Origin of the sequence: Actinomadura sp. RB99, from assembly GCF_014706005.1 — a bacterium.
GTDB lineage: Bacteria > Actinomycetota > Actinomycetes > Streptosporangiales > Streptosporangiaceae > Spirillospora.
On the sequence record NZ_JABMCA010000003.1, the window covers coordinates 226,035 to 282,036 of the forward strand.

The 56,002-nt window shown below is 73.3% G+C and carries 51 protein-coding genes and 2 tRNA genes (2 of these 53 only partly in view); 21 read left to right on the forward strand and 32 right to left on the reverse strand.

All coding sequences use genetic code 11. The features are described from left to right. From hisN to lhgO, 3 genes are all read left to right on the forward strand, one after another. Positions 1–239: the 3' end of a histidinol-phosphatase gene (gene hisN / locus amrb99_RS04630; protein WP_190852635.1), read on the forward strand. It extends 565 nt beyond the left edge of the window; only the last 239 of its 804 coding nucleotides appear in the window; the start codon falls outside the window, past its left edge; it ends in the stop codon at positions 237–239. Between the two features lie 94 nt (positions 240–333). Further along, complete coding sequence (locus amrb99_RS04635; RefSeq protein WP_151541353.1) at positions 334–525, forward strand: hypothetical protein; 192 nt, start codon at positions 334–336, stop codon at positions 523–525. A gap of 63 nt (positions 526–588) precedes the next feature. Further along, positions 589–1,770 (forward strand): L-2-hydroxyglutarate oxidase, encoded by a 1,182-nt coding sequence (gene lhgO / locus amrb99_RS04640; protein WP_190852847.1) that lies wholly within the window; start codon positions 589–591, stop codon positions 1,768–1,770. Here lhgO and amrb99_RS04645 read toward each other — a convergent pair. Together amrb99_RS04645 and amrb99_RS04650 are read right to left on the reverse strand one after the other, a co-directional pair. Then, the gene (locus tag amrb99_RS04645; protein WP_190852637.1) at positions 1,767–3,290 is read right to left on the reverse strand and encodes a carboxylesterase family protein; all 1,524 of its coding nucleotides are present in this window, start codon (positions 3,288–3,290) and stop codon (positions 1,767–1,769) included. The genes lhgO and amrb99_RS04645 overlap by 4 nt on opposite strands. 75 nt (positions 3,291–3,365) lie before the next feature. Further along, the gene (locus tag amrb99_RS04650; protein WP_190852639.1) at positions 3,366–4,034 is read right to left on the reverse strand and encodes a TetR/AcrR family transcriptional regulator; all 669 of its coding nucleotides are present in this window, start codon (positions 4,032–4,034) and stop codon (positions 3,366–3,368) included. A gap of 104 nt (positions 4,035–4,138) precedes the next feature. On the opposite strand from amrb99_RS04650, the gene amrb99_RS04655 reads away from it, so the two are divergent. After that, positions 4,139–5,014 (forward strand): oxygenase MpaB family protein, encoded by an 876-nt coding sequence (locus amrb99_RS04655; protein WP_190852641.1) that lies wholly within the window; start codon positions 4,139–4,141, stop codon positions 5,012–5,014. Here the strand turns inward: amrb99_RS04655 and amrb99_RS04660 are convergent. The 5 genes from amrb99_RS04660 to amrb99_RS04680 form a co-directional block, all read right to left on the reverse strand. Next, positions 4,984–5,793, reverse strand: coding sequence for an SDR family oxidoreductase (locus amrb99_RS04660; RefSeq protein WP_347256529.1), 810 nt, complete (start codon positions 5,791–5,793; stop codon positions 4,984–4,986). The genes amrb99_RS04655 and amrb99_RS04660 overlap by 31 nt on opposite strands. After that, positions 5,790–7,160, reverse strand: coding sequence for a cytochrome P450 (locus tag amrb99_RS04665; RefSeq protein WP_190852645.1), 1,371 nt, complete (start codon positions 7,158–7,160; stop codon positions 5,790–5,792). Before amrb99_RS04665 ends, amrb99_RS04660 begins: the two co-directional genes overlap by 4 nt. A 104-nt stretch (positions 7,161–7,264) precedes the next feature. Then, positions 7,265–10,294: an AMP-binding protein gene (locus amrb99_RS04670; RefSeq protein WP_190852647.1), complete on the reverse strand. Its 3,030-nt coding sequence runs from the start codon at positions 10,292–10,294 to the stop codon at positions 7,265–7,267. 114 nt (positions 10,295–10,408) lie between these two features. Continuing rightward, entirely contained in the window at positions 10,409–12,058 is a 1,650-nt protein-coding gene (locus amrb99_RS04675) for an AMP-binding protein (protein ID WP_190852649.1), read from the reverse strand. Positions 12,059–12,188: 130 nt separating this feature from the next. After that, entirely contained in the window at positions 12,189–12,566 is a 378-nt protein-coding gene (locus amrb99_RS04680; RefSeq protein ID WP_190852651.1) for a DUF3054 domain-containing protein, read from the reverse strand. 89 nt (positions 12,567–12,655) lie between these two features. Here amrb99_RS04680 and amrb99_RS04685 point away from each other — a divergent pair, with 89 nt between their 5' ends. Next, positions 12,656–13,348 carry an alpha/beta hydrolase gene (locus amrb99_RS04685; RefSeq protein WP_190852654.1) on the forward strand — a complete coding sequence of 231 codons (693 nt, stop codon included), beginning with the start codon at positions 12,656–12,658 and terminating at the stop codon, positions 13,346–13,348. Here amrb99_RS04685 and amrb99_RS04690 read toward each other — a convergent pair. The 4 genes from amrb99_RS04690 to amrb99_RS04705 all read right to left on the reverse strand — a co-directional run bounded on the left by amrb99_RS04690 (position 13,311) and on the right by amrb99_RS04705 (position 17,881). Then, a complete protein-coding gene (locus amrb99_RS04690) occupies positions 13,311–14,606 on the reverse strand; it encodes an extracellular solute-binding protein (RefSeq protein ID WP_190852656.1) in 1,296 nt (431 codons plus the stop codon). The genes amrb99_RS04685 and amrb99_RS04690 overlap by 38 nt on opposite strands. After that, positions 14,606–16,585 (reverse strand): substrate-binding domain-containing protein, encoded by a 1,980-nt coding sequence (locus tag amrb99_RS04695; protein ID WP_190852659.1) that lies wholly within the window; start codon positions 16,583–16,585, stop codon positions 14,606–14,608. Before amrb99_RS04695 ends, amrb99_RS04690 begins: the two co-directional genes overlap by 1 nt. 532 nt (positions 16,586–17,117) lie before the next feature. After that, a tRNA-Met gene (locus tag amrb99_RS04700) sits at positions 17,118–17,191 on the reverse strand. Positions 17,192–17,236: 45 nt separating this feature from the next. Next, complete coding sequence (locus amrb99_RS04705; protein ID WP_190852661.1) at positions 17,237–17,881, reverse strand: TetR family transcriptional regulator; 645 nt, start codon at positions 17,879–17,881, stop codon at positions 17,237–17,239. A gap of 63 nt (positions 17,882–17,944) precedes the next feature. Between amrb99_RS04705 and amrb99_RS04710 the strand changes: the two genes are divergently transcribed. Beyond that, positions 17,945–19,147: a cytochrome P450 gene (locus tag amrb99_RS04710; protein WP_190852663.1), complete on the forward strand. Its 1,203-nt coding sequence runs from the start codon at positions 17,945–17,947 to the stop codon at positions 19,145–19,147. Between the two features lie 46 nt (positions 19,148–19,193). On the opposite strand, the gene amrb99_RS04715 is transcribed toward amrb99_RS04710, so the two are convergent. The 3 genes from amrb99_RS04715 to amrb99_RS04725 all read right to left on the reverse strand — a co-directional run bounded on the left by amrb99_RS04715 (position 19,194) and on the right by amrb99_RS04725 (position 23,455). Then, entirely contained in the window at positions 19,194–20,681 is a 1,488-nt protein-coding gene (locus amrb99_RS04715) for a serine/threonine-protein kinase (protein WP_190852665.1), read from the reverse strand. A gap of 151 nt (positions 20,682–20,832) precedes the next feature. Next, complete coding sequence (gene pruA, locus amrb99_RS04720; protein WP_190852667.1) at positions 20,833–22,464, reverse strand: L-glutamate gamma-semialdehyde dehydrogenase; 1,632 nt, start codon at positions 22,462–22,464, stop codon at positions 20,833–20,835. Positions 22,465–22,540: 76 nt separating this feature from the next. Beyond that, positions 22,541–23,455 (reverse strand): proline dehydrogenase family protein, encoded by a 915-nt coding sequence (locus tag amrb99_RS04725; RefSeq protein ID WP_190852670.1) that lies wholly within the window; start codon positions 23,453–23,455, stop codon positions 22,541–22,543. Positions 23,456–23,557: 102 nt separating this feature from the next. On the opposite strand from amrb99_RS04725, the gene amrb99_RS04730 reads away from it, so the two are divergent. After that, positions 23,558–24,652, forward strand: coding sequence for a PucR family transcriptional regulator (locus amrb99_RS04730; RefSeq protein ID WP_190852672.1), 1,095 nt, complete (start codon positions 23,558–23,560; stop codon positions 24,650–24,652). Here the strand turns inward: amrb99_RS04730 and amrb99_RS04735 are convergent, their stop codons facing one another. Further along, positions 24,653–26,215 carry an acyl-CoA synthetase gene (locus tag amrb99_RS04735; protein WP_190852674.1) on the reverse strand — a complete coding sequence of 521 codons (1,563 nt, stop codon included), beginning with the start codon at positions 26,213–26,215 and terminating at the stop codon, positions 24,653–24,655. Between the two features lie 63 nt (positions 26,216–26,278). Continuing rightward, a complete protein-coding gene (locus amrb99_RS04740) occupies positions 26,279–26,878 on the reverse strand; it encodes a hypothetical protein (protein WP_190852676.1) in 600 nt (199 codons plus the stop codon). A 176-nt stretch (positions 26,879–27,054) separates the two neighbouring features. Between amrb99_RS04740 and amrb99_RS50600 the strand changes: the two genes are divergently transcribed. Together amrb99_RS50600 and amrb99_RS04750 are read left to right on the forward strand one after the other, a co-directional pair. Further along, a complete protein-coding gene (locus amrb99_RS50600; protein ID WP_190852678.1) occupies positions 27,055–28,200 on the forward strand; it encodes a sensor histidine kinase in 1,146 nt (381 codons plus the stop codon). Further along, positions 28,197–28,859, forward strand: a complete 663-nt coding sequence (locus tag amrb99_RS04750) for a response regulator transcription factor (protein ID WP_190852681.1) — start codon at positions 28,197–28,199, stop codon at positions 28,857–28,859. The genes amrb99_RS50600 and amrb99_RS04750 overlap by 4 nt, the downstream gene beginning before the upstream one ends. A 234-nt stretch (positions 28,860–29,093) precedes the next feature. On the opposite strand, the gene amrb99_RS04755 is transcribed toward amrb99_RS04750, so the two are convergent. From amrb99_RS04755 to amrb99_RS04770, 4 genes are all read right to left on the reverse strand, one after another. Beyond that, a tRNA-Met gene (locus amrb99_RS04755) sits at positions 29,094–29,167 on the reverse strand. A gap of 49 nt (positions 29,168–29,216) precedes the next feature. After that, positions 29,217–30,266: a PDZ domain-containing protein gene (locus amrb99_RS04760; protein ID WP_190852683.1), complete on the reverse strand. Its 1,050-nt coding sequence runs from the start codon at positions 30,264–30,266 to the stop codon at positions 29,217–29,219. Positions 30,267–30,294: 28 nt separating this feature from the next. Continuing rightward, a complete protein-coding gene (locus amrb99_RS04765; protein WP_190852685.1) occupies positions 30,295–30,741 on the reverse strand; it encodes a molybdenum cofactor biosynthesis protein MoaE in 447 nt (148 codons plus the stop codon). A gap of 32 nt (positions 30,742–30,773) precedes the next feature. Further along, the gene (locus amrb99_RS04770; RefSeq protein WP_190852688.1) at positions 30,774–31,313 is read right to left on the reverse strand and encodes a PPA1309 family protein; all 540 of its coding nucleotides are present in this window, start codon (positions 31,311–31,313) and stop codon (positions 30,774–30,776) included. Positions 31,314–31,422: 109 nt separating this feature from the next. Here amrb99_RS04770 and amrb99_RS04775 point away from each other — a divergent pair, with 109 nt between their 5' ends. Next, the gene (locus tag amrb99_RS04775; RefSeq protein ID WP_190852690.1) at positions 31,423–34,347 is read left to right on the forward strand and encodes a UPF0182 family protein; all 2,925 of its coding nucleotides are present in this window, start codon (positions 31,423–31,425) and stop codon (positions 34,345–34,347) included. Positions 34,348–34,491: 144 nt separating this feature from the next. Here amrb99_RS04775 and amrb99_RS04780 read toward each other — a convergent pair whose 3' ends face one another. Further along, complete coding sequence (locus amrb99_RS04780) at positions 34,492–35,574, reverse strand: NAD-dependent epimerase/dehydratase family protein (RefSeq protein ID WP_190852692.1); 1,083 nt, start codon at positions 35,572–35,574, stop codon at positions 34,492–34,494. Between the two features lie 89 nt (positions 35,575–35,663). On the opposite strand from amrb99_RS04780, the gene amrb99_RS04785 reads away from it, so the two are divergent. The 3 genes from amrb99_RS04785 to amrb99_RS04795 are packed head-to-tail and all read left to right on the forward strand — an operon-like array spanning position 35,664 to position 37,857. Continuing rightward, complete coding sequence (locus amrb99_RS04785) at positions 35,664–37,112, forward strand: zinc-dependent metalloprotease (protein ID WP_190852694.1); 1,449 nt, start codon at positions 35,664–35,666, stop codon at positions 37,110–37,112. After that, positions 37,109–37,294 carry a hypothetical protein gene (locus amrb99_RS04790; protein ID WP_190852697.1) on the forward strand — a complete coding sequence of 62 codons (186 nt, stop codon included), beginning with the start codon at positions 37,109–37,111 and terminating at the stop codon, positions 37,292–37,294. The genes amrb99_RS04785 and amrb99_RS04790 overlap by 4 nt, the downstream gene beginning before the upstream one ends. After that, positions 37,291–37,857, forward strand: coding sequence for an NUDIX hydrolase (locus amrb99_RS04795; RefSeq protein ID WP_347256530.1), 567 nt, complete (start codon positions 37,291–37,293; stop codon positions 37,855–37,857). Before amrb99_RS04790 ends, amrb99_RS04795 begins: the two co-directional genes overlap by 4 nt. A 130-nt stretch (positions 37,858–37,987) precedes the next feature. Here amrb99_RS04795 and amrb99_RS04800 read toward each other — a convergent pair whose 3' ends face one another. From amrb99_RS04800 to amrb99_RS04810, 3 genes are all read right to left on the reverse strand, one after another. Continuing rightward, the gene (locus amrb99_RS04800; RefSeq protein WP_347256531.1) at positions 37,988–38,683 is read right to left on the reverse strand and encodes a hypothetical protein; all 696 of its coding nucleotides are present in this window, start codon (positions 38,681–38,683) and stop codon (positions 37,988–37,990) included. Then, positions 38,680–39,231, reverse strand: coding sequence for a SprT-like domain-containing protein (locus tag amrb99_RS04805; protein ID WP_190852854.1), 552 nt, complete (start codon positions 39,229–39,231; stop codon positions 38,680–38,682). Before amrb99_RS04805 ends, amrb99_RS04800 begins: the two co-directional genes overlap by 4 nt. 154 nt (positions 39,232–39,385) lie before the next feature. Further along, positions 39,386–40,186: an enoyl-CoA hydratase/isomerase family protein gene (locus tag amrb99_RS04810; protein ID WP_190852700.1), complete on the reverse strand. Its 801-nt coding sequence runs from the start codon at positions 40,184–40,186 to the stop codon at positions 39,386–39,388. Positions 40,187–40,397: 211 nt separating this feature from the next. Between amrb99_RS04810 and amrb99_RS04815 the strand changes: the two genes are divergently transcribed. Then, entirely contained in the window at positions 40,398–41,729 is a 1,332-nt protein-coding gene (locus amrb99_RS04815; protein ID WP_347256532.1) for an AarF/ABC1/UbiB kinase family protein, read from the forward strand. Positions 41,730–41,926: 197 nt separating this feature from the next. Here the strand turns inward: amrb99_RS04815 and amrb99_RS04820 are convergent, their stop codons facing one another. From amrb99_RS04820 to amrb99_RS04840, 5 genes are all read right to left on the reverse strand, one after another. Further along, positions 41,927–42,121 (reverse strand): hypothetical protein, encoded by a 195-nt coding sequence (locus amrb99_RS04820; RefSeq protein ID WP_190852704.1) that lies wholly within the window; start codon positions 42,119–42,121, stop codon positions 41,927–41,929. A gap of 127 nt (positions 42,122–42,248) precedes the next feature. Then, a complete protein-coding gene (locus amrb99_RS04825; RefSeq protein WP_190852706.1) occupies positions 42,249–42,527 on the reverse strand; it encodes a WhiB family transcriptional regulator in 279 nt (92 codons plus the stop codon). A gap of 121 nt (positions 42,528–42,648) precedes the next feature. Further along, positions 42,649–42,999: a hypothetical protein gene (locus amrb99_RS04830; protein WP_190852709.1), complete on the reverse strand. Its 351-nt coding sequence runs from the start codon at positions 42,997–42,999 to the stop codon at positions 42,649–42,651. A gap of 248 nt (positions 43,000–43,247) precedes the next feature. Further along, positions 43,248–44,123, reverse strand: a complete 876-nt coding sequence (gene tesB / locus amrb99_RS04835; RefSeq protein WP_190852711.1) for an acyl-CoA thioesterase II — start codon at positions 44,121–44,123, stop codon at positions 43,248–43,250. Positions 44,124–44,208: 85 nt separating this feature from the next. Continuing rightward, positions 44,209–46,275: an ATP-dependent DNA helicase UvrD2 gene (locus tag amrb99_RS04840; RefSeq protein WP_190852714.1), complete on the reverse strand. Its 2,067-nt coding sequence runs from the start codon at positions 46,273–46,275 to the stop codon at positions 44,209–44,211. 173 nt (positions 46,276–46,448) lie between these two features. Here amrb99_RS04840 and amrb99_RS04845 point away from each other — a divergent pair, with 173 nt between their 5' ends. Next, positions 46,449–46,730, forward strand: coding sequence for a mycoredoxin (locus tag amrb99_RS04845; protein WP_190852716.1), 282 nt, complete (start codon positions 46,449–46,451; stop codon positions 46,728–46,730). An 82-nt stretch (positions 46,731–46,812) separates the two neighbouring features. On the opposite strand, the gene nudC is transcribed toward amrb99_RS04845, so the two are convergent. Both nudC and amrb99_RS04855 read right to left on the reverse strand, forming a co-directional pair. Then, the gene (nudC, locus tag amrb99_RS04850) at positions 46,813–47,730 is read right to left on the reverse strand and encodes an NAD(+) diphosphatase (RefSeq protein WP_190852718.1); all 918 of its coding nucleotides are present in this window, start codon (positions 47,728–47,730) and stop codon (positions 46,813–46,815) included. Positions 47,731–47,779: 49 nt separating this feature from the next. Next, entirely contained in the window at positions 47,780–49,177 is a 1,398-nt protein-coding gene (locus amrb99_RS04855) for a dipeptidase (protein WP_347256533.1), read from the reverse strand. A gap of 73 nt (positions 49,178–49,250) precedes the next feature. On the opposite strand from amrb99_RS04855, the gene amrb99_RS04860 reads away from it, so the two are divergent. Further along, positions 49,251–49,541: a DUF4031 domain-containing protein gene (locus amrb99_RS04860; RefSeq protein WP_190852724.1), complete on the forward strand. Its 291-nt coding sequence runs from the start codon at positions 49,251–49,253 to the stop codon at positions 49,539–49,541. A 51-nt stretch (positions 49,542–49,592) separates the two neighbouring features. On the opposite strand, the gene amrb99_RS04865 is transcribed toward amrb99_RS04860, so the two are convergent. Then, positions 49,593–50,201 (reverse strand): HD domain-containing protein, encoded by a 609-nt coding sequence (locus amrb99_RS04865; RefSeq protein WP_190852726.1) that lies wholly within the window; start codon positions 50,199–50,201, stop codon positions 49,593–49,595. A 139-nt stretch (positions 50,202–50,340) separates the two neighbouring features. Between amrb99_RS04865 and amrb99_RS04870 the strand changes: the two genes are divergently transcribed. The 5 genes in view from amrb99_RS04870 to amrb99_RS04885 are tightly spaced (at most 11 nt apart) and all read left to right on the forward strand, a layout consistent with a single transcriptional unit that may run on beyond the window. Next, positions 50,341–51,507 carry an ATP-grasp domain-containing protein gene (locus amrb99_RS04870; protein ID WP_347256534.1) on the forward strand — a complete coding sequence of 389 codons (1,167 nt, stop codon included), beginning with the start codon at positions 50,341–50,343 and terminating at the stop codon, positions 51,505–51,507. 11 nt (positions 51,508–51,518) lie between these two features. Further along, on the forward strand, positions 51,519–53,111 hold the full coding sequence (locus amrb99_RS04875; RefSeq protein ID WP_190852732.1) for an IucA/IucC family protein: 1,593 nt from the start codon (positions 51,519–51,521) through the stop codon (positions 53,109–53,111). Next, positions 53,102–54,694: an IucA/IucC family protein gene (locus amrb99_RS49840; protein WP_347256535.1), complete on the forward strand. Its 1,593-nt coding sequence runs from the start codon at positions 53,102–53,104 to the stop codon at positions 54,692–54,694. Before amrb99_RS04875 ends, amrb99_RS49840 begins: the two co-directional genes overlap by 10 nt. Then, positions 54,691–55,764 carry an alanine racemase gene (locus amrb99_RS49845; RefSeq protein ID WP_347256536.1) on the forward strand — a complete coding sequence of 358 codons (1,074 nt, stop codon included), beginning with the start codon at positions 54,691–54,693 and terminating at the stop codon, positions 55,762–55,764. The genes amrb99_RS49840 and amrb99_RS49845 overlap by 4 nt, the downstream gene beginning before the upstream one ends. Positions 55,765–55,775: 11 nt before the next feature. Beyond that, positions 55,776–56,002: the 5' portion of a hypothetical protein gene (locus amrb99_RS04885; RefSeq protein WP_190852735.1), read on the forward strand. It continues 259 nt past the right edge of the window; 227 of the gene's 486 nt are visible here — the first part of the coding sequence; its start codon is at positions 55,776–55,778; its stop codon lies off the right edge, out of view.

Below are 56,002 nucleotides of genomic sequence, written 5' to 3' on the forward strand. Positions count from 1 at the left end.
GGGACTTCTGGTCGCACATGATGGTGGCGGAAGGCGCGATCGACATCTCCACCGAGCCGGAGGTGTCGCTGTGGGACCTCGCCGCCCTCCAGGTGATCGTGGAGGAGGCGGGCGGGATGTTCACCGACCTGTCCGGGGTGCCGGGCCCGGACGGCGGCAGCGTGGTGTGCACCAACGGGCGGCTGCACGCCGAGGTGCTGCGCACGCTGGGCGGCGGGCAGCTGTCCCTGCGGGTCTGACGGCTGGCCTCCGGGCGGACTCGCGACATATCGTGGAACAGCGGTCGCGGGACGGCCGTTGTAACGGATGGCGGCCCGTCAACGGAGGTACCAGATGTCGACCAAGACCAAGGTAGTGATCGGTGGAGTCGTCGTCGGCTTCCTGACCCTGTTCGTGTTCCCGTGGTGGCTGAGCGCGCTGATCATCCTGGGCGTCCTCGGGGCGCCGCTCGCCGGCTACCTGATGCTCGACCCGTCGCAGCGCAAGCGCGTCCGCGCGCAGGGCCGCAAGCGGCTGGGCAGCTGATCCCCGCCCGGCCCCGCCACGCCGCGGCGTTCGCCGCGCCGTAGCATTCGCCTCGTGGCGGAGATGCGGATCGGTGTCGTCGGGGCCGGGATCCTCGGGCTGGCCGTCGCGCGGCGGCTGACCGCGACGCGGCCCGGCGCGCGCGTGACGGTCCTGGACAAGGAGGCCCGCATCGCGGCCCATCAGACGGGCCACAACAGCGGTGTCGCCCACGCGGGCCTCTACTACGCGCCGGGGTCGCTCAAGGCGACCCTGTGCCGCCGCGGCATCGGCCTGCTGAAGGAGTACTGCGCGGAGAAGGGCCTGCCGTACGAGGAGTGCGGCAAGGTCGTCGTGGCGCGGGACGCGGGGGAACTCGGCCCGCTGGAGGAGATCGAGCGCCGCGCGACCGCCAACGGCGTCCCCGGCCTTCGCCGGCTGACGGGCGCCGAGCTTCGCGAGATCGAGCCGCACGCCGCCGGGGTCGCGGCGCTGCACTCGCCCACCACCGCCATCGTCGACTTCCCGGCGGTGGCGCGCGCGTTCGCGGACGACGTCGCCGCCGGCGGCGGCGAGATCCGGCTGGGCTTCGAGGTGGTACGGCTCGGCCGGGCGGGCGACCGCGTCCGGGTGGGCTCGCCCGGGGGCGAGGAGCTGGTGTTCGACCTGCTGATCGTGTGCGCCGGCCTCCAGTCGGACCGGGTGGCCCGGCTGGCGGGCGACGCCGCGGAGCCGGCGATCGTCCCGTTCCGGGGCGAGTACTACCGGCTCGTCCCGTCCCGGACGGACCTGGTGCGCGGGCTGATCTACCCCGTGCCCGACCCGCGGTACCCGTTCCTCGGCGTCCACTTCACCCGCCGCGTGGACGGCGGCGTCGACGTCGGCCCGAACGCCGTCCTGGCACTGGCGCGGGAGGGCTACCGGCGCCGCGACGTCCGTCCCGCCGATCTGTGGGAGACGCTGCGCTTCCCCGGCTTCCGGCATCTCGCGCGGCGGCACTGGCGGACCGGGGCGAAGGAGCTGTACGGGTCGGCGGTCAAGCGGGCGTTCGTCGCGCAGGCGCGCGGGTTCGTGCCGGAGCTGACCGCGGACGACGTCGTCGCCGCGCCCGCGGGCGTCCGCGCCCAGGCGGTGGACGCGGACGGCTCGCTGGTGGACGACTTCCGCATCGGCCGCGTCGGCCCCGTCGTGACCGTCCGCAACGCCCCCTCCCCGGCCGCGACCTCGTCCCTCGCGATCGCCGAGCACGTCACGGCCCGCCTCTAGGGCCAGAGCTTCCGGTCGTCGCCGCGCGGGTCGCGGACGATCTCGTCGGACGGGTGGTCGAAGAGCTTCACGGCGCGGCCGGACGGCTCGAACCGTTCCCAGCCGGGGTCGCCGCCGGAGGCGAACGCCACCCAGGCGCGGTGCATCCGGTCGGCCAGCTCCTGCGGCGGGTTCGGGCCGGAGAGGCCCTCGGGCTCGGCGGTGAGGTTGTCGAAGACGAAGCCGAGTTCCAGGGCGTGGCAGGCGCCGAGGTCGTGGTTCGGGGACCGCCAGCCGAACTCGTACATCCAGGTGCCGCCGGCGCCGCCGGACGCGGCGTGCCGCTCGGCGAGCCGGTTCGCGGGGATCCGGAACAGGTGGTCGGTGATGATCGTCGCCATCAGCTCGCCGGACGGGACGCCCGGGTGCCGGTCGCGGTAGGCGGCCGCCACCGCCGGCGGCACGCCCATCCCGGCGGTCGCGGCGAACACCAGGTCGTCGGTGAGGGCGGCGGCGATCCCGGTGGGCATCAGGAACAGCCGGAACTCCTCGGAGGTGTAGCCGGTGAGCAGGTCCACGTCGCGTCCGGCGCCGGCGGCGACGGCGTCCTCGGGCCGCTGAGTCAGCAGCTCGCCGTCCAGCACGGGGGTGAGGGACATGCCGCCGGCGGCGGTGGTGGCGCCCCAGCGGCCGGGGTCGGGCAGCGCGGTGACCTCGGCGGCCACGGCGGACTGGACGGGCAGGATCGCCGCCGGGTCGAGCGCGGCGAAGCCCTCGGCGGTGGGTTCGACGCCGAGCCGCGCGGCCATCTCCTTGGTGACGAGCAGCGCGTCCGCCGGGTCCTGGGCGATGGAGCCGGCGCCGCTCTGCGCGATCGCGCGGTGGAACAGGCCGAGGTCGAGGGAGAGCAGGGTGCTGACGCTCATCGCGCCCGCGGACTCGCCGAACACGGTGACGCGGGCGGGGTCGCCGCCGAACCCGGCGATGTTGTCGCGGACCCATTCCAGCGCGAAGATCTGGTCGAGCAGCCCGCGGTTGGCGGGGGCGCCGGGCAGATGCGCGAAGCCCTCGACGCCGAGCCGGTAGTTGACGCTGACGCAGACGACGCCGTCGCGGGCGAAGGTGTGCCCGTTGTAGACGTCGACGGCGCCGGACCCGTTGCGGAACGCGCCGCCGTGGATCCACACCATGACCGGCAGCCCGGAGCCGCCGGGATCGGGCGACGCGACATTCAGGGGGGACGACCCCCCTGTACCCCCCGCGAAGAAAGGCGTCCAGACATTGAGGTTGAGGCAGTCGTCGCCCGGGACGACGGGGTCGGGCAGCAGCCGGTCGTAGGGGCGCGGGTAGCCGGGCTTGGGCGCGGTGGGCCCGTACTCGGTGGCGTCGCGGACGCCGTCCCAGGGCTCGTGCGGCCGCGGGGCCTTGAACCGGTTCTCGCCGAACGGCGGCGCCGCGTAGGGGATGCCGAGGAAGGCGGTGACGCCGTCCCGGGTGGTGCCGCGAACCTCGCCGTACGCCGTCCGAACGACCGCCGCCATGGCCCGCCTCCGATTCTAGAACGAAATTCGACAATCAGAGGGTACGGGACGGCCGCCCGGGGCGGAATGGGCGATTCAGCCGGTGCCGTCCCCCGGCCGCAGCATCCGGGTGAGGTAGCCGCGGGCGAACGCGCGGATGTCGTCCTCGTCGTCCAGCGCGAGCCCGCCGCCGGGCACCAGCAGCAGCGACACCGCGACCCGCAGCAGCACCTCGGCGACGGCGTTGTGCTCGTCGGCGCGGTCGGGGCGGGCGCGGCGCAGCCGGTCGGCGAGGACGTCGCGGGCGGCGATCATCACCGCGCCGCCGTTCATGCTGAGCTGCGGCAGGAACGCCTCCGGCTCGCTCTGCAGGACCCGCGTCATCAGCGGGTGCGTCCGGGCGCTCTGCAACCCGGCCACGAAGCCCTCGACCACCGCGTCCTCGGGGGACGCGAGCCCTTCGGTGGCGTGGGCGATGCCGGTGAGGAAGCGGCGGCACTCGCGCAGGATCACCGCCTGGAGCAGCTGCTCCTTGTTGGTGAACCGCCGGTAGATCGTGGTGCGCGCGACGCCGGCCCGCTTGGCGACGTCCTCGACGCTGACCCGGCGCAGCCCGTAGGTCTCGAACTCGCCGAGCGCGGCGTCGAGGATCCGGGCGTCGAGGTCGTCGCCGTCGGCGGCGGGATCGGACAGCCGGGCGAGCAGCCCGCCGTCGCCGCGCTCAGACGGCCGGGCACCGGTCAGCGAGGTCGCGTCCGTGGTCATGGACGCACCTTAACCGCCCCCGGGGCCCCTTCCGTGACATTCCGCGCGACACAGCTACAATTACTGTCGTTCTGTTCCATCCTCGTTCCCCCTCGGCGGTGTCCATGCCCGATCCAGCGCCCACCCCTCTCGGCCCCGGCTCGCTGACCTGGCGGTACTTCGGCGACACCCGGATGCTGCTGGTCGGCCCGCGCGCCGCGGTGCTGCAGAACATGCTCCCGGCGCTCGGCCAGGGCGTCCTGGACCACTCGGTGTTCTTCTCCGAGACGTTCGCGCGGCTGAAGCGCTCCGCCGGCCCGATCCTCGACACCGTCTACGGCGGCGACCGCTCCCCCGAGACGGGACGGCGCGTCCGCGACTACCACGTCGGCATCAAGGGGACGATGCCGGACGGCTCCCGCTACCACGCGCTCGACCCCGAGACCTACTACTGGGCGCACGCCACCTTCCTCGACAACATGCTCTACGGCATCGAGACGTTCATCCGGCCGCTCGGCGAGGACGAGAAGCGCCGCATCTACGACGAGTCCAAGACCTGGTTCCGGATGTACGGGGTCAGCGACCGGGCCATGCCGGACGACTGGGAGGCGTTCCAGGCGTACTGGAAGCGGATGCTCGACGAGGAGATCGTCGCGCACAAGACCGCCCGGTACGGCGTCGGCTACGTCACCAAGGGCCTGCCCGCGCCGCCGAAGGTGCCGGCGCCGGTGTGGCGGGCGGTGTCGCCGCCGCTGAACGCGGTCGCCCGGTTCATCACGGTCGGCGGCCTGCACCCCCGGATGCGCGAGCTGCTGGAGCTGCCCTGGAGCGCGGCCGACGAGCGCCGGTACCGCCGGTTCGCCGCGGCCGTCCGCGCCGGGAACCGGCTGTGGCCGCTGCTCCCCGAGGCCGCCCGCTACCTCCCGCAGGCCCGCCGCGCCTTCCGCCGCGCCCGCGCCGCCCGCAGCGGTCAGGGGGCGGAGCGGATCCTCGCGTCGTAGGCCTTCCTGGCCTCCGGGTCGTAGTCCAGGAAGAGCGTGTCGAGCCCGTAGCGGCGGGACACGGCCTGCTTCAGCCGGTCCGGCAGGAGGGCGCCGAGCCTGATCTGGCGGCCCAGCGCCTTCGGGACGACGACCTGCGGGCGCGGGCGGGCGATCAGCCCGGCGACGGCCGCGGCGATCTCCTCCGGCTCGCAGTTGCGCATCCCCTTCGGGCTGCGCGTCCCCGCGATCAGGTCGGTGTTGGTGAACGTCGGCAGCACCGCGCTGACGTGCACGCCCTTTCCCCGCACCTCCAGCCGCGCCGCCTCGGTGAACGCCACGACCGCGGACTTGCTGGCGTTGTAGAGCGCGAGGCCCGGCGTCGGCAGCACCCCGGCGACGGACGCCACGTTGATCACGTGGCCGCGCCCGCGCGGCAGCATCCGGCCCAGCGCCAGCTTCGTGCCGAGCATGACGCCGTGCACGTTGACGTCCAGGCAGCGGCGGGCGTCGGCGTCGCTCTCGCCGGTGACGGGCCCGATCGGCATGATCCCCGCGTTGTTCACCAGCACGTCCAGCGGCCCGGCCGCGTCCTCGGCGTTCGCCAGGAACGCCTCGAACGACTCGCGCGCCGTCACGTCCAGCGGGAACGCGGCGACGCCCAGCGACTCGCCCGCCTCCTTCACGGCGGCCTCGTCGACGTCGCCGATCACGACGGCGGCGCCCCGGGCCTTGAGCGCGCGGGCGGTCGCCAGCCCGATGCCGCGCGCCGCGCCGGTGATCGCGATGACCTTGCTCACGGGGCCTCCTGAAGCCGGTCGAGCCGGACGGGCAGGCCGTCCTTCGGGGACGGCAGCGACGTGGTGTCCAGCGGCCATTCGTACCGCCCGGGCACGCTCCACCGGTACCGCTGGAGGACCTGGTGCAGGATCGTCTTCACCTGCATTCCCGCGAAGTACATGCCGATGCACTTGTGGGCGCCGCCGCCGAACGGGGACCACGCGTACTTGTGCACCTTGTCCTCGCGGCGGTCCGGCGAGAACCGCTCGGGGTCGAACGTGTCGGGGTCCTTCCACCATTGGGACATGTGGTGGTTGCTCAGCATCGGGACGACGACGGTCGTGCCGGCGGGGATGTGGTAGCCGAGGATCGAGGTGTCCTTGACGACCCGGCGCGGCAGCGCGGGGACGGGCGGGACCATCCGCAGCGACTCCTTCATCACCATGTCGATGCCGGTCAGCGCGTCGAGGTCCGCGTACTCCAGCGACGGCCGGCCGAGCCGCTCCGCGAGCGCGAACGTCTCGTCCCGCAGCCGCTCCTGCCATTCCGGGTACTTGGCGAGGTAGTACGCCATCGTGGTGAGCGTGATGGTGGTGGTGTCGTGCGCCGCCATCAGCGCGAAGATCATGTGGTTGACGACGTCCTCGTCGGTGAAGCGCTGCCCGTCGTCGGTCTCCGCCTCGCACAGCGCCGCGAACAGGTCGTCGCCGCCGTCCCGGCGCTTGGCGGGCAGGTGCTGGTAGAAGAACGCCTCCAGCTCCCTGCGCGCCCGCAGGCCCTTGTTCCAGCGCAGGCCGGGGACGTTGAACCGGACGTAGGCCGTGCCGGCGCGGACGGCGTCGATGAACGCGCCGTTGACCCGGTCGGCCTCGGCGCGGTCCAGCTCGACGCCCATGAAGACGTCCGTGGCGAGGTCGAGGGTGAGCTGCTTGACGTGGTCGTAGACCTTGAAGCCGGACCGGGCGTCCCACGCCTCGACGCCCCGGACGATGCCGGGCGCCATCGCCTCCATGTACGCCTGCAGCCGGGGCCGGGTGAACGCCTGCTGCATGATGCGGCGGTGGTGCAGGTGCTCCTCGAAGTCGAGGAGCATGATGCCGCGGTGGAAGAACGGCCCGATGAAGTAGCTCCAGGCCGGGCCGTTCGCGAACGCCTTGTCCCGGTTGACCAGGACGGCCTCGGCGGCCTCCGGCCCCTGGACGGTGCAGGTCCGCATGCCGAGCAGCCAGCCCCACGCGATCGGGCCGTACTCCTCGTAGCGGCGCCGGGCCATCCCGATGGGGTCGCGCATCACGCTGAGGGTGTTGCCGACGTACGGGATTCCGGGGACGCCGGGGACCGCCTTGAGTCCGCTGCCCTCCGGCGGCGGCGCGAGCACGCTCGTCATGAATCCTCCGGACGCGCCGCCCGGGCGGGGGCCGGGGCGGCGTGCAACAAAAGTGCAGTTTCTGTCGCTTTGTTGTAACGCAACGGACGGCCGTAAGTCCAGGCTTACGGCAGGTGAGTTACACCGCCGGACGCGGGGGCGCGCAGCAGCCGCCGCCGCGCCGCCTCCGTCAGCGGCCGGTACGCGCCCGCCTTGTCCCGGTAGTACGTCCGCCCGTCCGCCACCGCCGGGACGCCCTCCGCGCGCAGCGGAGCCGTCCGCAGCCGCCGCCCGGCCGTGACGGGCACCTCGTCCACCACCCGGACGATCGCCGGCCGCAGCCCCGGCTCCACCCGCAGCAGCGCCTCCGACAGGTCCACCGGCTTCAGCTCGGCGCCGTCCGCGGCGGGACGGCCCGCCGTGCCCGCCCCACCCGCCTCGCCGCGCTTGGCGTCGCGCAGGCTGACGGCCGCGGCGGCGAGCTCTGTGTCGCCGACCGGGATCCCGTAGACCGCGACGATGTCGATGTACGGCAGGTCGCCGAGCGCGTCCCGGATCGGCCCCGGCGGGACGATCCCCTCCGCCGTGCGGATCAGCTCCGCGTCCCGCCCGACCGGCCAGAAGTCGCCGTCGGCGTCGCGCCGGAACAGGTCGCCGGTGATCGTCCACGCGTCCTCGGGGCGGAACACCCCGCGCACCGGCCGCGCCGCCGCCCCGAGCGCCGACGGCCGGACCCGCGCGAGCAGCATGCCGATCTCGCCGGGCTCGCACTCGACCCCGAGGCCATCCGGCCCCTGGACGAGGCGCCCGCTCTCCAGGTCGTAGCGGGCCAGCCGCACCTCGGCGCTGCCGGGCAGCGGGCGGCCGAGCGAGCCGGGCTTCTTGCCGCTCAGGTTGACCAGGACCGCCTCACCCTCGGTCGAGGCGTAGAACTCCAGCACCCGCGCGGGCGCGAACCGGTCCTCGACCCGCCGCCACAGGTTGCGCGGCATCCCCGACCCGATGAACAGCCGCACCGCGTGGTGCCGCTCGGCCGGGTCGGGCGGCGCGTTCACCAGGTCGCGCAGCAGCGTCCAGGTATAGGACGCGACGGTCACGCCGTAGCGGCGCGCCTCGTCCCAGAACGTCTCCGGGTCGTAGCCGCTGGCGAGCGCGAGCCGCGCGCCGCCCGCGACGGCGCCGCCGAGGCTCATCAGCAGCGCGGACGGGTGCTGCAGCGGCGTGATGCTGTAGACGGTGTCGGCCGGCGACAGCGCGGCGGACGAGGCCGTGCCGAACGCCGACAGCGCCCACCGCCGGTTGGTGATCCGGTTCGCGCGCAGGTGCTCGCCGTCCCCGCTGAAGATCACGAACGCGAGGTCGCCGGCCCGTCCCGGGTTCGGCCGGTACCAGCGCGGCAGCTCCACCGCGTCCGGGTCGATCAGCTCCATGTCGGGCAGCGGGCCGCGCCCGCCCGGCCGGTCGCCGCGCCCGGCGCCGCCGAGCACGTGGCCCTCGACCCCGTCCAGGCGGGCGGCCCGCGCCGCGTGCTCGGGGTCGGCGATCACCCGGGTGACCCCGCTCAGCCGCGCCTCCGCCGCCGGGTCGCCGTCCGGACGCAGCAGCACCGCGACGGCGCCGAGCCGGCTCAGCGCCGCGACCAGCGCCAGCGCCGTCGGCCGCGTGCCCATCAGCACGCCCACCGCGTCCCCGTGCCGGACGCCGATGTGGATCAGCCCCCGCACGATCGCGTCGATGCGCCGCTTGGCGGCGTCGTGGGTGTGCGCCCGCCCCTGGTAGAGGAAGAACACCTCGCCGGGCATGCGCCGGGCCTGCTCGTCCAGGAGCAGGCCCATCGACATCCGCGTGTCGGAGTGGATCCGCTCCAGCCGGGCCAGCCGCGGCAGGTTCTGCGCGGCCTCCCCGCTCAGCTGCCGCGTCCCCTGGACGGCCCGCGCCGCCGTCCGGAACGCCGAGCGCGCCGCGCTCGTCCCGATGCCCATCGCCAGCTGGAGGCCGTAGCCCGCGGGCCCGCCGGGAAGGGACGCGGGCGGGACCTCCTCGTCCCCGGTCACCGGCGCGACGATCTCGGGCAGCTCCCCGTCGCCCTCGCGCCACCGCGCCCACGCCGCGACCGCCGGCCACGTCCGGGAGATCGCGAGGCCGCCCACCACGAGCCCGAAGTGCCCGGCCCGCAGGCACGCCTCGTACACCTGGGCGCGCGGCGCGGCCCGCCGGATCCCGCGCACCATCGGCGGCGCCGCGATCTCGTCGACCTCGCCGACGAACGTCAGCACCGGGCAGGTGATGTCGGCCAGCGTGACGAGGCGGTCGCCGATCACGAACCCGCCCGTCAGCATCCGGTTGTGCTGGACGAACTGCCGGATGAACTCCGCGAGCGCCGGGCCGGGCCACGACACCCAGCCCTCCCGCTCCAGGAACCGGCGCTGCCGCTCGCGCGGCGCCAGCCGCTCCCGGTCGTGCAGCTGCATGAGGAACTCGGCCCGCGACCGCACCGACTTCACCGGGCTGAGCAGCTGGAACCCCAGCCGCGTCACCCAGCCCGGCACCGCGAACCCGCCGAGCATCCAGTCCGGGATCCGCTCGGCGCCCTCCGTCGCGATCCAGCTCGGCAGCCCGAACGGCAGCCCGACGCTGGTGTCGGACGGGCTGCCGAACGTCACGATCGACGCCACGCCCTCGCTGCGCCGGTACGCCGCCGCCTGGTAGACGAACATGCCGCCCTGCGAGTAGCCGGCGAGGTGGACGTCCCGCCCGGTGGCCGCGCGGACCCGGTCGATCGCGTCGCTGACCGCCACCACGTGGTCGGTGACGGTCCGCTCCAGCCCGCCGGGCTCGCGCTCGGGCGCGCCGAAGTCGACCACCCAGGGGTCCACGCCGAGGTCCCGCAGCACCCCCACCGCGCTGACCCGCGAGGAGATGTCGTACACCTCCGCGGTGATCATCAGCGGCGGGACGAGCAGCACCACCGGCCCGTCCGCCGCCCGCGGGAAGTAGTGCCGCAGGCGGTACACGCGCTGCTCGGCCACCACCTCGAACGGGGAGGCGTCCTCCTCGGTGTCCAGGCCGCCGAAACGGGCGACCTCGAGGGCGTTCTGGGCGGTGGAACCCAGGCGGGAACCCAGGCGAAAAAGCGTCGTGGCAACAGACGGCATCGTCGACCTCTCAGAGCGTCAACCCATGTTGTCCGTTATCACCGGCTTTAGCAATTGGACGCCCCGTTCAGAGGCTGACCTCACAACGCCGGCCCTCCCGGCCGCCGCGCGGGCTCAGTCCACGACGCGGGCGCCGTCCATCTTGCCGTCCTTGAGCCGCTCCCACATGTACCGGCGGCGGGGCTTGCCGCTGGACGTGCGCTGGATCAGCCCGGTGCCGACCACGATCGTCACCTCGACGTCCTCGCCGACCCGCCGGCGCAACATCTCGCGCACCTCGGGCACCCACGCGTCGTCCAGCGTCTCGGCGAACAGCGCGAGGCCCTTCTGCCCGGCGCCCGGCACCCCGACGACCACGATGCGGCCCTTGCCGAGCCCGGACACCTCGGCGATCTTGGATTCGAGGTCCTCCACGTAGACGGACCGGCCGCGCACCTTGATGCTGTCGCCCATCCGCCCCAGCACGAACAGCTGGCCCTCGTGGAAGAAGCCCGCGTCGCCCGTGTGGACCTCGCCGTCGACGAACCGCGTCGACTTGGCCTCGGCGCCCGCGAAGTAGCCCGGGCACGCCGACGCGCCGCCCACGACGATCTCGCCGAGCACGTCCTCCGGCATCGTCCGGCCCTCGTCGTCGACGATCCGGACGGGCACGTCCTCCTCGGGCGTCCCGCAGCCGACGATCCAGCCCGCCTTCGCGCCGATCGACCGCGGCCCGAGCGAGTGCTGCTCCAGGATCCGCACGGGCTTCCCGAACGACAGCGACTCCGGGTCGGGCCGGACGGCCAGCGGGTCGCGCAGCTCCTTGTCCATCGTGACGAGCAGCGTCGTCTCGGCCATCCCGTACGCCGGCCGGAACGCGGTCCGCGAGAACCCGAACGGCTCCAGCAGCTCCGCGAACACCTCCAGCGAGTGCGGATCGATGGGCTCCGCGCCGATCAGCGCCATCTTCCAGCCGGACAGGTCCAGGCCCTCCAGCTGCTCCGGCTTCACCCGCCGCGCGCAGTAGGCGTACGCGAACGGCGGCGCCGCCGTGTGCTGCGCCTCGGCGAAGCAGCGGATCCAGCGTGCGGGGTCGCGGATGAAGTGGTCGGGGCGCATCAGCCGCAGCTTCCCCTGCCGGGCGATCGGCGTGAGGAAGCAGCCGATCAGCCCCATGTCGTGGTACAGCGGCAGCCACGACGCGACGACGTCGTCGTCCTCGAAGCCCGCCGACCGGGCGATCAGCTCGCTGTTGGCCTCCAGGTTGTCCCAGGTCACCATGACGCCGCGCGGCGCGCCGCTGGACCCCGAGGTGAACTGCAGCAGCGCCAGCTCCCCGGCGGGCTGCACCTCGGCCTCGGCCGCCGCCTGCCGCGGCAGCCACGGCCCGCCGGGCAGGCCGGCCTGCGCCATCGCCCGTCCCGCGTAGTCCGCCAGGTCCGCGGACGCGGCCACCAGCACCGGCTTCGCCTGCCGCAGGATCGCGGCCACGTGCGCGACGTAGTCGTCGCCGTCCTGGAACAGCGGCGGGGTGATCAGGCAGACCGTGGCGCCCGCGGCCCACACGGCGAAGTAGGTCTCGATGCAGGTGAAGTCCGTGGGCAGGATCAGGCAGACCACGTCGCCCGGGCGGACGCCCTCCTCGATCAGCGCTCCGGCCGTGCGGCGCGCGGCGGAGGCCAGCTCACCGTAGCCGCGGAAGTCCCAGCCGCCGTCGTCGGCAGCAAGGTGTACGCCGCGTCCGGTGTTCGGCTTGTCCAGCCAGTCCCGCAGCGCAGATGCCATCGTGTCCCCTTCGACATGCTTGCTCGGTCACCCACGTGACTCGCGGGTAACTTCACCAGCACCGCGCGCCCGGCGTCAACCGGCCCGACCGGCAAACAGACCGCCTGGTCATTTGGAGAGATCCAACAACTCAGACACGCTCGGGTTTGTCACCCCGGAGCGCCGCCGCACCCCGCGCCACGCCCCGCCAGCCGAGCAGCACCAGCCCCAGGAACACGAGCGCGACCAGCACGAACGTGAACGCGATCCCCTGCCCCGAGATCACCCGCAGCACCATGCCCACCGTGACCGCCGACAGCCAGACCCCGATCCCCACCGGCACCACCGCGTCCGCCCGCCGGCGCCACGCCCGCAGCACGGCCCACCCGGCCGCGAGCCCCACCAGGAACGGCCACGCGGTGTTCAGGAACCCCGTCACGCTGGCCGCCTCGTCATGCGAGCTGCGCCCGATCCCCACGAACACGAGCACGCAGCAGACATCGAGCACACCCGCCACCACATTCCGCATACGCCCAGGTTATGTCCGCTTCCCCGCAGCCCCGAGACGGCCCCTTCAGATCGTTCTACGATGTTTCGCAGCGGACGAGAGGACCGGCCATGACGTACGTCCTGGTGCACGGAGCCTGGCACAGCCCCTGGTACTGGGGGGAGGTGACGCCCCGCCTGGACGCCCCGGCCGTCACGGTCGACCTGCCCAGCTGCGGCCCCGCCCACGGCGACATGCACGACGACGCCCGCGCGATCAGGGAGGTCCTGGACGCCGCCACCGGCGTCACCCTCGTCGCCCACTCCTACGGCGGCATCCCCGCGACCGAAGCCGCCGCTGGCCACCCCGCCGTGCGGCACCTCGTCTACGTCGCCGCCTACAACGCCGACGAGGGCGAGACCCTCATGGGCTTCGGCGCCCAGGCCGGCGGCGAGCCCAACGTCAATCCCGAGGTCGACTGCGACTTCACCGAGGACGGGCTGCTCGCCTTCAAGCCCGACCGCGCCGAGCACGTCCTCTTCCACGACTGCCCCGACCCCCGCGAGGCCGCGCGCCATCTCCGCCCCATGGCCCCGCCCTTCGTGCAGCAGTCCCCCACCGCCGTCGCATGGAGGACGATCCCGTCCACCTACGTCGTCTGCACCCAGGACCGCGCGACCGCCGTGGGCGTCCAGCGGACCCTCAGCGGCCGCGCCGGCCGCGTCCACGAGATCCCCTCGAGCCACTCGGCGTTCCTCTCCCACCCGGACCGCCTCGCGGAGATCATCAACAGCTGCGGTGCTCGCCCTTCAGAGCGGCGGTGAGCACCTTCGCGAGCGTCGCGGCGCTCGGCTCCCGGGCCCGCGGGGGAACGTCATGCGCGTCGAGCACCTGCTCGACGCAGCCGCGGAACGTCTCGCTGAACTGCGCGTAGTACGGCGTGACGGGACGGGGCCGCGCCTGGAACAGCGCCGTCTTGAGGGTGCCGGCGAACCGCGCGAAACGGTCGGCCGGCGGCAGCTCGCCCGAGCTGTACTTCCTGTCCCCGCACAGCCTCGTGTCGTCGAACACCGAACTCCGCGTCGGCGTGAACCCGCCGCACACGAACAGGGTGTGCTGCGAGTCCCTGCTGGTCAGGAAATCGACCAGTTCCCCCGCCCCGGCCTGGTGCTTGGAGCGCGCGGACACCGCGAGGTCCCAGCCGCCGAGCACCGTGTAGCCCCGGGACGGCAGGGGCCGCACGTCGAAGCCGTTCCCGACGCGCGGGTCGGCGGTGAGCGCCCTGAAGGCGTACGGCCAGTTGCGCATGAGCGTCGCCTGCCCCGAGGCGAACGCCTTGAGGGCCCCGTCCTCCATGGAGTCCCGGGACGCCGCCAGGGCGGGCCCGCCCTGCGCGAGGCGGTCGAGGCCGGTCAGGACGACCCGCGCGGTCCGCTCGTCCACCTTGTCGACGGCGTCGCTGAGGACCAGCTCCCCCGTTGAGTTCCAGATGGCCTCCAGCGCGTTCGCGGTGAGCCCCTCGTAGTCCGCCAGCTGCGTCGCGTACCCGTCCTTGAGCAGTTCGTCGAAGGAGCCGGGGGCCTTCGTGCCCTTCCGCACGTACAGCAGGCCGGCGTCGGTGAACCACGGCACCGCGTACTGCTCGCCCTTCCACTGGCCCGTCCTCATCGTCGACGGGAGGAAGTCGGACGGGTCGTCCATCCAGGCGTCCCGCACCGGCGCCAGGAAGCCCCGCCGCGCGTACTCCGGCAGCCACGCCACGTCGACGAGCAGCACGTCGTAGGCGCAACTCCCCGACTCCAGGGCGGCGGCGAGCTGGCTGCGCGTCGTGTCCGTGGACCGCGCCACCTCGATCAGGGTCGCCGGCTGCTTCGGGTGCAGGCGGTTCCAGTCCTCGACGAGGGCGCGCCGCTGGAAGTCCGGGCTGACGTCGACGTCCGCGGCGATCGTCAGGCCGCGGTGCTCGCCGCAGCCGTGGAACAGCGGGTGATACGCCAGCGACCACCGGATCCCCTGCAGCAGCACCAGCGCCACGGCGAACGCCACGACGGACGCGACGATGCGCCTGCGCGGCGCGGCCATCAGCCGTCGCTCCGGTAGATCTGGGCCATCAGAAGACTCGTGAGCGCGTCGACGGTGTCCGCGGACTTGCACGAGTCCGGGCCGAAGGCGGCGGCGATCGAGGCGACGGGCTCGGCGCGGCAGTCCGACGACGGGGTGAGCGCGATCAGCAGGTCCATGTCGGGGTAGTCCTTCTTGAGCCGCCGGGCGAGCGCGGCGGCCTGGTCGCGGGCGCCGGGGTTGGTGGACGCGGCCTGCCCGTCGGTCACCACCACCAGCGTCTGCCTGCCGAGCGGCAGATGCGCGGCGGCCTGGTCGACGGCCGAGGTGAGCGGCAGGTCCCAGCCGTTCGTGGTGGCCCGCTGGACGGCGGTCTCCACGTCGGAACGGTCCGATTCACCGCCCGCGGCGGCGGTCAGCCCGCCGTTCGGCATCCGGTACCCGAGGGGCGTCCCGGGCGGGCGCGAGAACAGGAACAGCGACGTCGGGGCACTCGGCCGGACCCCGCCCATGACGCGCAGCGCCAGCTCCTGCGCGAACCCGAGGCGCGGATCGCTCTGGGGCCCCGAAGGGTTCGCCATGGATCCGGAGACGTCGAGCATCACGCTCAGCGGAAGCGGCGGCCGGGCGCCGTGGTAGCAGCCCAGCAGGTCCTCCAGCGACCCGGTGCAGCTCTCGCCGCCCCCCAGTGGACGGGGCGGCACGAGGTCGGGAACGGAGTGGCCGCCCTCGCGCAGGTCCCGCACCGCGTGATCGTCACCGGTCAGCATTCCCGACGGGGTGCGCAGCCCTTCCCGCGTCAGCGCGTCCCGCTGCAGCCACTTGCGGAAGTCCGCCACCGCCCGGTCACGCCGGCCGGTGTCCTGGCCTTGCCAGCGGACGTGCACGAAGGGGTAGTCGAGAACCGGAAGGTCGTCGGCGTAGTAGGGGAAGAGCCGCCATTGCTGCGGCGGAGCCCCGCTGGGGCATCCCGTGCCGCCCAGCGCGTCACCGTGGTCATATCTGGCGAGGACGCTCTCCGGCACGATCACGGCCATGCCGTCGGGCGGGGCCGGAGGGCCTTTCCGCAACTCACAGAGCATCGAGACGGCGTCACCGGCGGGCGCCTCGGTCTGGGCGAGGTCCTCCTCCACCCGCGCCGGATCGCCACGGGAATCCGGCATGGCCTGGTACAGCAGCGGGGTCGCCAGCAGCCCGGACGAGGAGGCGTCCGGGGACGGGCGGGCGAGGGAGCGGACCAGCCCGTCCTTGTAGAACGCGTCCAGCAGCGGCCCCAGCTTCTGCTTCCCGCCGTCGGCCACCAGGCTCGGCTGGTCCGACCTGGGGAAGACGCCGACGACCAGAGGCGACGAGGCCACGGACCCCTGCAGGTCGAGGTCGGCTTCGGCCAGCACGGGGCTCGCCTTCCCCGAGCACGCGCTCAGCCCCTTGAGGTGGTCCCGCACGCCCCGCGCGACGATCGAACTGGCGGGTATCCAGACGTCCGGCTGCGCGCCGAGCAGCGTCGCCCGCGCGGGCCGCGACGAGCAGTCGTCGTCGTTCAGCCCGGTCCCGGGGCTCGTCCAGCCGTGCGAGAAGCCCTGCTCGACCTGCTCGGCCGGTGCGTCCCCGGTGACGTCGACGGTGACCGTCCGGCAGCCGCCGCCCGATCTGTCCGCCATGTACCTGCGCGCCGCCGCGGTGAGCGGCCCGACGTTCTCGGCGTCCGTGACGACCCGCAGGTCGATCGGCTCGCCGCAGGCCCCGCCGGACGTGGCCGCCGACCACAGCGGCGGCACGAACATGATCCCCAGGATGACGACGACGGCGGCCGCGATCCCGGCGGCCCCGAGCCGGACGAGCCCCCACGCCCACCGCGCGACTTCGACGGCTCGCCGGACGGCGGCCATCACCCGCGGCCAGATCCCCGGCCCGCTCCCGGAAGAGGTCGCGACGGCGACGATCGCGATCCCCAGCACCACGATGCCGAGGATGACGAGCGCCTGCCCCCACCACGGCATTCTCAGAAGCGGCCCCTCATAGAGCGTGAGAAAGGTCAGCAGAAGCCCGCAGACCGCGGTGAATTCCTGGACCCTCGCGCCCCGCCGACCAGAGGGATCCTCCGCCATCTCACTCCCATCGGATGAGCAAGAATGCAAATCCCCCCGCGCGCAACACCCAGTCTAGGCAGGCCACCCGGCACCGACCGCAACGTATCCGTAACAGTTGATCACCCGACCCCCGCAAAATACGGACACCAAAAACCCACAATCACCCACCCCCGAAAACCCGCAACCCCCAAAAAAAGCAGAGCGCAGAGCAGAAACCGCACAGGCAAGGGGGCAAGGGGCGAAGCCCCAAGACAGGGCGCAGAGCAAGAACAAGCACAAGCAAGGGGGCGAGGGGCGAAGCCCCAAAGGCGCGCGAAGCGCGCGCGGGGGCGTGGGGGCGGAGCCCCCACACCGGGGGGGCTCGGGGGGTCGTCCCCCCGGAAAACGGCGAAGGGTCCGTGGGGAAGCGCCGAAGGCGCGACCACACGGACCCTAGGACCCGTAGCGGGGGCAGGATTTGAACCTGCGACCTCTGGGTTATGAGCCCAGCGAGCTACCGAACTGCTCCACCCCGCGGTGATGTCTTAACTCTATGGGGCTGGGGGTGCTTGCGCAAACCGATTAGGGACGGGGCGTTGCGGGGGTGTGGACGGGGGCTTGCAGGGCGGCGGCGAGCATGGCGGTGAGGTCGGCGACGAAGGCGTCGTGGTCGAGGAGGGTGGGGTCGGGGTGGCCGGGTTCGATGCGGCCGGTGCGGTCGGCGAGCGCGGCGGTGAGGAAGGCGATGGCGACGGCGATGCGTTCGAGGGCGCGGGGTTCGGGGAGGCGGGCTCGGCAGGCGGCCTGGAGGAGGTCGAGCTGGCGGGTGAGGGCGGTGCCGGCGATGACGGGCGGGACGCGGTGGCCGCGGATGCCGGCGCGTCCGGCGAGCTGGGCGGTGATGCGGAGGAAGTCGCGGCCTTCGGGGGTGCGGAGTTCGGCGGCGGTGGGTTCGACGATGGCGGCGACGATGCCGTGGAGGTCGGCGGGGTCGAGGGCGGGGAGGGTGGCGGCGCGGGCGGGTTCCATGCGCTGGACACCGGCGCGGAGGATGGCGTCGAGGAGTCCGGCGCGGGAGCCGAAGTGGTAGGTGATGGCGGAGTCGTTGCCCTGCCCGGCGAGGGCGACGATGTCGCGGGTGCGGGCGGCGTCGATGCCTTCGGCGGCGAAGAGGCGGGCGCCGGAGCGGATGAGGCGGTCTCGGGTGGCGCTTGCGTCTCTCGGCACGCGGTGATACTAACAGAGGGCGTTAATAACGGTGCTCGTTATAACCCCCCGGAGGGCCGCGCCATGGCGGACGTCTACGATCCGTTCGATCCCGCATTCCAGGCCGACCCGTACCCCGCGTACCGGCGGCTCCGCGACGAGGACCCCGTCCACCGCCACGACGACCCGCCGTTCTGGGCGCTGTCGCGGTTCGAGGACATCTGGGCGGCGACGCGCGACGCGGGGGCGTTCTCGTCCGCGCAGGGCCTGACGTTCTATCCGGACGAGATCGGCACGCTGGGCCTGGCGCCGACGATCGTGATGCTGGATCCGCCGCGGCACACCGTCCTGCGCAGGCTGGTCAGCCACGGGTTCACGCCGCGCCGGATCGCGGCGCTGGAGGACATGCTGCGCGCGTTCGTGCGGGAGAACATCGCCCGGATGGAACGGAAGGCGGCCGACGGCGAGACCCCGGACCTGCACGGCGACTTCTCCGCGCCGCTGCCGACGTTCGCGCTGGCGCACCTGCTCGGCGTCCCGGAGGCGGACCGGGCGCGGTTCACCCCGTGGGTGCGGGCGCTGACGACGCTCCAGGACGACGGGTTCGACCTGAAGGCGCTGAAGGACGACGCGGTCGCCGCCGTGGCGGAGATGTTCGAGTACTTCACCGGGGTGATCCAGGCCCGCCGCGCCGACCCCTCCGACGACCTGATCAGCGCGCTGACGGTGGCCGAGGCGGACGGCGAGCGCCTCACCGACTGGGACATCCTCGGCTTCTGCTTCGTCATGGTCGCGGGCGGGAACGACACGACCGCCAACCTGGTCTCGCACGGGGTGGCGCTGCTGGACACCGACCACGCGCAGCGCGAGCGGCTCGCGTCCGACCTCTCGCTGATCCCGAACGCGCTGCTGGAGTTCCTGCGGCTGGAGGCGTCGGTGCAGGCGCTCGGCCGGACGACGACGCGCCCGGTCGTGGTCCGCGGCACGGAGATCCCCGCGGGCGAGAAGGTGATGATGCTGTTCGGGGCGGCGAACCGGGACGAGCGGGAGTTCGGCCCGTCCGCAGGGGACCTCGACGTCACCCGGGAGATCCCGCGCCACCTGGGCTTCTCCAGCGGCGTCCACTTCTGCATCGGCTCGCACCTGGCGAAGCTCCAGGCGCGCGTCGCGCTGGAGGAGCTGCTGAAGGCCCATCCCCACGCGGGCGTGGACGTGGCGAACGCGCGGCGCATCGCGTCGCCGTTCACCCGCGGCTGGATCTCGCTCCCGGCGACCGGGATCGGGTGAGCGGCGCGGCCGGCGGCCCGGCGCTCACCTCATGGACGCCGCGGGCTCACCCCATGGAGGGGGCCGCGCCGAACCCGCCGCCGTAGAAGGATCCCTGGTGCATGCAGTTGACGCTGGCGAACTGCCCCTCGGCGGACCGCTCCTGGATCACCTTGCCGTCCAGGGTGATGCTGCAGTGGATGGTCCCGGACTTGATCCCGGTGTTCCCGCCGACGCTCAGGAACGTGAACTGCGACGCCTTGAACGTCGCGGTCCACGGCGGCTTGACCGTCTGGTTCGTCATGCCGCCGTCCGGCGGCATCACCATGACCGAGAGGGGCGACACGCTGCCGCTCACCTTGTAGACGATCTTGTGGACCACCGGTTCGGACGGGGTCGCCGAGGCCGAGGACGCGGTCGCGGGCGGGACGGCCGGGTCGGAGGGCCCGCGCCCGGCGCCCGTACCGCCGCCCGTCCCGCCGCCCGACGGCAGCACGAGGACGGCGAGGGCGCCGGCGGCCACGAGGGCGGCGACCCCCGCGCCCGCCGCGATCAGCAGCCGCGGGGCCTGCCTGCCGGCGGGGTGCGGCGCGGTCATGGCGGCCGTGCCGGGGTTCGTCGAGGGGCCGTGCGGCGGGAGCCCCGGCGCCGGGAAGCCCGCGGGCGGCGGGCCGGGAGGCGGCGCGAACAGCTGCGAGGCCGACGTGCCCTGCCCCTCCGCCCGGAGGAAGGACGCGACGGCGCCGGCGCTCGCCGGGCGCAGCTCCACCTCCTTCGCGAGGAGGTCGAGCACGAGCCGCTCCAGGTGCGGCGGCACGTCCGGGCGGAGGGCGCCCACCCGCGGCGGCGGCTCGTTCAGGTGCGCGTACAGCAGGCCGGGCAGGCCGGAGCCGGAGCGGAAGGGGGGTTCGCCGGTCAGGAGCTCGTGGAGGACGCATCCGAACGCGTACAGGTCGGACCGGAAGTCGGCGGCCTCCCCGCGGAACTGCTCGGGGGCCATGTAGAGGGGCGTTCCGACGGACCCGCCGTCCTGGGTGAGCCGCGTCGCGGCGTCGGCGAGCCCGGCGATGCCGAAGTCGCACAGCTTGAGCCGCCCGTCGGCGAGCAGGAAGAGGTTCGCGGGCTTGATGTCGCGGTGCACGATCCCGCGCGAGTGGGCGGCGGCGAGGGCGTCGGCGACCTGGACGGCGAGGCCGACCGCCTCGCCGACGGGCAGCCCGCCCGGGCGGCGGCGCATGACCGTCCGGAGGTCCTCCCCTTCGAGGAGCTCCATGACCAGGTACGCGAGGCCGTCCTCGGTGCGGCCGACGTCGAACACGACGGTGATGCCGGGGTGCTGGAGCGCGGCGGCGGCCTCCGCCTCGCGCTCGAACCGTTCCATCGCGCCGGGCACGTCCGCCAGCTCGGCGGGCAGCGCCTTCACGGCGACCGGCCGGCGCAGCCGGGTGTCGACCGCGCGCCAGACCTCGCCCATGCCGCCGCGGCCGATCAGGCTCTCCAGGCGGTAGCGGCCGTCGAGCTCCGTTCCGGCGGCGAGCCGCGGCCCGTCCGTCATGCACGCCTCCCGACGGCCTGTGCGGTCACGAGCCATGATTATGCGTATAGAAGAACGTCGTTGTCCATCTGACGCGCGACGCGGACGCGCGAAGGCCGGCCGCCGGAGCGCGCGCCCCGGCGGCCGGGCCCTGAGAACGTGCGGCCGGCCGTCAGCCCATGTGCGGGTAGCGGTGGTCGGTCGGCGGGACGAACGTCTCCTTGATCGACCGAGGCGACGTCCAGCGCAGCAGGTTGAACACCGAGCCGGCCTTGTCGTTGGTGCCGGACGCCCGCGCCCCGCCGAACGGCTGCTGCCCGACGACGGCACCGGTCGGCTTGTCGTTGACGTAGAAGTTCCCCGCCGCGTAGCGGAGCACCTCGGCGGCGTGCGCGATCGCGGCCCGGTCGGTGGCGATGACGGCGCCGGTCAGCGCGTAGTCGGCGACCGACTCCATCTGCGCGAGCATCTCCTCGTACCGGTCGTCGTCGTAGACGTGGACGCCGAGGATCGGCCCGAAGTACTCGGTCGTGAAGATCTCGTTCTCCGGGTCGCCGGACACCAGGACGGTCGGCCGCACGAAGTACCCCACCGAGTCGTCGTAGGCGCCGCCCGCGACGACCTCGACCGACGGGTCCTCCTTCGCCCGGTCGATCGCGGCCTTGCTCTTCGCGAACGCCCGCTCGTCGATCACCGCGCCGATGAAGTTCGACAGGTCGGACACGTCGCCCATCGTGAGGCCCTCGACCTCGTCCGCGAGCCGCTCCTTGAACCCGTTCTCCCAGATGGAGCGGGGGATGTAGGCGCGGGACGCGGCGGAGCACTTCTGGCCCTGGTACTCGAACGCGCCGCGCACCAGCACGGTCTTCAGCACGTCCGGGTCGGCGGACGGGTGCGCCACCACGAAGTCCTTGCCGCCGGTCTCGCCGACGAGCCGGGGGTAGCTCCGGAACTTCTCGATGTTGTTCCCGACCGTCTTCCACAGGTGCTGGAACGTCGCGGTGGAGCCCGTGAAGTGGATGCCGGCGAGCTCCGGGTGGGCGAGCGCGACCTCGGACACGGCCAGCCCGTCGCCGGTCACCAGGTTGATGACGCCCGGCGGGAGCCCGGCCTCCTCCAGCAGCCGCATGGTCAGCACGGCCGCGTAGGTCTGCGTCGGCGACGGCTTCCACACCACGACGTTGCCCATCAGCGCGGGCGCGGTCGGCAGGTTCGCGGCGATCGCGGTGAAGTTGAACGGGGTGATCGCGTAGACGAACCCCTCCAGCGGCCGCAGGTCCGACCGGTTCCACACCCCGGGGCCGCTGATCGGCTGCTCGGCGAGCAGCCGCCGCGCGTAGTGCACGTTGAAGCGCCAGAAGTCGACCAGCTCGCACGGGCTGTCGATCTCCGCCTGCTGGACGGTCTTGGACTGCCCGAGCATCGTCGCGGCCAGGATCGTCTCGCGCCACGGCCCGGCGAGCAGGTCGGCGGCGCGCAGGAAGACCGCGGCGCGCTCGTCGAACGGCAGCGCCCGCCACTTCGGCGCGGCCTCCAGCGCGGCGGCGATCGCGTCGCGGGCGTCGTCCGCCGTCGCGGTCCCGAACGTCCCGAGCACCGACGCGTGCCGGTGCGGCTGGACGACGGCGACCTTCGCGCCGGCGCCGAGCCGCCGCTCGCCGCCGATCGTCATGGGCAGGTCGATCGGGGCCTCGGCGGTCAGCTCGGCGAGCCTCGCCTCCAGCCGGGCCCGTTCGGCGCTGCCGGGCGCGTACCCGCGCACCGGCTCGTTGGCGGGCGTCGGAACGGTGGTCACGGCGTCCATGGAAGGGGGCCTCCTCATCAGTGTTGGTTGCGAGGGGGGACGACCCCCCACGCCCCCCGGGCCGGCTTCGCCGGGATCAACGGGAGACGAACGAACGAAGGAAGAACACGAGGTTGGCCGGACGCTCGGCCAGGCGGCGCATGAAGTAGCCGTACCAGTCGGCGCCGTACGGCACGTAGACGCGCATCCGGTTGTCCCGCGCGAGCCGCCGCTGCTCGGCGGCGCGGATGCCGTAGAGCATCTGGAACTCGTACGAGTCGGGGGACCGGTCGTTCGTGACGGCGAGCGTCCGCGCGATGTCGATCATCCGGGGGTCGTGGCTGCCGACCATCGGGTACCCCTCCCCCGCCATCAGGACCCGCAGCCCGCGCACGTAGGCGCGGTCGGTCTCGGCCTTGCTCTCGAACGCCACCGACGCCGGTTCCGCGTACGCGCCCTTGACGAGCCGGACCCGCGAGCCCTCGTGCGCCAGGTCCCGCAGGTCGCCCTCGGTGCGGCGCAGCATCGCCTGGATCGCCACGCCCGTCCGCGGGAAGTCGGCGCGCAGCTTGCCGAGGATCTCCAGCGTGGAGTCCACGGTCGTGTGGTCCTCCATGTCCAGCGTGACCGTCATGCCGGCCCGGTCCGCGGCCGCGCAGATCTCCCGCGCGTGGTCGAGCGCGAGGTCGCCGGGGAGCGCCTGGCCGAGCGCCGACAGCTTCACCGACGCGTCCGCGCCCGCGGCCAGCCCCCGCTCGGCGAACGCGCCGAACATCGCCAGGTAGGCGTCCCGCGTGGCCTCCGCCTGCGCCCGCTCGCGCGTGTACTCGCCGAGGTGGTCCAGGGTGACGCGGAGCCCGTCGGCGGTCAGCTCGCGCACCGCCCGGACGGCGGCGTCCAGGTCCTCTCCGGCGACGAACCGGTCGACGACCCGCCGCGTCAGCGGGACCGAGGTCACGAGGCCGCGCACGCGATCGCTGCGCGCGGCGGCGAGGAGAACGGGACCGAGCATCAGAGGGCCTCCTTACGTCACCTCGACGGTAGGAACCCGGCCCGGTCACCGCGTATAGTCAAATGCCACTTTCAACCAGCGACTTCTTCATACATATGTCTTATGGCTCCTGATCTGCAAGAGATCGTGGAACTCGCCGCCGACCTCCTCGGCGCCCCGGCGACGCTGGAGGACCGCGACTTCCACCTCGTCGCCTACGCCGCGCACGGCGACACGATCGACCCCGTCCGGATGGACTCGATCCTGCACCGGCGCGCGACCGAGGCCGTCCGCACCCGCTTCGAGTCCTACGGCATCGCCCGCGCCGCCGGGCCCGTCCGCATCCCCGCCGACCACTCCCTCGGCCAGCTCGGCCGGCTGTGCCTCCCCGTCCGCTGGAACAACGTCACCTACGGCTACCTCTGGCTGCTGGACGACCAGGAGCGCATCACCGACGCCGCCCCCGCCATGCCGCTCTGCGAGCGCGCGGGGCTCCTCATGGCCCGCCAGGCCCGCGAGCGCGACGACCTCGGCTGGAAGGTCGCCGACCTGCTGTCCGCGCAGCCGGACGTGCGCGCGCAGGCCGCCAACGAGCTCGCCGAGGCGGGCGTCCCCGACCCGCCGCTCGCCGTCGCCGTCCTGCGCAGCCCGAACACCGACCCGCTCAACCCGTGGCTGCTCCCCCACTCCGTCCTCACCACGGTCTGGCAGCGCGACCACGTCCTGGTCATCCCGGCGTCGGCGGCCCCGCACACCGTCGTCGACCGGGCCCGCCGCCTGCTGGAGGAGCGCACCGCCCCCATCCACGCGGGCTTCTTCTCGCCCTGCCTCACCCTGGAGACCGTCCACGAGGGCTGGCTCCGCGCCCGCGTCGCCGCCCGCACCGCCGCCGCCGGCGAGACCCGCGACTGGACGTCCCTCGGCGTCCTGCGGCTCCTGCGCGCCGCCGGCGACGAGGCCCTCGCCCAGACGACCCGGACCCCGGGAACGGAGACCCTCCTCCAGCACCCCGACCTCGCCCTCACCGCCCGCACCTACCTGGACCTGGCGGGCAACGTCCAGAGAACGGCACAGACCCTGAACATCCACCGCCAGACCCTCTACCACCGCCTCCGCCGCATCGAGGAACTGACGGCCCTGACCCTCGCCAACGGCCAGGACCGCCTGACCCTCCACCTGGCCCTCACCCTCGCCCCGCACCTCCAGCAGGACGAGTGATCAGGACTCCGCGAGACGCGCGTGCAGCTCCCGCAGTTCGCGCTTGAGGATCTTGCCGCTGGGGTTCTTCGGCAGCGACTCGGCCAGCACCACGTACTTCGGCCGCTTGTAGCCCGCGAGCCGCTCCCGGACGTGCGCGTGGACGTCGTCGGCGCTCAGGGCGGCCCCGGCCCTCGGCACGACGACCGCCGTGACGGCCTCGATCCAGCGCGGATGCGCGATGCCGAACACGGCGACCTCCGCCACCCCGTCCAGCTCGTAGATCGCCTCCTCGACCTCCCGGCTGGCGACGTTCTCCCCGCCCGTCTTGATCATGTCCTTCTTCCGGTCGACCACCGACAGGTGGCCGTCCTCGGTCATGATCCCGAGGTCCCCCGAGTGGAACCAGCCGCCGCGGAAGGCGTCCTCGGTCTTGGCCTCGTCGTTGTAGTAGCCGAGGGCCGCGTGCGGGCTCCGGTGCACGATCTCGCCGACCTCGCCCGCCGGGACGGGGTTCCCCTCGTCGTCGACGAGCATCGTCTCGACGTTGAGGGCCGCCCGCCCCGCGCTGCCGGCCCGCTCCAGTTGCTCGTCCGGCCGCAGGATCGTCGCGAGCGGCGCCATCTCCGTCTGGCCGTAGAAGTTCCACAGCCGCACGTCCGGCAGCCGCCTCAGCAGCTCCCGCAGCACCTCCACGGGCATCGCGGACGCCCCGTAGTACCCCTTCCGCAGGCTGGACAGGTCGCGCCGGTCGAAGTCGGGGTGCCGCAGCAGCGAGATCCACACCGTCGGCGGGCAGAACAGCTTGGTGACCCTCTCCCGCTCGATCGTCTCCAGCACCAGCGCGGGATCGGGCCCCGGCAGGATGACGCTCGTCGCCCCGAGGTACACGTCGACCGAGAAGAAGCAGTCCAGCTGCGCGCAGTGGTACATCGGCAGCGCGTGCGCCTCCACGTCGTCGGCGGACATCTCCCCGTCGACGACGCAGCTCACGTACTGGCTGATCAGCGACCGGCTGGTCAGCATGACGCCCTTGGGCCGCGACTCGGTCCCCGACGTGTACATCAGGCGCAGCGGGTCGTCGTCGCCCACGAGCACGTCCGGTGCCGCGGCGGACCCCTCGCGGCACCACGCGTCGACGTCCTCCCAGCCCTCGGCGCCGCCGCCGATCCGCCCGCGGACCCCGCCCTCGACACCGGCCGCCGCCAGCGCCTTCTCCGCGACGGGCACCAGCGCGCCCTCGGCGACGATCCCGGAGGCCCCCGAGTGCCCCAGGATGTAGGCGATCTCGTCCGCGCCCAGCATGAAGTTGACCGGCACCAGCACCACGCCCAGCTTCGCCGTCGCGAACGCCAGCACCGCGTACTGCCAGCAGTTGTGCGACAGCAGGGCGAGCCGGTCGCCCTTCGCGAGCCCCCGCCCCGCCAGCGCGTTCGCCGCGCGGTTCACCGCCGCGTCGAACTCCGCGTAGGTGAACCGCTCGTCGCCGCCGACCACCGCGAGCTTGCCCGGATACCGCCGGGCCGTCCGGTGCACCAGATCCCCGTAGGAGTGCTGCCGGGCCCTCGCGACCGACGTCGACATCGCCCACCGTCCTTTCCAGACATAACCGCTGATAGAGGCAGTGATCTGGATCATAGCCGCAGGTCACGCGGCGGCCGGTTCGGCGGCGCCGCGCGCGGCGTGGACGCCGATCGCGAACAGCGCGGCGAAGAAGACGTCGTCGGCCAGCAGGAACCAGGGCCGGGGCAGGCCGAGGGCGCCGATCAGGCACGACACCAGCAGCGCGACCCCGATCCACCGCGGCAGCGTCCGGGCCCGCAGCACGGCGACGCCGAGGCAGACCGCGCCGGCGACCAGGCACAGCAGCGCGACGCCCTCGAAGACGGCGAAGCCGGAGGGCTCGTCGCGGGGGATACCGCCGTGGCCGGCCAGGTACGGCTTCACGAAGCCCTCCACGACGCCCTCACCGATGTTCAGCATCAGCAGCGCGGCGAAGACGCAGGCGTATCCGGCGACGTGCAGTCGCGGCGCCCGTCCCGCGAAGGCCAGGATGACCGGCAGCCCGAGCGCGACGACGACGTCCCCGCCGACCGCGATCCCCTCGAACAGCGGCCAGAGCCGGTAGCGGAACACCTCGTCGCCGTGGCCCGGCGCGAGCAGGTTCGCGGCGAGGTAGCCGGACGCCGCGACGAGCGTGCCGACGATGAGCGCCCATCCGGCCAGGCGCCTCAGGTTCACGGTCATGGTCTCCTCCTCGGAAGCCGCCGCCCTCCGGCGACGTCGCCCTCAGCGTCGGCCCGCCGGCGCCCCCGGTCGTCATGCCGCGGTCGCCACCGCCTCGTCCGCGGGTCGCCATCAGGACGAGGCGAATACGACCAGCGGATGACGCCGCCCGGCCCGCGCGCGGATAGCTTGCGAGCGTGACGCCGAGGACCCGGGAGCTGCTGCTGCCCGACGGGCTGGCCGCGCTCGCGGTCGCCGCCTTCGCCGTGGTCGACATCGCGTTCCGCCTGGACAACTCGGCCCGCTACGGCCCGACGGCGGCGCTCGTCGCCTCCACCCTCGCGGCGGCGCTGGTGCTCGCGCTGCGCAGGGTCGCGCCGCTCGCCACCGCCGTGACCGTCGCGGCCGTCCTCGCGGGGCCGATGCTGGCCGTCCCGCTGACCTTCACGCTCTGGGGCGGCTTCCTGCCGATGCTGATCGCCGCCTACTCGGTGGCCCGGCACGCCGACCGCGCGCACGCGTGCCTCGGCGCCGCGGCGACCGCCGCCGCGGTCGTCATCGTGATGCTGCGCAACCCGGACGCGGGAACCGCAGGGAACATCCCGTTCGCCGCCGTCCCGCTGGTCATCGTCCTCGTCGCCGGCCGGGTGCTGCGCGCCCGCGCGCGCAGCCACTCCGACGACCGGGCCCGGGCCCGGCGGCTGGAGGCCGCGCTCGCCGAGGAGCGGTCCCGCATCGCCCGCGAACTCCACGACATCATCGCCCACTGCGTCAGCGTCATGGTCGTCCAGGCCGGCGCCGCCGAGGACCTGCTCGACCGCGACCCCGCCAAGGCGCGCGCGCCGCTGCACTCGGTGCAGGAGACGGGGCGGCAGGCCGTCGGCGAGCTCCACCGGATGCTCGGCCTGCTGCGCGGGGAAGGGGCGCGCCCGGCGCTCGCGCCGCAGCCCGGCACCGCGGACCTCGCCGAGCTCACCGGCCACATGGCCGCCATCGGCCTGCCGGTCGAGCTCACCGTGGAGGGCCAGGAGCGTCCGCTGCCGCCGGGCGTCGACCTCGCCGTCTACCGGATCGTGCAGGAGGCCCTCACCAACGCCCTCAAGCACGCCGCCCCGACCACCGCGCACGTGGTGCTGCACTACGACGAGCACTCCGTGCGGGTCAGCGTGCACGACACGGGACGCACCGGCGCGCGGGCGGGCACGGACCCGGACCGGCTCGGCCACGGCCTGCTCGGCATGCGCGAACGGGTCGGCCTCTACAACGGCACGCTGGCGACCGGGCGCACCGGCGACGGCGGCTTCGCCGTGACCGCGAGCCTGCCGCTGGAGGCGGCCCCATGACGATCCGGGTGCTCATCGTCGACGACCAGGCGCTGGTCCGCGGCGGCTTCCGCTCCATCCTCGAAGGCCAGCAGGACATCGAGGTCGTCGGCGAGGCGGCCGACGGCGCGGAGGCGGTGGACGCGGCGCTGTCCCTGCTGCCCGACGTCGTCCTCATGGACATCCGGATGCCGCGCATGGACGGCATCGAGGCGGCCCGCCGGCTCCTGCGCGACGGGCGCTGCCCGGCACGCGTGCTCATGCTCACGACGTTCGACGAGGAGGAGTACGTCTACCAGTCGCTGCGCGCGGGGGCGAGCGGCTTCCTGCTCAAGAGCGCGCCGCCGCGCGAACTCGCTGGTGCCGTCCGCACGGTCGCCGCGGGCGAGGCGCTCCTCGCCCCGGAGATCACCCGCCGGATGATCGAGGAGTACGTGCGCCGCCCCCGCCCCGGCACGACCCGTCCCGCCGGCCTGGAAAGGCTGACGCCGCGCGAGCTGGAGGTGCTGGGCCTCATCGCCCGCGGCCGCTCGAACGCGGAGATCAGCGCGGACCTGTTCCTCAGCGAGCCGACGGTGAAGACCCACGTGACGCGGATCCTCGCCAAACTCGCCCTACGGGACCGCGTCCAGGCCGTCGTCTTCGCCTACGAATGCGGCCTGGTCCAACCCGGCCACTGACCCACAAGAGGCAATGCCCCAAAGCCAGGGCGCAGAGCAAAAACCCGCACCGGCAAGACGAAGGGCGAAGCCCGAGGGGGCAAGGGGCGAAGCCCCAAAAGCGCGCGAAGCGCGCCGGGGGCGTGGGGGCGGAGCCCCCACACCGGGGGGCTCGGGGGGTCGTCCCCCCGGAAAACGGCGAAGGGTCCTCCGGGGAGCAGACGAAGTCTGCGACCAGGAGGACCCTAGGACCCGTAGCGGGGGCAGGATTTGAACCTGCGACCTCTGGGTTATGAGCCCAGCGAGCTACCGAACTGCTCCACCCCGCGGTGATGTCTCAACTCTATGGCATGGCGGGGGTTCGACCAAATCGGTGGGTCATTTGGTGCAGGCGGGGACGGCGCCCTTGCCGGTGGTGATGGCGTTGATGGCCTGGACGGCGCTGTGGAGGGTGTCGGCGCGGACGAGGCGGAGGCCGGCGGGGCGGGCGCCGACGGCCTCGGAGCAGTTCTTGGCGGGGGTGAGGAAGACGGTGGCGCCGGCGCGGCGGGCGGCGATCATCTTCTGCTGGATGCCGCCGATGGGGCTGACCTGGCCGTCGGGGTCGATCTCGCCGGTGCCGGCGATGAACTTGCCGGCGCTGAGGGAGCCGGGGGTGAGCTTGTCGTAGATGGCGAGGGCGAACATGAGGCCGGCGCTGGGGCCGCCGATGTCGCCGACGCTGATGTCGATCTTGAAGGGGAACTTGTACTGGTCGCCGAGGACGACGCCGACGACGGCGCGCTTGCCGGTGGGGTCGGCGACGGTGGTGAAGGTCTGGGTGGTCTCCTTGCCGCCGCGCTGGACGGTGAGGGTGACCTTGTCGCCGATCTTGCGCTTGGCCATGGTGCCGGTGACCTGGGCGGTGCTGGTGACCTTGGCGCCGTCGAGGGCGGTGACCTGGTCGCCGGGCTGGAGCTTGCCGTCGGCGGGGCGGCCCTTCTGGACGCCTTGGACGATCACCTGGGTCTGCAGGGGGACGCCGAGCTCGTGCAGGGCGGCGGCCTTGGCGCTCTGCTGGGAGTCCTGCATCTGGCGGGTGTTCTCCTGGTCGACCTGCTTCTGGCTCTGGTCCTTGGGGAAGTAGAGCTCCTCGGGGACGATCGCGGTGTCGTGGTCGAGCCAGCCGCGCAGGGCGGTGAACAGGTCGATGCGCCCGCCGGGGCCGCCGCGGTAGGTGACGGTGGTGAAGTTGAGGTGCCCCTGGTCGGGGTAGGTCTGGCGGCCGTCGATGGTGATGACCTGCTGGCCCTTCTCGTTCGTGCCGAGGGTGTTGCTCGTCGGGCCGGGCATCAGCGCGATGTAGGGCACCGGCATCAGGGAGCCGACGAGGGCCAGCGCGAGGATGAGGACGCTCGCGACGGTGAGCGTGGCGGCACGACGAGACATGGTCGGAACTCTATGCGGCCCGGGGGGCTCAGCAGGCCCCGACCCACTCGTCTCCGCCGTCGGCGAAGGTCTGGTGCTTCCAGATGGGCACCTGGGCCTTGAGGTCGTCGATGAGCCGGCGGCAGGCGTCGAAGGCTTCGGCGCGGTGGGGGCAGGACGCGGCGACGACGACGGCGAGGTCGCCGATCTGGAGGTCGCCGACGCGGTGGACGGCGGCGAGGGCGCGGACGGGGAGGTCGGCGGCGACCTTCTCCATGACGGCGAGGAGTTCGCGCCGGACGGTGGGGTGGGCGCTGTAGGACAGGGCGCTGACGTCGCGGGCGTGGTCGTGGTCGCGGACGGTCCCGACGAACAGCGCGACGCCGCCGGCGGCGGGGTCGCCGACGGCGGCGAACACCTCGTCGACGGAGAGCGGGGTGTCGCGGATCTCGGCGAGCCGGATGACGGTCCCGGCGGCGGCGCTGTCTTCGCTCACGTTCCGCAGGCTACCTCCCGGAGGGCGGCCCGCTAGGGGCGAGGGGCGGGCTCGTCGGGTTCGAAGGTGGCGGCGAGGGCCTCGGCGAGGGCGGGGACGAGGTCGGGTCCGGCGAGGACCTCGTCGTCGGTGTCGTGGCGGCGCAGCCGGAGGGCGGAGTGCCGGGTGCCGTCGCGGAGCACGCCGACGATCATGCGGACGTCCTCGCGGGCGGGGTGGCCGGCGGCGAACTCGGCGGCCTCGGCCTCGTCCTCGGGGATCTCGTCCTCGGCCTCGGGCGGGAGCACGACCCGTTCGATGACGAGGGCGCAGCCCTCGACGGCGTCGGGCCAGGCGATGGCGGCGAGGGCGTCCTCGACGCCGGCCTTCTCGGGGAGGGCGGGCTGTTCGAGGGCGGCGAGGGTGTCGGTGTCGGGGGGCAGGCCGAGCTGGTCGGCGAGTTCGGGCTCGGCGCGGCGCAGCTCGGTGCTGCGGACGAGGGCGTAGAGGCGGGGCGCGGAGTCCCAGCCCTCCTGTGCCGAGTGACGTTCGAGGTCCAGCACGACTTCTTCCAGAAGACTCACGGGGCCCATCTTTCCCCGTCCGGGGACCGGGAAATACGGGAACCCGGGTGGTAGTCGGTAAGTTGCTTACACAGCACCGGCGCGCGGCCGGTGGGCCGCATCTCGATCGGAGGGGCAATTGGCCTTCCGGACTCCCGGTTCGGGGCGCCGGTTCGGCACCGGGCGCACCCGGCCGATACTGCCGGTCCTGGTGGCGCTGGCGCTGCTGCTGGCGGTTTTCCTGGTCTTCACCGCGGTCTACACGAATCTGCTGTGGTACCGCTCGATCGGCTTCTCGAAGGTGTACACGACGCAGCTGCGCGCGGAGGCGGTGCTGTTCGCCGGTTCGGGCCTGCTGATGTCGCTGGTGGTGGGCGCGAACGTGGCGGTGGCGTACCGGCTGCGCCCGGCGTACCGGCCGCTGTCGGTGGAGCAGCAGGGGCTGGAGCGGTACCGGTCGGTGATCGATCCGCGCCGGCGGCTGATCTCGCTGGGGCTGCTGCTCCTGCTGGGCGTGCTGACGGGGTCGTCGGTGGCGGGCCGGTGGCAGGTGTGGCTGGCGTTCCTGAACCGCACGTCGTTCGGCGTGAAGGATCCGCAGTTCCATAAGGACGTGTCGTTCTACGTCTTCACCTATCCGTTCCTGCGGCTGGTGCTGGGCGTGGTGTTCGCGACGGTGATCCTGTCGTTCCTGGCCGCGGTGATGGTGCATTACCTGTACGGCGGTCTGCGGCTACAGGGACCGGGCGACAAGGCGAGCCCGCCCGCGCGCGCGCATCTGTCGGTGCTGGTGGGCCTTTTCGTGCTGCTGAAGGCGCTGGCGTACTGGCTGGACCGGTACGGGCTCGTCCATTCGGAGCGGGGCGTGACGACCGGCGCGTCCTATACCGATGTGAACGCGCTGCTGCCCGCGAAGACGATCCTGGCGGTCATCGCGCTGCTGTGCGCGGTGATGTTCTTCAGCAACCTGCTGCGGCGCGGCATGATGCTGCCGGGCGTGGGGTTCACGCTGCTGGTGCTGTCGGCGATCCTGCTGGGCGGGCTGTACCCGCTGCTGATCCAGCAGTTCCAGGTGAAGCCGGACGAGCTGGCCAAGGAGCGCGGCTACATCCAGCGCAACATCGACTTCACGCGGCAGGCGTACGGGGTGGGCGGCGCGAAGGTCGTCCCGTACGGGTCGTCGCCGGTGACGGACCAGAAGCAGCTGCAGGACGAGGCGAACGGGCTGGGCGGCGTCCGCGTCCTGGACCCGAACGTGGTGGGCCCGACGTTCGAGCAGCTGCAGCGGATCCGCCCGTTCTACAAGTTCCCCGACACCCTGGACGTCGACCGCTACACGGTGGACGGCAAGACGACCGACACGGTGGTGGCGCTGCGGGAGCTGTCGGGCGCGCCGTCGGGGCAGCGCAGCTGGGTGAAGGACCGGATGGTCTACACGCACGGCTACGGGTTCGTGTCGGCGTACGGCGACCAGATGGCGCAGGGCGGGAACCCGGACTTCATCACCCGCGACATGCCGGCCTTGTCCGGCCAGCGGATCCAGGTGACGCGGCCGGAGATCTACTTCGGGGAGCGGTCGCCGCGCTACTCCGTGGCCGGCGGGAAGGGCCAGCAGGAGCTGAACTACCCGGACAACAGCCCGGACGACGGGCAGCAGAGCACCACCTACGACGGGAACGGCGGCGTCCCGATCGACTCGTTCTTCCACAAGCTGCTGTACTCGGCGAAGTTCCAGGACAAGAACCTGCTGCTGTCCGGCGCGATCAAGAAGGGCGCGCAGATCCTGTACGACCGGTCGCCGCGGGAGCGGGTGCACAAGGCGGCGCCGTGGCTGACGCTGGACGGCGACCCGTATCCGGCGGTGGTGCAGGGCCGGGTCGTGTGGATCGTGGACGGCTACACCACGTCCGGCGCGTACCCGTACTCGGAGCAGACGAGCCTGGGCGAGGCGACCCGCGACACGATCACCGACACCCGCTCGTCGGTGGCGCGGCAGGCGAACGACCACATCAACTACATGCGGAACTCGGTGAAGGCCACGGTGGACGCCTACAGCGGCGCGGTCCACCTGTACCAGTGGGACACCGAGGACCCGATCCTCAAGACGTGGATGAAGGTCTTCCCGGACACCGTCCAGAAGAAGTCGAGCATCCCGGACGACCTGCTGAAGCACTTCCGCTACCCGCAGGACCTGTTCAAGGTGCAGCGGCAGATCCTCACCAAGTACCACGTGACGGACCCGTCGGCGTTCTACAACGGCGAGGGCTTCTGGGAGGTGCCGCAGGACCCGACGACGCGGGGCAAGCTGCAGCCGCCGTACTACCAGAGCCTGAAGATGCCGGCGCCGTTCGACGGCTCCCCCGCGTTCTCCCTGACGACGGTGTTCAACCCGCGCGACAACCCGCAGCTCGCGTCGTTCATGGCGGTCGACTCCGATCCGTCGAGCCCGTACTACGGGCAGATCCGGATCCTGCAGATGCCGCGGGACGCGCAGCCGCCGGGCCCGGGGCAGGTGCAGAACTCGTTCGAGACGGATTCGCAGGTGAAGGGCGACCTGTTCGCGCTGCGGCAGGGCGGGACGAAGACCGTCGCGGGCAACCTGCTGACGATCCCGTTCGGCGGGAGCCTGCTGTACGTCGAGCCGATGTACACCAAGGCGTCCGGCGGGAAGGAGCAGCAGCCGTACCCGCTGCTCGGCAAGGTGCTGGTGCGGTACGGCACCCGGATCGCGGCGGCGGGCACGTTCGGGGAGGCGTTGAAGCAGGTCCTCGGCGGCACGGGCGCCCCTGCGGTGACGCCGCCCGGGGACGGCCGGCTGACGCGGGACGAGCAGCAGGCGATCGGCGACCTGCAGAAGGCCGTGAGCGACTACGAGAAGGCCCAGCAGAAGGGCGACTACCCCGGCATGGGCGACGCCTGGAAGCGGATCAAGCGGGCGCAGGAGGCGCTGTCGGCGGCGCAGCAGGCGGGCGCGGGCCGGCCGAAGCCGACCCCGGACGCGACGACCCCCTCGCCGACCGCGACCCCGTCGCCGACCGGCTCCGCCGAGGCCTCGGCCGGCTGACCCGGCCGCCCGGCCCGGTGAACGCGGGCCGGGGCCGGGCGCGGCCGGGCGGGTCGGCTGTCCTCGGCTGGCCGGGCTGGCTGGCTGTCCTCAGCTAGCCGGGCGGGTCGGCCGTCCTCGGCTGGCCGGGCCGGCCGTCCTCGGCTAGCGGCGGCGCTTGCGGGCGCGGCGGATCGCGGCGGCGGCGCCGATCGCGGCGACCGTCGCGCCGGCCGCGGTCGCCATGGTGGCCTCCTTGCCGCCGACGCGGCGCCCGACGACGGCGTGCCGCCCGGCGGTCTCCTCCATCACGGCGCGGAGCGCGGCGGCGTTGTCGTGGCCCGGCTTCCATCCCGCGGCCCGCAGCCGGGCGCAGTCGACCACCCACGGGTAGGCGACGTAGTGCAGGTCCGTCGCGGGCGCCGGGGTCATGCCGAGGCGGTGCAGCCGCTGCGCCATCCCGAACGTCAGCGCGGCGGGCAGCTCGAAGGTGCGCTTGCCGGTGATCTCGGTGACCTCGTCGGGGCCGAGCCAGCCCTCGCAGCCGACCGCGACCGGGCCCTGGACGTCCTCGGCGACGATCACCTCCAGCGCGGACGCGAGGTCCTCGACGTGGCAGAACTGCCAGCCGGGCGTGCTGCCCTTCACCGTCAGCAGCCGGGGCGCCTCGAAGTGCCGGGTGACGACGGTGTCCACGCCGGGCCCCGCGAGGGCGGCGGGCCGCACGACGGTGATCTCCAGCCCGGGGTGGGTGAGCGGCGCGGTCGCCGCCAGCTCCTCGATCTCCAGGAAGTCCCCGGCGATGCTGACGTTCGCCTCGGCGAGCAGCGGGGCGTCCTCGGGCAGCGGCACCTCGTTGCCGGGCCCGGCGCCGTACACCATGGCGCTGGTGACGAGCACCACACGGCGGACCCGGGCCGCCGCGGCGGCCGTGACGACGGTCTGCGCGCCCCGCACGTTGTGGGTGCGGCGCTCCTTGGCGTCGACGTCCGGGGAGTGCTCGACGTCCAGGTTGACGATCACGTCCACGTCGGAGAGCCGGTTCGACAGCAGCGGGTCCCGGATGTCGACGACACGCCACGTGGCGCCGGTCACGTCGCCGCGGTGCCCGTCGATGGCGACGACCTTGCGGATGTCTTCCCGTTCGGCGAGCCGGGCGGCCAGCAGCCGCCCCGCCCCGGAGGCCGCACCGGTGACGGCGACGACCGGGGCCTTGCTACGCCGAGGGCGAACCTTGCCCGTTGCCACGGAGGTGCCCCCTTCCTTGAGTACGCGACCTTGCCGGGACCGGCTAACGTTGCGGATATGAGCCCATCATGCATCCCAGGGGCGAACCGATGAGTGACACTCCCTTCGGCTTCAACCGTCCCGGCGACGGAGACGACGATCGTCCCCAGGATCCATTCAAGGGCATGGGCGGCGACATGGCGCAGTTCGCCGACATGCTGCACCGGTTCGCGGACATGATCGGCGCGCAGGGGCAGGGCGGCGCGTCCGGCGGCCCGCTGAACTGGGACCTGGCCAAGAACATCGCCCGGCACCAGGTCGTCGAACAGGGCGACCCGTCGATCGTGGACGCCGAGCGGCGCCAGGTCGAGGAGGCGCTGCGGCTGGCCGACCTGTGGCTGGACGAGGGCACCACGCTGCCCGCCGGCATCCGCTCGCCGAAGGCGTGGAGCCGGTCGGAGTGGATCGAGCAGACGCTGCCGGTGTGGGCGAAGGTCTGCGACCCGATCGCGTCCCGCATGGTCGAGTCGATGGGCGGCGCCCTCGGCGGCGCCGGCGAGATGCCCGCCGAGATGCAGGCGATGGCCGGCCCGCTGATCGGGATGGTCAAGCAGATGGCCGGCGCGATGGTCGGCGGCCAGGCCGGGCAGGCGCTCGGCGCGCTGGCCCGCGAGGTGACCGGTTCGGCGGACGTGGGGCTGCCGCTGGCGCCCGACGGCGTCGGCGCGCTGCTGCCCGCGGGGGTCGAGGCGTTCGGCTCGGGCCTGGAGGTCTCCGAGGACGAGGTCCGGCTGTACCTGGCGCTGCGGGAGGCCGCGCACCAGCGGCTGTTCGCGCACGTGCCGTGGCTGCGGGCGCACCTGCTCGGCGCCGTCGAGGAGTACGCGCGCGGCATCACCGTCGACCTGTCGGGCATCGAGCAGGCCGTCCAGGGGCTCGACCTGAGCAACCCGGAGGCGATCCAGGAGGCGCTGGGCGGCGAGCTCCAGCTGCAGCCCGAGGAGACGCCCCGGCAGAAGGCGGCGCTGGCCCGGCTGGAGACCACGCTCGCGCTGGTCGAGGGCTGGGTCGACACCGTGGTCAACGAGGTCGCGCAGGGCCGGCTGCCCGAGTCGGTGAAGCTGGCCGAGGCGGTGCGGCGGCGCCGCGCGACGGGCGGCCCGGCGGAGCGGACGTTCGCGACGCTGGTCGGCCTGGAGCTGCGGCCGCGGCGGCTGCGCGAGGCCGCGGCGCTGTGGCGCAAGCTGACGGAGGTACGGGGCGCGCAGGGCCGGGACGCGGTCTGGGAGCACCCCGACCTGCTGCCGACGGCCGACGATCTCGACGATCCGGACGGCTTCGTGCACGGCCGGGAGATCGAGGGGCTGTCCGACCTCGACCTGACCAACCTGACGAACCTGACCACGGCGGCGGAGGAGGACGAGGCCGAGGGCCCCGCCGACGCTGGCGGGAAGCCCGGGGCCGAGTCCGGTGAGAAGCCGGACGAGAAGCCGGACGACGAGCCCGAGGACCCCGGCGAGGGGGACGCGGGGTCCGGCGGCCAGGGGCCGCGGTCGTGAGCGGGACGCGCGTCCCGCACGCGTCCCGGGTGAACGGCTGCCGCTACGAGCCGGGGTCGTCCACGAACGTGATCCGGCGGCGGGTCGCGCGGGAGAGCCTGTGCTGGCAGCGGCCCGTGGACCAGGAGCGGCGCCGCCGGCATCCGGCCAGCTCGCCCTACGCCCGCGCCAACCGCACGTGACCGCTCCGTCCGCTCCGTCCGCTGCGGCCCCGCTGTACGCCGACGCCTTCCAGGTCCTGTCGTCCTGGGAGGCGCCGGACGCGGACCAGGAGCGGCTGCGCCGGGAGTTCCTGCGGCACCTGGAGGAGCACCCGGCGGACGGGATGTGGCGGGAGTGCGCCGGCGCGCACATCACCGCCAGCACGGCGGTTCTCGACGCGTCCCGGTCCCGGATCCTGCTGACGCTGCATTCCAAGATCAAGGCGTGGCTGCAGCTCGGCGGGCACTGCGAGCCCGGTGACGCGACGCTGGCCGGCGCCGCGCTGCGGGAGGCGACGGAGGAGTCCGGCATCCCGGACCTGCGGCCGCTGCCGGGGCCCGTCCAGCTGGACCGGCACCGGGTGCGCTGCCATCCCGAGGGCACGTGGCATCTCGACGTCCAGTACGTCGTGATCGCTCCGGAGGGCGCGCGGCACGTGGTGTCGGACGAGTCGGACGACCTGGCCTGGTTCCCCCTCGACGATCTCCCTGCCGACACCGACGACGCCCTGCGCCGCCTGGCCGCCCGCGCGGTGCGGCGTTAGCGCGGCGGCGCCGGCGGACGAGGTGCCGGCGGACGCGGTGCCGGCGGACGCGGTGTCAGGGGACGCGGTGTCAGGGGACGCGGTGTCAGGGGACGCGGTGTCAGGGGACGCGGTGTCAGGGGACGCGGCGCTAGCGGAGCGGCGAGCCTTCGAGGAGGGCCCGCGTGTTGTCCCAGCCTTCCAGGCCGGGATCGAGAAAGCGCAGGTCGGCGGGGGTGCGGATGCGGTGCCAGCCGGGCCCCTGCGGGACGAGCCCGGGGCGCGGGGCGGCGGCGCGGAGCCGGGCCAAGCCGTCCGGGGCGTCGAGCACGGTCCCGGATCCGCCGTGTGCGGTGCCCGGTTCGCCGTGTGCGGTGCCGGGTTCGTCGAGTGCGGCGGCGAGCCAGGCGGGCAGCGGCAGGCGGGCGGCGAGCGCGACGAGCCCGTTGCCGTCGGCGGCCTGGCAGGCGGCGGCGGGAGCGCTGCCGAGGGCGCGGAACAGCTTGCCGAGCAGCAGCGGCGGCAGGTCGGGGGCGTCCGGCACGATCAGCGCGGCCTCGCGCGCGCCGAGCGCGTGCAGGGCGGCGAAGGCGGCGGCGGGAGCGGGGTCGCGGACGATCGGCGTGCCCGGCCAGGTGATCGACTCCGCGTCCGCGGGGCCGTCCGGGTCGGCGACGAGCGCGGCCGTCACGAACTCCAGGCCGGCGGCGACCTCGTAGACGTCCTCGAGCATGGCCAGCCGGAACTCGGCGTCGTCCACCCCGGGGGGAGCGGCGGACGGGCCGGACGGGTCGTACGGCAGGACCGCGGCGCAGCGGTCCCCGATCGGGTTCCCGGGCAGGGTCACCCGGCGACCTCGTGGGGGAAGCCGTCGCCGTGCAGGCCGTCGCCGTGGTGCATGCCGTCGTCGTGCACGGGCTCCTCGTCGGGCGCGTCCGCCTCCAGCGGCAGGTGCGCGGCGGCGGCGACGCCCTCCAGGTACCCGCGGGCCCGGTCGGCCTTGGGGTAGTTGCCGACGAGCTGCCAGAAGTCGGCGCCGTGCCCCGGGATCAGCAGGTGCGCCAGCTCGTGGATCAGCACGTAGTCGACGACCCAGGACGGCATGCCGCGCAGCCGGGTGGACAGCCGGATCGTGCCGTCGTCGGGGGTGCAGGATCCCCAGCGGGTGCGCTGGTTGGCGACCCAGCGGACGCTGACCGGGTCGGCGCGGCCGTCCAGGTAGCGGCGGGACAGCTCGTGGGCGCGCGACTCGAGGTCGGCGTCGGAGGGGCGGCGGCGGCGCTCGCGCTCCTCCAGCCGTTCCAGGATGGTGGCGATCCACTGCTCCTCTTCGGCCTTGCTGAGCCTGGAGGGCACCATCACCACCACCTTGTCCCCGTCGCGGTAGGCGGACACGGTCCGGCGGCGCCTGGTGCTGCGGCGGACCTCAACGTTAGGGGGCACGGCGCAACCGTACCCAAAATTTTGCGTCCTCCACAGGGGGTGTTTGACGTCAGCCCAGGTCAGAGCCCATCTTTTGGTGGAGCCTCAACTGCTTTCCACAGCCCGTTCACGCGCCGGTGAAGCGCGGGGAACGCTTCTCCCGCTGGGCGGCCAGTCCCTCGATCATGTCCTCGGACGCCATCGTGACGGGCTGGGCGAGCGATTCCCAGCGCAGGGCGGCGTCCATGTCGGCGTGCCCGCCGTCCGCCAGGGCGACCTTGGTGAGCCGGGTCGCGACGGGCGCGTTCGCGGCGATCCGCTCGGCGACCTCCAGCGTCCTGTCCAGCACGTCCTCGCGGGGGAACGCCTGGTTGACCAGGCCGTGCCGGGCGGCCTCGGCGCCCGTGAGGACCCGTCCGGCCAGCAGCATCTCGCGGGCCAGCGGCAGCCCGGCGACCTCGGGGAACAGCCAGGTGGCGGCCATGCCGGGGTGCAGGCCGAGCGCGGTGAACGGGGCGAGCAGCTTGGCGTCCTCGGCGGCGTAGCGCAGGTCGCAGGCGAGGGCCAGGCACAGCCCGGCGCCGACGGCGTGCCCGTTGACGGCGGCGATCGTGGGGACCTCGAGGCTCCGGATCGTCAGCCACGTCCGGTAGAACGCGAGCATCCGGTCGCGCAGCGCGGGGACGGCGACGGCGTTGGTGTCGGCGAGCCAGGACAGGTCTCCGCCGGCGCTGAACGCGGAGCCGGCCCCGGTGAGCACCACGCAGCGCAGTCCGGAGTCGCCGCGCAGGTCCGCGACGGCCTGCCGGTAAGCGGCGGTCATCTCGTCGGACATCGCGTTGCGCCGGGCGGGGTCGTTCAGCGTCAGGACGGCGATCCCGTCGGGACGGCGCTCGACCCGCAGTACCTCGGGCTGTTCTCCGGACATGGCTCCGCACCGTACCGTGCGGCGCGTGCGCGGCGCTCGGGCGCCCCCTCCGCGGCGCCCGAACGGGCCGTCTCCGGCCGCGCGAGATGCGTGAGAAAGCGCACACTTACCATGAATGCCCAGGTCACAGCGTTTCACGTCATCGGGGTTCCAGGATTTGAACCCCGGTCGTTGTGGCGCGAACAACAGCCGATCACCGACAATGGTCGTCGTGAGCGATCTTCCCCGCCGCGCGGTGACGCGGTCAGCAAAGCTGGCGTCCCTCCCCCTCGGCTTCGCGGGGCGCACCGCCCTCGGCATCGGGAAGCGGACCATCGGCAGGCCCGCCGAGGCCGTCGCCATGGAGATCCAGACGCGCACCGCCGAGCAGCTGTTCAAGGTGCTCGGCGAGCTCAAGGGCGGCGCGATGAAGCTCGGCCAGATGCTGTCGATCTTCGAGGCGGCGCTGCCGCCGGAGATCGCCGGGCCGTACCGCGCCACCCTCACCCGGCTGCAGGAGGCCGCTCCCCCGCTGCCCGCCTCGACGGTCCACAAGGTGCTCGCCGAGGCGCTCGGCGAGGACTGGCGCGACAGCTTCACCTCGTTCGACGACCAGCCGGCCGCCGCCGCGTCCATCGGCCAGGTGCACCGCGCGGTGTGGTCCGACGGCCGCCCGGTCGCGGTGAAGGTGCAGTACCCCGGCGCCGGCAAGGCGCTGATCAGCGACTTCAACCAGCTCGCCCGGCTCGGCCGGCTGTTCGGCGTCCTCATGCCGGGCCTGGACGTCAAGTCGATGCTGGCCGAGCTGAAGGAGCGGGTCGTCGAGGAGCTCGACTACACGATCGAGGCCGAGTCCCAGAGGATCATCCGGGACGCCTACCTCGACGATCCCGACTTCTCCATCCCCGAGGTCATCGCCCAGTCCGGCGACGTGCTGGTCACCGAGTGGATGGACGGCACCCCGCTCTCGAAGATCATCAGCGACGGCGACCAGGAGACCCGGAACCACGCGGCGCTGCTGTACTGCCGGTTCCTGCTGTCGGGGCCGAAGCGGTCCGGGATGCTGCACGGCGACCCGCACCCCGGCAACTTCCGGCTGCTGGACGACGGCCGGCTCGGCGTGCTCGACTTCGGCGCCGTCGACCGCATCCCCGGCGGCTTCCAGCGGCGGCTCGGGCTGCTGCTGCGGATCGGCACGATGGCCGACATCGACGAGATCGAGGACGCCCTGCGCGAGGAGGACTTCATCCGCGAGGGCGTGGAGGTCGACGCCGAGGAGCTGCAGGCGTTCCTCGCGCCGATCACCGAGCCGTTCGTCACCGAGACCTTCAAGTTCAACCGCGAGTGGCTGCGCGACATGGCCGCCCGCGTCACCGACCTGCGCCCGACCAACGTCGTCCGGCAGCTCAACCTGCCGCCCGAGTACGTGATCATCCACCGGGTGCTGTCGGCCGGCACCGGCGTGCTGTGCCAGCTGGAGTGCGAGATCCCGGCCCGTGCCGAGTCGCTGAAGTGGGTGCCCGGCTTCGCCGACGACGAGGACGGGGAGCTCGTCACCGGCTGAGGGGAAAGGGTGTGAAAGACGGCGGGCCCCGTCCGCGCTGATGAGGCGCGGGCGGGGCCCGTCGCGGTGCGTCCGGCGAGTGGGAGGCCGGAGCACCGGTGTCCGCCGGGAGGCGCGCCCTGGATTCAGGTGGCGCCCGCCGAAACCATCCAAAGAAGCGGCGGGCCGGCGCCCTGCGACCGGCGGACCGGAGGTGGTCATCGGTGGTTCTTCGACCCGTGCGCGTCGGCGTCGCGGGACGCGGTCGGCGCGAGCAGCACCCGCCGCACGCGCGACGCCCTCGTCTGCGCCTCCCGGCGCGCGCGCCGCAGGGCGCGCACGCGGGCGGCGAGCTCGTCGGGCACGGTCACGGGTATTCGCTCCCGTGACAGGTCCTGGCTGAGCAACGTCATCTCGTTCTCCCCGGCCGCCCGGAGGCGCGGTCCCCGCGCGGGGACCGCGCCTCTGGGCTCGATACGGCCGAACCTCGTCGGTTCGGCGGACATCGTCGGTACGGCGGACACGGTCGGCATCAGAGCCTCACACGGCCGCTTCGTCCGGGAGCGGGTGCTTGCGCGGGCGGCCGCGGGGCCGCTTGCGCGCGACGATCACGCCGCGGACGAAGAGCTCGCCGCCCCAGACCCCCCACGGCTCCTGGCGCTCGAGCGCACCGGCGAGGCACTCCTTGCGGAGCGGGCACTCCAGGCACAGCGCCTTGGCGAGCTCGACGTCGGCGGGCGCCTCGGCGAAGAACAGCTCGGGGTCGGTCCGGCACGGAAGAGTGAGGTCCTCCTCGCTGATGGCGAGAGCCCCCTGCATCACAGTCACCCTGGTTCCTCTCGTTGGATCTCAACGGGCGTGTCGGTTGGGTCGTCCGGGCAAAGAAGAAGGCCGCGGATCCGGTATCGGATCCGCGGCCTGGGGGCTCGCCGGTGTCTTGCTAGACCGGTCGCCTCCAGGGATACGGACCCGACACGCCACCCGCCGGGGTGGCGCCCATGTGGGCCGTGGCCGGAGCCTGGGACGTCATGCCTTCGAATGCGAAGACACTCCACCCCTGCTCGTCCTGGATTCGCTGCTCAAGGCGCAGATCACGTAGATCGCGCAGACGGGTGCCGTCGACGCGGAGCCGCTCGCCGGCCGCATCGGCCGACGCGACGGCGCCGAGACGGGCCGGTCCGCCGGGCTTCACGCCGAGCGGGGTCCGGACACACGAGACGGAATACGCGTTCGAGGCGCCGGGGCATGCCGCGGTCCAGGACGACAGCGATTTCATCGACGTGTTGATCACCGGACTGCACACCACCTCTCTGGCTCCTCGGGCCGGGTCCGGCGGATCCAAGATCCACACCGGTCGGCCGGTTGATTGCTCGCGACGAGCGTACGGGGACTCCGCCGAAGCAATCAAGGTATTTTTGACCTGCGGTTTTGTGGGTGACTTCACCCTCGTTCCCCGGAACCGGCGCCGCTCGCGCGGCGTCGAAACTCCCGGGAGCGCCTTACAAGACGATCATCGCATACGGGACGCGCCGCGTCCCGTCATCCCTCGCGTCCGGAGTCGGACACGCGGACGAGTCCCTCCTGCATCACCGACACCACCAGCTCCCCGGAACGGGTGAACACCTGGCCGCGGGCCAGCCCCCGCGCGCCCCCCGCAAACGGGGTGTCCTGGTAGTACAGCAGCCAGTCGTCGGCGCGGAACGGCCGGTGGAACCACATCGCGTGGTCCAGGCTGGCGCCCATCGTCCGCTTGTCGCCCCAGGCCAGCCCGTGGTTGAGCAGGACGGTGTCGAGCAGCGTCATGTCGGAGGCGTAGGTCATCAGGCAGACGTGCAGCAGCGGGTCGTCGGGCAGGTCCCCGAGGACCTTCAGCCACACCACCGACTCCGGCGAGGCGAGCGCCGGGTCCTTGGCCGCCTCCCAGGTCAGCGGCGTCGCGTGCCGCACGTCGAACGGCCGCCTGTCGACGAAGGCGCGCGCGCCCGCCTCCCCGAACAGCGGGGTCAGCCGGGTCAGCGAGTCCGGCAGCGTCTCCGGGTCGGGGGCGTCCGGCATCGGCGCGTGGTGCGCCGGGCCGTCCTCGACGATCTGGAACGACGCCGACAGCGTGAAGATCGCCTTGCCGTGCTGGATGGCGCTGACGCGGCGGGTCGTGAAGGACCGGCCGTCGCGGACCCGGTCGACGGTGTAGACGATCGGGACGAGCGGGTCGCCGGGCCGGATGAAGTACGCGTGCAGCGAGTGCACCGGCCGGTTCACCGGGACGGTGCGTCCGGCGGCGACCAGCGCCTGCCCCGCCACCTGCCCGCCGAAGACACGCTGCCGGCGCTCCTCGGGGCTGCGGCCGCGGAAGATGTCGTTCTCGATCTGCTCGAGATCCAGCAGGTCCAGCAGTGCCTTCAGGGAATCGCTCACGGCCGCCAGTCTTCCCTATACACCCGTGTGAGCGGTGTCTCACCCCCGGGTCACCCCCTGCGGGGCGAACCGCAGGTGGGGAGGGTCACACGCCGCAGAGGTTCAGGACGGCCTCGCCGTAGCGGTCGAGCTTGACCTTGCCGACGCCCGGGATGCGGGCCAGCTCCTCCATGGACTCCGGGCAGTGCTCGGCGATCGCCTGGAGCGTCGCGTCGGTGAACACCACGTAGGCCGGGATCCGCTGCTCCGCCGACACCTCGGCGCGCCAGTCCTTCAGCGCGATGAACAGCTCCTCGTTCAGCTCGGAAGGGCAGTCCTCGCAGCGGCCGAGCTTGCGCTCGACGGCGGCGGTCAGCGGCCGCCCGCACACCCGGCACGGCTGCGGGCCCTTGGTGACGCGGCGCTTCGTGCGGTCGACGCGGGCGGGCATGTGCGTGGTGGTCTTGCCGGTCAGGCCGTCGAGGAACCGGGAAGCGCGGCGCATCTGCGACCCGCCCGGCGAGCGCGCCAGCGCCCACGACAGCGTCAGGTGGACGCGCGCGCGCGTGATGCCGACGTAGAGCAGCCTGCGCTCCTCCTCGATCTGCTCCGGCGTCTTGGCATAGACGATCGGCAGCGTGCCCTCCGCCAGGCCGACGAGGAACACCGCGTCCCACTCCAGGCCCTTGGCGGCGTGCAGCGAGGCGAGCGTCACGCCCTCCAGCGGCGGCGCGTGCTGCGCCGCGGCGCGCTCCTCCAGCTCGGCGACGAACTCCGGCAGGCCCGCCTTCGGATCGTCGGCGGCCATGTCCTCGGCGAGCTGCGCCAGCGCGGCGAGGGACTCCCACCGCGCGCGCGCCGCCCCCGCGCCCTCCGGCGGCCGGTCGGAGAACCCCGCCCCGGACAGCACATGCCGGACCGTCATGATCAAGCCCGTGCCGTCGGTCTCGGCGTCGGCGCCCGCACGGGCCGCGCCGCGCAGCCGGACGACCGCCTCCCGCACCTCGGGCCGCTCGAAGAACCGCTCCGCCCCGCGCAGCACGTACGGGACGCCGGCCGCCGCGAGCGCCGCCTCGTACGTCTCGGACTGCGCGTTGATCCGGAACAGGATCGCGATCTCGCGCGCCGGGACGCCCTCGTCGATCAGCTTGCGGGCCCGCCGCGCCGTGTCGTCGGCCTCGGCGACCTCGTCGTCGTACTCGTTGAACACCGGCTCGGGGCCGGTCTCGCGCTGCGCGACGAGCTCCAGCCGGTGCCGGTCGCCCTTCGCCTGCCCGATCACCCCGTTCGCCAGCCGCACCACCTGCGGCGTCGACCGGTAGTCGCGGACGAGCTTCACGACCTTCGCGTCCGGGTGCTCGCGGGTGAAGCCGAGCAGGTAGGACGGGCTGGCGCCGGTGAAGGAGTAGATCGTCTGGTTCGGGTCGCCGACGACGCACAGGTCGTGCCGGCCGCCGAGCCAGGTGTCCAGCAGCATCTTCTGCAGCGGGTTGACGTCCTGGAACTCGTCGACGACGAAGTACCGGTACTGCTCGCGGACCTGGTTGGCGACCTCGCGGTGCTCGGTGAGGACGGCGGCGGTCAGCTCCAGCATCCCCTCGAAGTCGAGCAGGTTGCGCTCGCGCCGCAGCTGCTCGTACATCGCGTAGACGCGCGCCACGTCCACCACCTCGGTGGACGGCCTGCGCCCCGCCCGCACGACCGCGGCCGGGTAGTCCTCGGGGCGGTTCTGGGTGACCTTCGCCCACTCGATCTCGCCGGCGACGTCGCGCAGCTCGGTACGGCCGAGCGACAGCCCGCACGCGCGCGCCGCGTCCGCGACCAGCCCGATCTTCGAGTCGATGATCTTGGGCGGGTCGCCGCCGATGACCCGCGGCCAGAAGTAGCTGAGCTGGCGCAGCGCCGCCGCGTGGAACGTGCGGGCCTGCACCCCCGGCGCGCCGAGCTGCCGCAGCCGGCTGCGCAGCTCGCCGGCGGCGCGGGTGGTGAACGTCACCGCGAGCACCCGCTGCGGCGTCACCACCCCGGTCAGCGTCGCGTACGCGATCCGGTGCGTGATGGCGCGGGTCTTGCCCGTCCCGGCGCCCGCGAGGACGCACACCGGACCCTGCACCGCCTCCGCGACCGCCCGCTGCTCGGGATCGAGCCCTTCCAGCACCGACTCAGCCACCATGCACCTCATACTCCCAGTCCGCCTCGACGGTATCCGCCCGCCACACGAATTGTGGACGGACGGCCGCGCCGCGGCGGACCCGCCGCCGCTCGCGGAATGTCGGAGGGGTATCTAGTGTTCTTCGGGAGGCGAGTGCACAGATCGTCCGAACGAACGAGGGAGACGACGTACCGATGGCGACGCCGACGACCGACCGGGTCGAGGGCCCGACCGGCCAGCTCACCATGTACACGACGACCTGGTGCGGGTTCTGCCGGCGGCTGAAGAGCCAGCTGGCCCGCGACGGCATCGAGATGGTCGAGATCGACATCGAGCGCGACCCGAAGGCCGCCGAGTTCGTGATGAGCGTCAACGGCGGCAACCAGACCGTGCCGACCATCGTCTACCCGGACGGCTCCGCCGCGACCAACCCGAGCGCGAAGGCGGTCAAGGCGAAGCTCGCCTCCCTGGCCTGACCCCCGGCGAACCACCGAGCCCGGCGACTCCCGCGAGTCGCCGGGCTCGTCCCGTTCCACGGCGTGCCCGCCCGCGAGCTCGTTAGAACAGCGGCATGTCGGGGAGGTCGCCGCCGTACCAGCGCATGATGAGCTGGGCGGCGATGGAGAGCGGGCCGGGGGCGACGATCTCCTTCGCCTCGATCGCGGCGCGCAGCTCGTCGCGGGTGTACCAGCCGGCGTCGAGGATCTCCTCCGGGTCGGGGCGCAGCGGGAGGGTGCCGTCGGCGGTGGCGGTGAAGCCGAGCATCAGGCTCTGCGGCAGCGGCCACGGCTGGCTGCCGAGGTAGCGGACGTCCCGCACGGCGAGGCCGACCTCCTCCTCCACCTCCCGCGCGACGGCCTGCTCCAGGGACTCGCCGGGCTCGACGAACCCGGCGAGGATCGAGCGGCGGTCGGCGGGCCACTGCGGGCCGCGGGCCAGCAGGATCCGGTCGTCGGCGTCGGTGACCAGCATGATCACGGCGGGGTCGACGCGGGGGAAGTGCTGGGAGCCGTCCTCGGGGCAGACCCGGACGTGCCCGGCGGCCGTGACGCGGGTCTCCGCGCCGCAGCGGGGGCAGAACCGGTGGGTGCGGTGCCAGTGCTCCAGCGCGACGGCGTGCGTGAGCAGGCCGGAGTCGCGGTCGGGGAGCAGCGCGCCGACGCGGCGCAGCCCGGCCGGCTCGGCGCCGTCGACGGCGGGCAGCTCGCCGGGCACGCCGAAGTAGGCGGTGCCGGCCTCGTCGACGCCGAGCAGCCACCGGTCGCCGTCCGGGGCCTGCGCGGGCGCGACGAACACGAGCGCCGGCTCGGGCCGGTGGGTGACGAGCGTCCGCCCGTCCTGGACGACCAGGACCCGCGTCGCCGGGTCGGCCCACGCGGCGGCGAGCCACGCGTCGTCGCGCCGCTTCAGCGCGACCCGGTCGAGCGTCCCGCGCGCGAGCGCCAGCCACTCGAGCGGTCCTTCGGTCACCGTCATCGGGCTCCTTCCTCCGTCGGGCCTGTCTGCGCCGTTGCCGCCTCCAGGTTCAGCGGAGCGCGGCGGCGAGTTCTTCCCACAGGTAGGCGGCGGTCTCGGCGCCCTTGAGCAGCAGGGAGACCTCGACCTTCTCGTTGGGCGCGTGGATCCGGTCGTCGTCGAGGCCGACCGCGACGAAGATCAGCGGCGCGTCGAGGATGTCGGCGAGGTCGGCCTCGGGGCCGCTGCCGCCCTCGCGGGTGAACAGGACCTCGCGGCCGAAGGCGCGCTCCATGGCGCGGCGGGCGGCGGTGACGCCGGGCGAGTCGATCGGGGAGAAGCACGGCCGGACGCCGCCGCCGGGGATGTGCACCTCGGCCTCGACGCCGTAGGGGGTGTTGGCGGCGACCCAGTCCCGGAACGCCTGCTGCACCTTGGCGGGGTCCTGGCCGGCGACGAGCCGGAAGGAGATCTTGGCGTGCGCCTCGCGGGGCACGATCGTCTTGCCGCCGGGGCCGGTGTGGCCGCCCCACATGCCGTTGATCTCGGCGGTGGGGCGCGCCCAGACGCGCTCCAGGGTGGTGTAGCCCTTCTCGCCGTAGGCGGCGCGGCTGCCGCCGGCGGTGCGCAGCCATTCCGCCTCGTCGAACGGGAGCTTGGCGAACAGCGCGCGCTCCTCGTCGGTCAGCGGGACGACGTCGTCGTAGAAGCCGGGGAGGGTGACGCGGCCGTCGGCGTCGTGCAGCGCGGCCATCAGCGTCGCCATGGCGTGCAGCGGGTTCGGGACGGCGCCGCCGAACGACCCGGAGTGCAGGTCCGAGGACGGGCCGCGGAGGGTGACCTCGGCCTCGGTGAGGCCGCGCATGCCGGTGCACATCGACGGGACGTCCGCGGCCCACATGGTGGTGTCGCTGATGACGATCGCGTCGCAGCCGAGCCGGTCGCGGTGGTCGCGCAGCAGCCCGGCGAAGTGCACGGAGCCGGACTCCTCCTCTCCCTCGACCAGCAGCTTGACGGTGACGGGCGGGGCGTCGGCGCCGGACGCGGCGAGCGCGGCGCGGATGCCGAGGGTGTGGAAGAACACCTGGCCCTTGTCGTCGGACGCGCCGCGGCCGATGAGCCGGCCGTCCTTCTCGACGGGTTCGAACGGCGCGGTGTCCCACTCGTCCAGCGGCTCGACGGGCTGCACGTCGTGGTGCCCGTAGACCAGGACGGTCGGGGCGGACGGGTCGGCGGCGGGCCATTCGGCGTACACGGCCGGGAGGCCGGGGGTGTCCCAGATCTCCACGGTGGGGAATCCCTGCCCGCGCAGGTACTCCGCGAGCCAGCCGGCGGACCGCCGCACCTCGGTGGCGTAGGCGGGGTCCCCCGACACGGACGGTATCGCCAGCCACTCCTTGAGGTCGGCGATGAACCGGTCCCGGCCGGCCTCGATGTACTGGACGATTTCCTGAACTGGCTCGTTCACCTGCATGCCCCTTCGCATGTCGTACTGTCAGGCACTGTAAGGGATCCTGTTCCGTCGGCCCCCAGGAGGAGCTTTGATCCTGATCGATCCGCCTTTGTGGCCCGCGCGCGGGCGGGTGTGGTCGCACATGGTGAGCGACGTGTCGTACGAGGAGCTGCACGCGTTCGCCGCCAGGCTCGGCATGCCGGTGCGGGCGTTCGACCGCGACCACTACGACGTGCCGTCCGAGCTGTACGAGGCCGCAGTCTCGCAGGGTGCGGAGGCGGTGGGGTGCCAGGAGCTGCTTTTGCGTCTGACCCGTGCGGGGCTGCGGCGCAGGAAGGCGGTCCGGCGGCGGCCCACGGCGGGGTCGGGCGTCGGATAGCCGCTGGTCGGGCGGTTGATCGGCGGGCGCTGATCGGCGGGTGCCGATCGGTCAGGTGTTGAGGAGCATCAGCTCGGTCTCGATGTTGCGGCGCGCCTGCCGCTCGTAGCGTTCGCGGGCCGTGGCCGTGTGGAACAGGTGCGGGAGGGCCAGGAGGCTGTTGAGCACTTCGGCGCGCCCGGCGCGGAAGAGGTCCTCGGGGACGAATCCGTACTCCTCGCGGACGGCGGCGGCGTAGGCGGCGTACCGGTCGGGGTCGGCGCCGAGGATCGCGAGGTCGGCGTCGCAGAGCACCCGGCCGTTGCGGTCGCCGGGCTCGGGCGCGTGGGTGACGGTCAGCTCGACGAGCCGGACGACCTCGTCGACCGTCGCCGCGGGCAGGTCGGTGTCGGCGAGCATGCGGGCGGCGAGGCGGGCGCTGCGCTCCTCGTTGTCGGCGCGCTCGGGGTCGTAGACGGCGTCGTGGAACCAGGCGGCGAGCCGGACGGCCCCGGGGTCGGCGGCGTCGCCGGCGAGCTCGTCCACCAGGTCGAGGACGGCGGCGAGGTGCTCGCGGGTGTGGTACCTGCGGTGCGGCTCGCCGTACCGCTTGTCCAGCTCGGTCCCGATGTGCCGGGTCTGCGGGCCGGCCAGCGCGGTCCAGCGCTCGACGAGATCCATGCGGCCATCCTCCCGGATCGCCGGACGCGGCGGGACACGCGATGCCATCGTTCTTGCCCGCGGCCCCTGGCGCGGCCACTATGGTGACGGTTGCGAGTTAGGCAAGGCTTACCTCACAGACTCACTGGAAAGGCCGACCGTGGCCGCCTCCCTCTACGTGGTCGCCGGCAAGGCGACCGACTCGGTGACGCACGGGTTCCTGCCCGCCGCCGCGCGCCTCGGGCTGGACGTCGTCCTGCTCACCGACCGTCCCGCCGCCCACGCGGACGCCGCCGGCCGGGTCATCGAGTGCGACGTCTCCGACTTCCGGCACATCATCGACCGGGTCGAGGGCGAGCCCGCCGGAATCTTCTCCAACAGCGACTTCTTGCAGGCGCCCGCCGCGCTCGCCGCCGCGTACTTCGGGCTCCCCGGCAAGGACTGGCGGGCCGCGACGCGCGCGAAGAACAAGGCGCTGACGCGCCGCCATCTCGCCGCACTGGACCCGGTCTTCTCGGCGGACGCCTTCCACGTGCCGCCGGACGCGCCCTACCCGCTCGTCCTGAAGCCGCGCGAGGGCGTGGCCAGCGAGGACGTCTACCTGGTCCGCGACGCCCGCGAGCTGGAGGCGCGGCGCGGCGAGGTCGCGGCGCGCCGGGACGACCCGCTGGTGGCCGAGGAGTACCTGCCGGGCCGGCTGCACACGCTGGAGACGCTCGGGGACGGCCGGGAGCTGCGCGTCCTCGGCTCGTACCGGACGACGGTGTCGCCGCCGCCGTTCTTCGTGGAGGAGCGCCTGGAGTGGGCGCCGCCGCCTCCGGAGACGCCGCAGATCCTCGCGCAGCTCGACGCGCTGGGCGTCGGGTTCGGGGCGTGCCACACCGAGTTCGTCGTCCACGAGGGCCGCGCCCGCATCATCGAGGTGAACTACCGGCTCATCGGCGACCACTGCGACTTCCTGCTGGCGGACCTGCTCGGCGTCCCGCTGTTCGAGCGGATCCTGGGCGTCCACCTCGGGGAGCCGCTGGGGGCGGACGTCCCGTCGGCGACGGAGCGCGGCGTCCCATCCGCGCGGGGGCACGCCGTCGCGGAGGCCGTCATCGCGGACCGCGCCGGGGTCCTGCGTACCGCGCCCGGCCCCATGGAGTTCGACGACGGGGCCGTGCGGCTGGCCTACCGCCCGCAGCGCGCCGTGGGCGATCCGGTCGCCCTCACCCGCACGAACCGCGACTACCTGGGGACCGTCCGCGCGATCGGCCCGGCGCGGGACGAGGTGGAGGCCGCACTGGCGCGCTTCCGCTCCACCCACGACTGGACCATCGCGTGACCGGTGCCGACATGACCGGACCGGATGTGGAGGGCCCGCTCGCGGCCCGGGTCCTGGACGCCCTGCTCCGCGAGGACTACGCGGGCCTACGGCGCCTCGTCGACGGCCGTACGCTCGCGCTGCCGGGACGCACCGTCCGGCTCGTGGACGCCGACCCGGCCTTCCTCTCCGAGCTGCGCGTGGACCCGTCGCAGAACCTCGCCTTACGGGACGTCTTCGCGGCGGTGCGGCGCCTGGCCGATCCCCGCGACGACACCGACGCGTTCGAACGCGAGTGCCTGGACGCCCTCGCGACGGTGAAGCTCCACAACGACGCGCGTCCCGCCGTCCACCGGCGCCTGGCGCGGATACCGGACGCGCTGAGGACGGGCCCCGGGACGTTCTACGAGAGCCTCGCCGCCTACAACGACCATCCCGTCCACCCGACGAGCCTCGGCCGCGCCGGGCTGAGCCTGGCGGACCTGAGCCGCTACGCGCCCGAGTTCGCGCCGTCGTTCCCGCTGCGCTGGGCGTCGGTCCGGGGCGCGACCCTGGCGGGCGAGCGTCCCGTCTGGTGGCCCGCCCCGGCCGATGTGGGGCTGCGGTCGGCGGGCGCGCTGTTCCCCGTCCACCCGCTGGCCGTCCGCCTGGTGCGGGACGAGCCGGCCGCGACGATGGCCCCGGAACCGTACCTGCAGGTCGCGCCGACCCTGTCGATGCGGACGGTCGCGGCGGCGCCGCTGGAGCACGTGAAGGTCCCGCTGCCGACGAGCACGCTCGGTCTGCGCAACCGCCGCACGATCGTCCCGGGCACGCTGCCGGACGGCGCGCTGGTGGAGCGCGTCCTGCGGCGCGTCCTGGCCAGGGAGCCGCACCTTCCCGTCCTGCTCGCCGATGAGCAGACCTACGGGCACGCCGACAGCCCCCTCCTCGCGTATCTCGTACGGCGCTTCCCACCGGAAACGGCGCGCGCGCACGTCGTCCCCGTCGCCGCCCTGCTGGCGAAGGCCCCGGACAAGGGCCACGTCATAGAGCGCTGGGACGTCGAGCCGCTCTTCGACGCCTACCTGACCGCGCTGTTCGCGTGGAACGTCACGCTGTTCCGCTACGGGATCGCGCTGGAGGCCCACCAGCAGAACGTGGCGCTCGTCCTGGACGGCGGCCCGGCCATGGACGGCACGCCGCCGCGCCTGCTCGTCAAGGACAACGACGGCGCCCTCATCGACCCCGCGCGGCTCCGCGAGCGCCTCGGCCCGTCCCCCGGCGCCGACCCCCGCGACCTCGTCGACCGGCGCATGGTCACCGCCGACCCCGACGCGCTCGCCCGCGTGTTCGTCACGATCACCCTGCACCTGTGCGCCGCGGCCCCCGCCCTCGGGCTCGCCGAGCGGGGCCTGCTCCCCTGGCGCACCGGCCGCGCCCTGATCCGCGACCGGCTCGCCGCGGCGCTCGGCCCGGAGGACGCGTTCCTGCGCTCCCGCACGCTCGACGCGGACGCGCTGCCGGGCAAGGCCATGGTCACCGCCGGGACCCTCGTCGACAAGGCCAGGACCGGCGCCGCCGACATCAACAAGCACTACGGCCCGCCCGGGCCGAACTACCTACGGGATGCGACGTGCTTCTGACCGAACGGGCCCTGACGGCCGACGACGCCACCTCCACCGCGCTGCTCAACTGCCTGATCCGCGAGGTCTGCGGGCCCGAGCAGCAGGTGTGGCCGGACGGCGGGCACCTCGTCGCCCGGCTGCCCCGCGCCGGCGTCGTGCTGCGCACCGGGCTCGCCCGGCCGCCGGCCGGCCCCACCTACCGGCTGGCGCCGCCGTACGAGGAGCGGCGCGGCGACGCGTGGATCCCCGCGTCCTGGGACCGCCTCGCCGACCTGGTGGCCGGCGAGCTGGAGCTGGCGACGGGCCAGCCGAACCCCGAGTTCCTCGCGCAGGTCGGCGACAGCCACGGCGCGCTCGCCGCCATCATCGTCGCGCGCCGCGAGCCGCAGGACGACCGGTACCTGGAATCCGAGCAGTCGCTCGTCGCCGGGCACCGCTTCCACCCATCGCCGAAGTCCCGGCAGGGCTCCCCCGCCGAATGGCTCCGGTACGCGCCGGAGACCAGGGCGCGGTTCCGGCCGCACTGGCTCGCCGTCCGGGACGACCTCGTCGCGGAGGAGGGCGACCCGGGGGCGTTCACGGCCCTCGGCGGGCCGTCCGTCCCCGGCCACCGGACGCTCCCCGTCCACCCGTGGCAGTTCTCGCTGCTCGCCGGCGACCCGCTGCTCCGCGACGCGCTGGCGCGGGGGCTCGTCCGCGACCTGGGGCCGTCCGGCGCCGAGGCCGTGCCCACGTCGTCGGTCCGCACGGTGTACCTGCCGGACGCCGACCTGTTCTGCAAGTTCAGCCTGGACGTGCGCATCACCAACTGCGTCCGCAAGAACGCCTGGTACGAGCTGTCCGGCGCGGTGGCGCTGAACGAGCTGCTGCCGCCGGTCTTCGCGGCCTTGGGCGCGACGCTGCTCGCCGAACCCGCCTACCGCAGCGTCGCCCTCGCCGACCGCCGCCTCTACGAGGGCCTCGGCGTCATCGTCCGCCAAGGGGTGCGGCACCTCCCCGGCACGCCGCTCCTGGCGGGCGCGCTCGCCGACCCCTACACCACCCTCCTGGGCGACCTGCCGGTCCTGGCGACCGCCGACGGCGCCCTCGCCTGGTGGAACGCCTACGTCGCGCAGGTGGCGCCGCCGGTGCTCCGCGCCTTCCTCGAACACGGCGTCGTCCTGGAACCGCACCTGCAGAACGTCCTCATCTGCGTCGACGCGGACGGCATGCCGGTCCACGCCGCGTTCCGCGACCTCGAAGGCACCAAGCTCACCGCCGGCCGCTGGGACCTGTCCCACCTGCCCGCCCGCGTCGCCGAGGGCCTCACCTACGCCCCCGCGCAGGGCTGGAACCGCGCCGTCTACTGCCTCCTCGTCAACCACCTCACCGAGACGGCGGCCGCCGTCGCCGACCTGCATCCCGCGCTCGAACCGGACCTCTGGGAGGCGGCCCGGGCGCATCTCGCGTCGCTCGACCACCATCCGCAGGTCAGGGCGCTCCTCGCCGGCGTCCCGCTGCCCGCGAAGGCGAACCTGCGCACCCGCTGGTCGCGGTCCGCCGACCGCGGCGCCGCCTACGTCCCCGCCCCCAACCCGCTCTCCGCGCCCCGTCCGCTGTGAACCTCGACGACCTCCGCGGCCTGGGCCGCCTCCCCGCCTACGTCTACGACCTGCCGGGCCTGAAAGCGCACGTGGCGACCATCCGCGGCGCTCTCGGCGGCACCGAACTCTTTTATGCCGCCAAAGCCAATCCGGACGCCGAGATCCTGCGCACCATCGCGCCGCACGTGGACGGAGTCGAGGTCTCCTCAGGCGGCGAACTGACCCATGTCCGCGAAACCCTCCCGGGCATCCGCCTCGCCTTCGGCGGCCCCGGAAAGACCGACGAGGAACTGGCCCTCGCCGCGGGAGCCGACCGCGTCCACGTCGAGAGCCCACGGGAACTCGACCGGCTGCGCGGCCCCGCCGACGTCCTTCTCCGCGCCAATCTCCCTTTCCACGCCCCGGACGCCGCTCTCACCATGAGCGGACCGTTCGGCATGGACGAGGACGCCCTCGACGCCTGCGCAGCGCGAATGGCCGATATCCCGCACCTCACCCTGCGCGGCGTCCACGCCCACCTCGCCTCCGGACTGGACGCCCCCACGATGCTCGGCCTGGCCCACCGGATAGCCGAATGGGCCCTTCCGTGGCTGAAGACCCGCGGCGTCGACGACCCGGAACTGAACATCGGCGGCGGAATGGCCGTCGACTACACCTCGCCCGGAACGCTTTTCGACTGGCCCGCCTACGGCGCCGGACTGGCCGGCATTCCCGCCCGCCTCCGCGTCGAACCCGGCCGGTCCATGACCGCCTATCACGGCTGGTACGTCACCGACGTCCTCGATGTGAAGACGACGCGCGGCGAGACCTACGTCATTCTCCGCGGCGGCACCCACCACCTCAGGACACCGGTCACGAAAGGCCACGACCAGCCTTTCACCGTCCTCACCGCAAGCGGCCCGGAATCACCGGCGACCCTCGTCGGCCAGCTCTGCACGCCGAAGGACGTCTTCGCCCGCGACGTCCCCGTCCCGCCGCTCCGCCCCGGTGATCTCGTCGCCTTCGCCATGGCGGGCGCCTACGCCTGGAACATCTCGCACCACGATTTCCTCATGCATCCCAAGCCCGCGTTCCATTACCTCCGCTAAGGTCACGGTCCGTGGCCGACATCTACGACTTCTTCCTGGCGATCAACCTCCGCGACCTCACCGACGCCGAGGTGGCCGAACTCCGCTGGCATCTCGGCCTGGGCCCGCAGCCCCCGGAACTGACGATCCCGATCGACTTCTCCGAGGTCGTCGTGGACGACAACGGCGAACAGGTCATCGTGGAGGCCCCGGAACCCCAGCTCGCCCAGCGCGGCGCGGGGTGGAAGATCGGCGGTGC

What these genes read in the sequence shown, in the direction of transcription:
- amrb99_RS04740 (WP_190852676.1), bottom strand. Translation starts at nt 26,878, where the DNA reads ATGACCGTGAACCTGAGGCGCCTGGCCGGATGGGCGCTCATCGTCGGC.
- lhgO (WP_190852847.1), top strand. Translation starts at nt 589, where the DNA reads ATGCGGATCGGTGTCGTCGGGGCCGGGATCCTCGGGCTGGCCGTCGCG.
- amrb99_RS04695 (WP_190852659.1), bottom strand. Translation starts at nt 16,585, where the DNA reads ATGCCGTGGTGGGGGCAGGCGCTCGTCATCCTCGGCATCGTGGTGCTG.
- pruA (WP_190852667.1), bottom strand. Translation starts at nt 22,464, where the DNA reads ATGGACGCCGTGACCACCGTTCCGACGCCCGCCAACGAGCCGGTGCGC.
- amrb99_RS04635 (WP_151541353.1), top strand. Translation starts at nt 334, where the DNA reads ATGTCGACCAAGACCAAGGTAGTGATCGGTGGAGTCGTCGTCGGCTTC.
- amrb99_RS04820 (WP_190852704.1), bottom strand. Translation starts at nt 42,121, where the DNA reads ATGACGTTGCTCAGCCAGGACCTGTCACGGGAGCGAATACCCGTGACC.
- amrb99_RS04670 (WP_190852647.1), bottom strand. Translation starts at nt 10,294, where the DNA reads ATGCCGTCTGTTGCCACGACGCTTTTTCGCCTGGGTTCCCGCCTGGGT.
- amrb99_RS04785 (WP_190852694.1), top strand. Translation starts at nt 35,664, where the DNA reads ATGAGTGACACTCCCTTCGGCTTCAACCGTCCCGGCGACGGAGACGAC.
- amrb99_RS04725 (WP_190852670.1), bottom strand. Translation starts at nt 23,455, where the DNA reads ATGCTCGGTCCCGTTCTCCTCGCCGCCGCGCGCAGCGATCGCGTGCGC.
- amrb99_RS04735 (WP_190852674.1), bottom strand. Translation starts at nt 26,215, where the DNA reads ATGTCGACGTCGGTCGCGAGGGCCCGGCAGCACTCCTACGGGGATCTG.
- amrb99_RS04875 (WP_190852732.1), top strand. Translation starts at nt 51,519, where the DNA reads ATGACCGGACCGGATGTGGAGGGCCCGCTCGCGGCCCGGGTCCTGGAC.
- amrb99_RS04865 (WP_190852726.1), bottom strand. Translation starts at nt 50,201, where the DNA reads ATGGATCTCGTCGAGCGCTGGACCGCGCTGGCCGGCCCGCAGACCCGG.
- amrb99_RS04840 (WP_190852714.1), bottom strand. Translation starts at nt 46,275, where the DNA reads ATGGTGGCTGAGTCGGTGCTGGAAGGGCTCGATCCCGAGCAGCGGGCG.
- amrb99_RS04770 (WP_190852688.1), bottom strand. Translation starts at nt 31,313, where the DNA reads ATGGGCCCCGTGAGTCTTCTGGAAGAAGTCGTGCTGGACCTCGAACGT.
- amrb99_RS04655 (WP_190852641.1), top strand. Translation starts at nt 4,139, where the DNA reads ATGCCCGATCCAGCGCCCACCCCTCTCGGCCCCGGCTCGCTGACCTGG.
- amrb99_RS04665 (WP_190852645.1), bottom strand. Translation starts at nt 7,160, where the DNA reads ATGACGAGCGTGCTCGCGCCGCCGCCGGAGGGCAGCGGACTCAAGGCG.
- amrb99_RS04710 (WP_190852663.1), top strand. Translation starts at nt 17,945, where the DNA reads ATGGCGGACGTCTACGATCCGTTCGATCCCGCATTCCAGGCCGACCCG.
- amrb99_RS04730 (WP_190852672.1), top strand. Translation starts at nt 23,558, where the DNA reads ATGGCTCCTGATCTGCAAGAGATCGTGGAACTCGCCGCCGACCTCCTC.
- amrb99_RS04680 (WP_190852651.1), bottom strand. Translation starts at nt 12,566, where the DNA reads ATGCGGAATGTGGTGGCGGGTGTGCTCGATGTCTGCTGCGTGCTCGTG.
- amrb99_RS04685 (WP_190852654.1), top strand. Translation starts at nt 12,656, where the DNA reads ATGACGTACGTCCTGGTGCACGGAGCCTGGCACAGCCCCTGGTACTGG.
- amrb99_RS04645 (WP_190852637.1), bottom strand. Translation starts at nt 3,290, where the DNA reads ATGGCGGCGGTCGTTCGGACGGCGTACGGCGAGGTTCGCGGCACCACC.
- amrb99_RS04760 (WP_190852683.1), bottom strand. Translation starts at nt 30,266, where the DNA reads ATGTCTCGTCGTGCCGCCACGCTCACCGTCGCGAGCGTCCTCATCCTC.
- amrb99_RS04690 (WP_190852656.1), bottom strand. Translation starts at nt 14,606, where the DNA reads ATGGCCGCGCCGCGCAGGCGCATCGTCGCGTCCGTCGTGGCGTTCGCC.
- amrb99_RS04750 (WP_190852681.1), top strand. Translation starts at nt 28,197, where the DNA reads ATGACGATCCGGGTGCTCATCGTCGACGACCAGGCGCTGGTCCGCGGC.
- amrb99_RS04650 (WP_190852639.1), bottom strand. Translation starts at nt 4,034, where the DNA reads ATGACCACGGACGCGACCTCGCTGACCGGTGCCCGGCCGTCTGAGCGC.
- amrb99_RS04845 (WP_190852716.1), top strand. Translation starts at nt 46,449, where the DNA reads ATGGCGACGCCGACGACCGACCGGGTCGAGGGCCCGACCGGCCAGCTC.
- amrb99_RS04715 (WP_190852665.1), bottom strand. Translation starts at nt 20,681, where the DNA reads ATGACGGACGGGCCGCGGCTCGCCGCCGGAACGGAGCTCGACGGCCGC.
- amrb99_RS04810 (WP_190852700.1), bottom strand. Translation starts at nt 40,186, where the DNA reads ATGTCCGGAGAACAGCCCGAGGTACTGCGGGTCGAGCGCCGTCCCGAC.
- nudC (WP_190852718.1), bottom strand. Translation starts at nt 47,730, where the DNA reads ATGACGGTGACCGAAGGACCGCTCGAGTGGCTGGCGCTCGCGCGCGGG.
- amrb99_RS04675 (WP_190852649.1), bottom strand. Translation starts at nt 12,058, where the DNA reads ATGGCATCTGCGCTGCGGGACTGGCTGGACAAGCCGAACACCGGACGC.
- amrb99_RS04825 (WP_190852706.1), bottom strand. Translation starts at nt 42,527, where the DNA reads ATGCAGGGGGCTCTCGCCATCAGCGAGGAGGACCTCACTCTTCCGTGC.